The 57,671-nt window shown below is 72.0% G+C and carries 42 protein-coding genes and 1 tRNA gene (1 of these 43 running past the window's edge); 19 read left to right on the plus strand and 24 right to left on the minus strand.

What is annotated here, in order from left to right; genetic code table 11:
- Positions 1–79 precede the first annotated feature (79 nt).
- The 3 genes from ACFWRV_RS13630 to ACFWRV_RS13640 all read left to right on the plus strand — a co-directional run bounded on the left by ACFWRV_RS13630 (position 80) and on the right by ACFWRV_RS13640 (position 6,856).
- The gene (locus ACFWRV_RS13630; protein WP_384333079.1) at positions 80–1,930 is read left to right on the plus strand and encodes an ABC transporter ATP-binding protein; all 1,851 of its coding nucleotides are present in this window, start codon (positions 80–82) and stop codon (positions 1,928–1,930) included.
- The gene (locus tag ACFWRV_RS13635; RefSeq protein ID WP_384333082.1) at positions 1,927–3,810 is read left to right on the plus strand and encodes an ABC transporter ATP-binding protein; all 1,884 of its coding nucleotides are present in this window, start codon (positions 1,927–1,929) and stop codon (positions 3,808–3,810) included. Before ACFWRV_RS13630 ends, ACFWRV_RS13635 begins: the two co-directional genes overlap by 4 nt.
- A 265-nt stretch (positions 3,811–4,075) precedes the next feature.
- Positions 4,076–6,856, plus strand: coding sequence for a BTAD domain-containing putative transcriptional regulator (locus ACFWRV_RS13640; protein ID WP_384333085.1), 2,781 nt, complete (start codon positions 4,076–4,078; stop codon positions 6,854–6,856).
- Here the strand turns inward: ACFWRV_RS13640 and ACFWRV_RS13645 are convergent.
- The 7 genes from ACFWRV_RS13645 to ACFWRV_RS13675 all read right to left on the minus strand — a co-directional run bounded on the left by ACFWRV_RS13645 (position 6,821) and on the right by ACFWRV_RS13675 (position 13,468).
- Positions 6,821–8,050 carry an alpha/beta hydrolase gene (locus ACFWRV_RS13645; RefSeq protein WP_384333088.1) on the minus strand — a complete coding sequence of 410 codons (1,230 nt, stop codon included), beginning with the start codon at positions 8,048–8,050 and terminating at the stop codon, positions 6,821–6,823. The two genes, ACFWRV_RS13640 and ACFWRV_RS13645, sit on opposite strands and share 36 nt — an antisense overlap.
- Positions 8,051–8,190: 140 nt before the next feature.
- On the minus strand, positions 8,191–9,435 hold the full coding sequence (locus tag ACFWRV_RS13650; protein ID WP_384333091.1) for a peptide synthetase: 1,245 nt from the start codon (positions 9,433–9,435) through the stop codon (positions 8,191–8,193).
- Positions 9,436–9,446: 11 nt separating this feature from the next.
- Entirely contained in the window at positions 9,447–10,211 is a 765-nt protein-coding gene (locus ACFWRV_RS13655) for a DUF3159 domain-containing protein (RefSeq protein ID WP_384333094.1), read from the minus strand.
- A 71-nt stretch (positions 10,212–10,282) separates the two neighbouring features.
- Complete coding sequence (locus tag ACFWRV_RS13660; protein ID WP_384333097.1) at positions 10,283–10,936, minus strand: GPP34 family phosphoprotein; 654 nt, start codon at positions 10,934–10,936, stop codon at positions 10,283–10,285.
- A gap of 261 nt (positions 10,937–11,197) precedes the next feature.
- On the minus strand, positions 11,198–11,938 hold the full coding sequence (locus ACFWRV_RS13665; RefSeq protein ID WP_384333100.1) for a MerR family transcriptional regulator: 741 nt from the start codon (positions 11,936–11,938) through the stop codon (positions 11,198–11,200).
- Between the two features lie 236 nt (positions 11,939–12,174).
- Positions 12,175–12,294 (minus strand) — tRNA-OTHER (locus ACFWRV_RS13670).
- 79 nt (positions 12,295–12,373) lie between these two features.
- Positions 12,374–13,468, minus strand: coding sequence for an FAD-dependent oxidoreductase (locus ACFWRV_RS13675; protein ID WP_384333103.1), 1,095 nt, complete (start codon positions 13,466–13,468; stop codon positions 12,374–12,376).
- 121 nt (positions 13,469–13,589) lie between these two features.
- On the opposite strand from ACFWRV_RS13675, the gene ACFWRV_RS13680 reads away from it, so the two are divergent.
- Together ACFWRV_RS13680 and ACFWRV_RS13685 are read left to right on the plus strand one after the other, a co-directional pair.
- Positions 13,590–14,180, plus strand: a complete 591-nt coding sequence (locus tag ACFWRV_RS13680) for a TetR/AcrR family transcriptional regulator (RefSeq protein ID WP_384333106.1) — start codon at positions 13,590–13,592, stop codon at positions 14,178–14,180.
- Between the two features lie 384 nt (positions 14,181–14,564).
- Positions 14,565–16,604, plus strand: coding sequence for a M4 family metallopeptidase (locus ACFWRV_RS13685; RefSeq protein WP_384333109.1), 2,040 nt, complete (start codon positions 14,565–14,567; stop codon positions 16,602–16,604).
- 195 nt (positions 16,605–16,799) lie between these two features.
- Here the strand turns inward: ACFWRV_RS13685 and glgP are convergent, their stop codons facing one another.
- Entirely contained in the window at positions 16,800–19,469 is a 2,670-nt protein-coding gene (glgP, locus tag ACFWRV_RS13690) for an alpha-glucan family phosphorylase (protein ID WP_384333112.1), read from the minus strand.
- A gap of 687 nt (positions 19,470–20,156) precedes the next feature.
- On the opposite strand from glgP, the gene ACFWRV_RS13695 reads away from it, so the two are divergent.
- The 4 genes from ACFWRV_RS13695 (at position 20,157) to glgB (ending at position 28,064) form a co-directional block, all read left to right on the plus strand.
- Complete coding sequence (locus ACFWRV_RS13695; RefSeq protein WP_384333115.1) at positions 20,157–22,175, plus strand: alpha-1,4-glucan--maltose-1-phosphate maltosyltransferase; 2,019 nt, start codon at positions 20,157–20,159, stop codon at positions 22,173–22,175.
- Positions 22,172–23,878 (plus strand): maltose alpha-D-glucosyltransferase, encoded by a 1,707-nt coding sequence (treS, locus tag ACFWRV_RS13700; protein WP_384333118.1) that lies wholly within the window; start codon positions 22,172–22,174, stop codon positions 23,876–23,878. Before ACFWRV_RS13695 ends, treS begins: the two co-directional genes overlap by 4 nt.
- A 210-nt stretch (positions 23,879–24,088) precedes the next feature.
- Positions 24,089–25,510, plus strand: coding sequence for a phosphotransferase (locus tag ACFWRV_RS13705; protein ID WP_384333121.1), 1,422 nt, complete (start codon positions 24,089–24,091; stop codon positions 25,508–25,510).
- A gap of 127 nt (positions 25,511–25,637) precedes the next feature.
- Positions 25,638–28,064: a 1,4-alpha-glucan branching enzyme gene (gene glgB, locus ACFWRV_RS13710; RefSeq protein WP_384333123.1), complete on the plus strand. Its 2,427-nt coding sequence runs from the start codon at positions 25,638–25,640 to the stop codon at positions 28,062–28,064.
- Between the two features lie 80 nt (positions 28,065–28,144).
- Here the strand turns inward: glgB and ACFWRV_RS13715 are convergent, their stop codons facing one another.
- The 5 genes from ACFWRV_RS13715 to ACFWRV_RS13735 all read right to left on the minus strand — a co-directional run bounded on the left by ACFWRV_RS13715 (position 28,145) and on the right by ACFWRV_RS13735 (position 32,901).
- Positions 28,145–29,047 carry an NAD(P)-dependent oxidoreductase gene (locus ACFWRV_RS13715; protein ID WP_384333126.1) on the minus strand — a complete coding sequence of 301 codons (903 nt, stop codon included), beginning with the start codon at positions 29,045–29,047 and terminating at the stop codon, positions 28,145–28,147.
- A gap of 82 nt (positions 29,048–29,129) precedes the next feature.
- Complete coding sequence (trxA, locus tag ACFWRV_RS13720) at positions 29,130–29,477, minus strand: thioredoxin (RefSeq protein ID WP_384333129.1); 348 nt, start codon at positions 29,475–29,477, stop codon at positions 29,130–29,132.
- The gene (locus ACFWRV_RS13725; RefSeq protein ID WP_384333132.1) at positions 29,474–29,884 is read right to left on the minus strand and encodes a MerR family transcriptional regulator; all 411 of its coding nucleotides are present in this window, start codon (positions 29,882–29,884) and stop codon (positions 29,474–29,476) included. Before ACFWRV_RS13725 ends, trxA begins: the two co-directional genes overlap by 4 nt.
- A 69-nt stretch (positions 29,885–29,953) precedes the next feature.
- Positions 29,954–31,261, minus strand: coding sequence for an LAETG motif-containing sortase-dependent surface protein (locus ACFWRV_RS13730; protein ID WP_384333135.1), 1,308 nt, complete (start codon positions 31,259–31,261; stop codon positions 29,954–29,956).
- A gap of 269 nt (positions 31,262–31,530) precedes the next feature.
- Positions 31,531–32,901 (minus strand): cation:dicarboxylate symporter family transporter, encoded by a 1,371-nt coding sequence (locus ACFWRV_RS13735; protein ID WP_384333138.1) that lies wholly within the window; start codon positions 32,899–32,901, stop codon positions 31,531–31,533.
- A gap of 221 nt (positions 32,902–33,122) precedes the next feature.
- Between ACFWRV_RS13735 and ACFWRV_RS13740 the strand changes: the two genes are divergently transcribed.
- The 3 genes from ACFWRV_RS13740 to ACFWRV_RS13750 all read left to right on the plus strand — a co-directional run bounded on the left by ACFWRV_RS13740 (position 33,123) and on the right by ACFWRV_RS13750 (position 36,394).
- Positions 33,123–34,838 carry an ATP-binding protein gene (locus ACFWRV_RS13740; protein WP_384333141.1) on the plus strand — a complete coding sequence of 572 codons (1,716 nt, stop codon included), beginning with the start codon at positions 33,123–33,125 and terminating at the stop codon, positions 34,836–34,838.
- On the plus strand, positions 34,835–35,509 hold the full coding sequence (locus tag ACFWRV_RS13745) for a response regulator (RefSeq protein WP_384333144.1): 675 nt from the start codon (positions 34,835–34,837) through the stop codon (positions 35,507–35,509). The genes ACFWRV_RS13740 and ACFWRV_RS13745 overlap by 4 nt, the downstream gene beginning before the upstream one ends.
- Before the next feature lie 180 nt (positions 35,510–35,689).
- Complete coding sequence (locus tag ACFWRV_RS13750; protein ID WP_384333147.1) at positions 35,690–36,394, plus strand: helix-turn-helix domain-containing protein; 705 nt, start codon at positions 35,690–35,692, stop codon at positions 36,392–36,394.
- Between the two features lie 68 nt (positions 36,395–36,462).
- Here ACFWRV_RS13750 and ACFWRV_RS13755 read toward each other — a convergent pair whose 3' ends face one another.
- Complete coding sequence (locus ACFWRV_RS13755) at positions 36,463–37,488, minus strand: ATP-dependent 6-phosphofructokinase (protein ID WP_384333150.1); 1,026 nt, start codon at positions 37,486–37,488, stop codon at positions 36,463–36,465.
- 338 nt (positions 37,489–37,826) lie between these two features.
- Between ACFWRV_RS13755 and pta the strand changes: the two genes are divergently transcribed.
- From pta to pyk, 3 genes are all read left to right on the plus strand, one after another.
- Positions 37,827–39,908 carry a phosphate acetyltransferase gene (gene pta / locus ACFWRV_RS13760; protein ID WP_384333153.1) on the plus strand — a complete coding sequence of 694 codons (2,082 nt, stop codon included), beginning with the start codon at positions 37,827–37,829 and terminating at the stop codon, positions 39,906–39,908.
- Positions 39,909–39,949: 41 nt separating this feature from the next.
- Positions 39,950–41,194: an acetate kinase gene (locus tag ACFWRV_RS13765; RefSeq protein WP_384333358.1), complete on the plus strand. Its 1,245-nt coding sequence runs from the start codon at positions 39,950–39,952 to the stop codon at positions 41,192–41,194.
- 74 nt (positions 41,195–41,268) lie between these two features.
- Positions 41,269–42,699, plus strand: coding sequence for a pyruvate kinase (gene pyk, locus ACFWRV_RS13770; RefSeq protein WP_384333156.1), 1,431 nt, complete (start codon positions 41,269–41,271; stop codon positions 42,697–42,699).
- A 109-nt stretch (positions 42,700–42,808) separates the two neighbouring features.
- Here pyk and ACFWRV_RS13775 read toward each other — a convergent pair whose 3' ends face one another.
- From ACFWRV_RS13775 to ACFWRV_RS13790, 4 genes are all read right to left on the minus strand, one after another.
- Positions 42,809–44,161, minus strand: coding sequence for a hypothetical protein (locus ACFWRV_RS13775; protein ID WP_384333159.1), 1,353 nt, complete (start codon positions 44,159–44,161; stop codon positions 42,809–42,811).
- Positions 44,151–44,702, minus strand: coding sequence for a DUF6114 domain-containing protein (locus tag ACFWRV_RS13780; protein WP_384333162.1), 552 nt, complete (start codon positions 44,700–44,702; stop codon positions 44,151–44,153). Before ACFWRV_RS13780 ends, ACFWRV_RS13775 begins: the two co-directional genes overlap by 11 nt.
- Before the next feature lie 95 nt (positions 44,703–44,797).
- A complete protein-coding gene (locus tag ACFWRV_RS13785; RefSeq protein WP_384333165.1) occupies positions 44,798–45,451 on the minus strand; it encodes a DUF6230 family protein in 654 nt (217 codons plus the stop codon).
- A 651-nt stretch (positions 45,452–46,102) separates the two neighbouring features.
- Positions 46,103–47,053: a tetratricopeptide repeat protein gene (locus tag ACFWRV_RS13790; protein ID WP_384333168.1), complete on the minus strand. Its 951-nt coding sequence runs from the start codon at positions 47,051–47,053 to the stop codon at positions 46,103–46,105.
- A gap of 454 nt (positions 47,054–47,507) precedes the next feature.
- On the opposite strand from ACFWRV_RS13790, the gene ACFWRV_RS13795 reads away from it, so the two are divergent.
- Positions 47,508–48,134: a TetR/AcrR family transcriptional regulator gene (locus tag ACFWRV_RS13795; RefSeq protein ID WP_384333171.1), complete on the plus strand. Its 627-nt coding sequence runs from the start codon at positions 47,508–47,510 to the stop codon at positions 48,132–48,134.
- Between the two features lie 6 nt (positions 48,135–48,140).
- Here the strand turns inward: ACFWRV_RS13795 and ACFWRV_RS13800 are convergent, their stop codons facing one another.
- Positions 48,141–49,145 carry a GDP-mannose 4,6-dehydratase gene (locus tag ACFWRV_RS13800; protein ID WP_384333174.1) on the minus strand — a complete coding sequence of 335 codons (1,005 nt, stop codon included), beginning with the start codon at positions 49,143–49,145 and terminating at the stop codon, positions 48,141–48,143.
- Entirely contained in the window at positions 49,142–50,293 is a 1,152-nt protein-coding gene (gene murG / locus ACFWRV_RS13805; protein ID WP_384333177.1) for an undecaprenyldiphospho-muramoylpentapeptide beta-N-acetylglucosaminyltransferase, read from the minus strand. The genes ACFWRV_RS13800 and murG overlap by 4 nt, the downstream gene beginning before the upstream one ends.
- A gap of 73 nt (positions 50,294–50,366) precedes the next feature.
- Between murG and ACFWRV_RS13810 the strand changes: the two genes are divergently transcribed.
- Positions 50,367–51,071 carry a response regulator transcription factor gene (locus ACFWRV_RS13810; protein WP_384333361.1) on the plus strand — a complete coding sequence of 235 codons (705 nt, stop codon included), beginning with the start codon at positions 50,367–50,369 and terminating at the stop codon, positions 51,069–51,071.
- A complete protein-coding gene (locus ACFWRV_RS13815) occupies positions 51,068–52,498 on the plus strand; it encodes a sensor histidine kinase (RefSeq protein WP_384333180.1) in 1,431 nt (476 codons plus the stop codon). The genes ACFWRV_RS13810 and ACFWRV_RS13815 overlap by 4 nt, the downstream gene beginning before the upstream one ends.
- Positions 52,499–52,509: 11 nt before the next feature.
- On the opposite strand, the gene ACFWRV_RS13820 is transcribed toward ACFWRV_RS13815, so the two are convergent.
- From ACFWRV_RS13820 to ACFWRV_RS13835, 4 genes are all read right to left on the minus strand, one after another.
- Positions 52,510–54,210 carry a methylmalonyl-CoA mutase gene (locus ACFWRV_RS13820; protein ID WP_384333183.1) on the minus strand — a complete coding sequence of 567 codons (1,701 nt, stop codon included), beginning with the start codon at positions 54,208–54,210 and terminating at the stop codon, positions 52,510–52,512.
- Positions 54,211–54,305: 95 nt separating this feature from the next.
- Positions 54,306–54,632, minus strand: a complete 327-nt coding sequence (locus tag ACFWRV_RS13825) for a DUF3817 domain-containing protein (RefSeq protein ID WP_384333186.1) — start codon at positions 54,630–54,632, stop codon at positions 54,306–54,308.
- 64 nt (positions 54,633–54,696) lie between these two features.
- Positions 54,697–55,206, minus strand: a complete 510-nt coding sequence (locus tag ACFWRV_RS13830) for a MarR family winged helix-turn-helix transcriptional regulator (RefSeq protein ID WP_384333189.1) — start codon at positions 55,204–55,206, stop codon at positions 54,697–54,699.
- A gap of 10 nt (positions 55,207–55,216) precedes the next feature.
- On the minus strand, positions 55,217–56,626 hold the full coding sequence (locus ACFWRV_RS13835; protein ID WP_384333192.1) for an MFS transporter: 1,410 nt from the start codon (positions 56,624–56,626) through the stop codon (positions 55,217–55,219).
- An 84-nt stretch (positions 56,627–56,710) separates the two neighbouring features.
- Between ACFWRV_RS13835 and ACFWRV_RS13840 the strand changes: the two genes are divergently transcribed.
- Positions 56,711–57,671: the 5' portion of a DUF5937 family protein gene (locus tag ACFWRV_RS13840; protein WP_384333195.1), read on the plus strand. Its footprint extends 23 nt past the window's final position; only the first 961 of its 984 coding nucleotides appear in the window; its start codon is at positions 56,711–56,713; its stop codon lies beyond the right edge, outside the window.

The raw sequence follows: 57,671 nt of genomic DNA on the forward strand, positions 1-57,671 counted from the left end.
GGTCCGGACCGCCGGACGCCCGATTCCCGGCCGAAATTGGCAGGACCGATGTCAGTGGTGAAACGTAGGGTCGGCCCTGATGCCCGAAAAGCCTGCAGAGCCCACGGACCGGTCCGCCGTGCGCTCACTCCTGCGCCTGTGGCCCTATGTCCGACCCGTGCGGGTGCGCCTGTTCACCGCCGCCTTCGTGGCGATCGTGGCGTCCTGTCTGGGGCTGGTGATCCCGCTGGTCCTGAAGTGGATGGTGGACGGCCCGGTCGCCGACCGCGATCCGGGCGGGGTGTGGCTGGGGGCGCTGTATCTGCTGCTGCTCGGCATCGCGGAGGCGCTGCTGTTCGGCTTCCGCCGCTGGCTGGTGGCGCGGCCCCTGGCCGGGGTCGAGGCGTCGATGCGGGCGGATCTGTACCGCCATCTGCAGCGGCTGCCGGTCGCCTTCCACGACCGCTGGGCCTCGGGTCAGCTGCTGTCGCGCGGGACGACGGACCTGATGCTGCTGCGGATGTTCCTGGCGTTCCCGCTGACCTTCCTGATCGTCAACACGGCGACGATCCTCGTCGGGTTCGTCCTCCTGTTCGCCCAGGACTGGGCTCTCGGCCTGGTGCTGCTGGCGCCCGCGGTGCCGCTGATGATCCTGTGCTCCCTGTTCGAGACGAAGTACTCGGTGGTCGCGCGCCGGGCCCAGGACCAGGTCGGCGACCTCACCACGGTCGTCGAGGAGAGCGTGCTGGGCATCCGCATCGTCAAGGGCTTCGGCCGGCACCGCAGCCAGGCGCAGGCGTTCCGCGCGCTGTCGCGCCGGTTGCGCACGACGGAGCTGGGCAAGGCCCGGCTGCTCGCCGGGATCTGGGCGCTGATCACCGCCATCCCGGAGCTGGCGATCGGCGCGGCGCTGGTGCTGGGCACGATCCAGGTGGCCGACGGCACGCTGTCGGCGGGCACGCTGGTGGCGTTCCTGTCCACGGCGCTCGCGCTGCGCTGGCCGGTGGAGTCGATCGGCTTCCTGCTGGCGATGAGCCAGGAGTCGGCGACCGCCACCGACCGGTTCTTCGAGGTGATGGACGTGGCGGAGGAGCCCGGGGCCGTCGCCGTACGGGAGAGCGCGCGGGCCACCGCACCCGGCATGGTCTTCGAAGGCGTCGAGTTCCGCTACCCGGACGCGGATTCCGACGCGCCGCCGGTCCTGGCCGGGATCGATCTGCACATCCGGCCCGGGGAGACGCTGGCCCTCGTCGGGGGTACGGGGTCGGGCAAGACGACGCTCACCGCGCTGGTGCCCCGGCTGCACGAGGTGACCGGCGGGCGGATCACGCTGGACGGCGAGGACATCGCCACGATGGAGCGCTCGCGGCTGCGGGAGCTGGTGTCGGTGGCGTTCGAGGAGCCGACGCTGTTCTCCGCCACGGTCGGCGAGAACGTGACGATGGGCGCGGCGGACGCGGACGAGCAGCAGGTGCGCCGGGCGCTGTCGGTGGCCCAGGCCGACTTCGTGCACGGGCTGCCGCGGGGGCTGGACACCGAGGTCGGCGAGCAGGGCCTGAGCCTGTCCGGCGGCCAGCGCCAGCGCCTGGCACTGGCCCGCGCGGTGGTCGGGGAGCCGCGCTTCCTGGTGCTGGACGACCCGCTCTCCGCGCTGGACGTGCACACGGAGACGCTGGTGGAGGCCGCGCTGCGGCGGGTCCTGGAGCGGACGACGGCGGTGGTCGTGGCGCACCGCCCCTCGACCGTGATGCTGGCGGACCGGGTGGCGCTGCTGTCCGGGGGCCGGATCGCCGCGGTCGGCACCCATCAGGAGCTGCTGCGGGACAACGCGGAGTACGCCTGGCTGATGTCGGGCGCCGGGGACGGTCCCGTACCCGGTCGAAGGCCCCCCGCGGAACCGGTCAGCGCCCCCGTCCAGCAGGTTCCCGCCGAGGAGGGCAGTGCCCGATGACCACGACCACCGACGACTCCTCGCTTCCCGCGGCCGAGGACGACGGCCTGCGGAAGAAGGGCCCGGCCGCTGTCGAACCACGGCTCTCCGACGACCCGTTCGACCAGGACGACCTGCCCGCGCCGCCCGGGGCGACCCTGGCGCTGCTGTTCTCGCTGCTGGCCCCGATGCGCGGCCGGGTCGCGGTGGCGGCGCTGATCCTGGTGGTCCAGCAGGTCGCGATGCAGGCGGGCCCGCTGCTCGTGGCGTACGCGATCGACAGCGGGGTTCCGGCGTTCCGGGACCACGACTACGGCCCGCTGATGGCGGTCGCGGTCGGCTACGCGGTGTGTTCCGTCGGCGCGGGCATCCTTCAGTACGGCTTCATCCGGGCCGCCGCGCGGATCAATCAGGACGTGCTGCTGGAGCTGCGCGGCCGGATCTTCCGGCACGCTCAGGCGCTCAGCGTCGACTTCCACGAGCGCTACACCTCGGGCCGGCTGATCTCGCGCTCCACGACGGACGTGGAGTCGCTGCGGGAGCTGCTGAGCGAGGGACTCCAGGAACTGATCGGCGTGGTCCTCTCGTTCGTGTCGATCGCCCTGGTGCTGCTCTGGCTGGACCTGGGGATCGGCGCGATCGCCACGCTCTCCTTCGTACCGCTGTATCTGATGGTGCGGATGTACCGGCGGCGGGCCTCCGTGGCGTTCATGGCGCGGTCCACGGCGATCGCGTCGGTGATCGTGAAGTTCGCGGAGACGATGAACGGCATCCGCCCGGTCCAGGCGTTCCGCCGGGAGCGGAGCAACGACGCCGCGTTCACCACGCTGAACACCCGCCACGAGCGGGCGAACGGCGACGCGATCCTGGAGATGGCCCGCTATGTCGTCGGCTCCCGGCTGATCGCCAACACGGCGGTGGCCGGCATGGTGCTGTGGGGCGCCTACCGGGTGGCGGACGGAACGCTGGCCCTGGGGGTGCTGGCGGCGGCGGTGCTGTATCTGCGCCGGCTGTACGACCCGATCGACCGGCTGGGGATGTTCCTCAACTCCTACGAGTCGGCGGCCGCTTCCCTGACGAAGATCGCCGGCCTGCTGGCCCAGACGCCGAACGTCCCCGAGACCGACCACCCCACCGAACTGCCGCCGCGCTCGGGCGACCTCCCCGGCCGGGAGGTCGTGTTCGACGGGGTGCGGTTCGCCTACCGTACGGGCGGCGAGGTGCTGCCCGCCTTCGACCTGCGCATCCCGGCGGGCCGGACGGTGGCGGTCGTCGGCTCGACGGGCGCGGGCAAGTCGACGCTGGCGAAACTGCTGGCCCGGTTCTACGACCCGACCGAGGGGCGGGTCCTGCTGGACGGCACGGACCTGCGCGACCTGACCACCGCCGAGCTGCGCCGGGGCGTGGTGATGGTGACGCAGGAGGCGTTCCTGTTCTCGGGGACGGTAGCGGAGAACATCGCGATCGGCCGCCCGGACGCCACCCGCGAGGAGATCGAGCACGCCGCGAAGGCGATCGGCGCGCACGACTTCATCGCGGCCCTGCCGGACGGCTACGACACCGACGTACGCAAGCGGGGCGGCCGGATCTCGGCGGGCCAGCGGCAGTTGGTGGCCTTCGCCCGCGCCCTGCTGGCGAATCCGGCGGTGCTGATCCTGGACGAGGCGACCAGCTCCCTGGACATCCCCGGCGAGCGCGCGGTGCAGCGGGCCATGGACACGGTGCTGCACGGCCGTACGGCGGTGGTGATCGCCCACCGCCTCTCCACGGTGGAGATCGCGGACCGGGTGCTGGTGATGGAGAACGGCCGGATCGTGGAGGACGGGGCGCCCGCCGAACTGATCGGAGGGACGGGGCGGTTCGCGGGGCTGCACCGGACGTGGAAGGACAGTCTGAGCTGAGGGGCGGCGGTCCAGGATCCGTCATCGCCTCCCTGGCCACCGCCCCGCACCGACCAGACCGCACGTGCCCGCACCGAAACGCTATGCTCCGATGGGTTACTTTGGGTGACGGGGGCGTTCGGGGATGGACTTTCGCGTTCTGGGCACGCTCGAGGTCCGGACGGGCCAGGAACGGTTACCGGTACCGGGAGCGCGCCGGCAGCGGATTCTGGCCGCGCTGCTGCTGACGCCGAACTCCGTGGTGCCGCTGTCCAGGCTCGCGGACATGACCTGGGATGACGAGCCGCCCGTGACGGCTGTGAAGCAGTTGCAGAACTCGGTCTCAGCGTTGCGCGAACGGCTGGGCGACACCGCCCAGCGGCTCATCCGTACCGAGAGCACCGGCTACCTGATCCGCGTCGGCGAACAGGACCTCGACTCGCTCCGGTTCGCCGCCGGGGTCGCCGAGAGCCGTCGCTCCGCGGCGGAGGGAAGGCTGGAGCGGGGCGTCCGGGAGATCCGAACGGCACTGGGCCTCTGGCGCGGCACCGCGCTGGAGGGTCTGGGCACCGCGGCACTGGCCAGATCCGCCGCACGGCTGGACGAGCAGCGGCTCGGCGCGCTGGAACTGTCTGTCACCTGGCGGATGGAGCTCGGCGAGCACCACGAGGTCGCCGACGACCTGGCAGGTCCTGGGCACGACCATCCCCTGCGCGAGACCCTGCACATGCGGTGGATGGAGGCGCTGGTCCACTGCGGCCGGCGCGCGGACGCGCTGCAGGTCTTCCATCGCCTCAGAACCCGCCTCGCCGAGGAGCTGGGCGTCGACCCCGGGCCGGACGTGCGGCGCCTGCATGAGCAGATCCTGCGCGGTGAAAGGCCCAGGGCCCGCCCGGACCGTGGTACCCGGGGTGTCCATCGCGTGCCGGTGACGAGGCAGCCGTGGTCCCTCGCCCCGCCCGTGCCCAGGCAACTTCCGCAGACCGTCCGCGACTTCATCGGCCGGACTGATCACCTGGCCGCGCTCGACGCCCTGCTGCCGCCGGCCGGCGGCCGGGCCGTGGTGATCTCCGCACTCGACGGCTCGGGCGGAGTGGGCAAGACGACGCTCGCGGTGCACTGGGCTCACCGCGTCCAGGGCCGGTTCCCGGACGGCACGCTCCACACCAACCTCCGCGGCTACGGTCCCGGCAGGCCCGCGCATCCGGACGAGGTTCTCGACGACTTCCTGGTCGCGCTCGGCGTGCACCCGGCGGCGGTACCCGCGGGCACCGGCGCCCGCTCGGGCCTCTTCCGCACCCTCGCGGCGGGGCGCCGCATACTGATCGTGCTGGACAACGCCCACAGCGCCGAGCAGGTCCGCCCGCTGCTGCCCGGAGCACCCGGCTGCATGGTGGTGGTGACCAGCCGCGACAGCCTGACCGGCCTGGTGGTCACGGAGGCCGCACACCGTCTCACCCTCGACGTGCTCTCCCCGTCCGAGGCGCTGGCCCTCGTCGTCGGCATCATCGGCCCTCACCGGGCCCGAGCGGAACCGGCCGCGGTGGAATCCCTCATCCAGCTGTGTGCGCGCCTGCCTCTTGCGCTGCGGATCGCCGCGGGGCGCGCCGCGGCGTACGAACAGGTCTCCGTCGCCGACATCGTCGCCGAGCTCGCCGAGGAAGACTCCAGACTCGACGCACTGAGCTGGGGCCAGGATCCCTACGCGGCGGTCCGCAACGTACTCGCCTGGTCCTACGAGCAACTGACCATCGGGCAAGCGGACCTGTTCCGGCGTCTGGGCCTGCACCCGGGCCCGGACATCTCGACACCCGCGGCCGCGGCCCTGGCGCACCGGCCACCGGGCGAGACACGGCAACTGCTCAACGCCCTGGCGGACGCACACCTCATCGAACCCGCCGCACACGACCGGTACCGCTTTCATGACCTCCTGCGGGCCTACGCGGAGGAGTTGGCCGGTGAACACGACGCCGAGGACCAGCGCCGCCATGCACTCGACGCCCTGCTCACCTGGTACAGCCACACCGCTCACACCGCCGACCGCCGGCTCTACCCGACCTGCACACGCGTGGTGACCACCGTCGCAGCACCCGACCATCCCCTCCCTGTGGCCGACCGCGACGCTGCCTGGGCCTGGTTCACCGCCGAACGAGCCAACTTGATCGCCGCCCTGCACCACGCCGTGGACCGCACGATGGATGACCACGCCCTGGACCTCGTCGACGCTCTTGGCTTCCTCGTGCTCATGGGCGGCTGGGAGGAACGCGTCGACAGCGCCGCCGCGGGTCTGCGCGCGGCGCGGCGCTCCGGCCGGACCGAGCACGAGGCCAACGCCCTGCTCGCCAGAGGAGAGGCGCTGGCCCACCTGCAGCACCCCGACGCGCAGGCGGACCTCGCTGACGCGTGCCGACTCGCCCAGGACTCCGGCAACGTCCATATCCAGATCGCCGCCCGCGTCGAACTCGGCCAGCTGCTGCGCCGGCAGACCCGTTTCGTCGAAGCGCAGCACCATCTGGACGAAGCCCGCCTGCTCAGCAGAGGATTCGACACCGGCCGGTGGGAAGCGGTGGCGGAAGGCCACCTCGCCGCACTCCATGGCGATCTCGGCAACCACCACCAGGCCATCGACTGCGGCACGCGCAGCGCGACGCTGCGCCGCCGGCTCGGCGACACGGACGGCGAAGCCTGCGCCCTCGCCGCCATCGCCGTGGGCTGGCAGGGCATCGGCGACCACGACACGGCGATCGTCCACTGCCGACGCGCCATCGCACTCGGCCGCGCGTCGCTGGGCAGCCAGGAGGAAACCCTCGCCGGGCCTCTCACCGTCCTCGCCACCTCGCTGCACGCCCTCGGACGCGTGAACGAGGCAGTCGACTGCTGGCAGGAGGCCGCCTCCATCTACACCGACCGAGGGCTGGACGCCGACGCCGCCACCCTGCACCACCACATCCGAACCGCGGACCGACCGCCTGCCCTCCCCGGCTCCCGCAGCGTCCGGACCAGGCGACCTCAGGCCGGCCCGGCCGGGTCGTCAGAGCGTGCAGCGGGCGTTGTCGGAGACGCGTAGGTCGATCAGGTAGTCGGCGACGGCTTTGTCCACGCAGGCGCTGGTCCCGGCGGAGGCGATGGTGTGCTGTTCCCCCTGGACGGTGAGCAGGCTGCCGCCGAGGGTCTCGGCCAGGTTGACGCCGGCTCGGTGCGGGGTGCTCGGGTCGCCGGTGATGGAGATGGTCAGCGTGGTGGGAAGCCCCCCGACCCGGTCGGGGGAGGGATAGGCGGTCTTCGGCTCGACCGGCCAGGATTCGCAGGCGTCCCGTGCCCCCGCGGATCCGGTGCCGGGGTCGACGAACGGCGCTGAGCGGTAGGTCTGCTCGCGCATCCCGACCGCCTGTTCGGGCGTCATCCGCACCTCGTCCATGCAGGTGATGGCGTAGTTGGCCTCACTGAAGTTGCCTCCGCCGCCTTCCGTGCCCTCTCCGCTGAACGCCTGGGAGATCGCCAGGAGCTGCCGGGGGTCGCCCTTCTTGACGTCGGCGATGCCCTGGGTGATCTTCGGCCAGACGGCCTTGTAGTACAGGCCCGCGATCACGGAGTCGATGAGGTTGTTGTAGGTGAACTTCAGCCCTTGGCCGTAGGCCAGCGGCTGGTCGAGCAGCGGGCGGGCGATCCTGTTGAACGTCTCGGTGGCCCGCTCGGGGTCGGTGCCCAGGGGGCACTTCGCGTCGTCGGAGCACGCGGTGGCCATCTCGTCGAAGGAGCGCTGGAAGCCGGCGTACTGCGACAGTCGTCGCTCGCCGCCCAGGTGCGGGTCCACCGCACCGTCCAGGACCATGGCGCGTACGTGTTGCGGGTACTTCTCGGCGTACAGCGCTCCGATGCGGGTGCCGTAGCTCTGGCCGAGGAAGTTCAGCTTCCCGCCGCCCAGGGCGGAGCGCAGGACGTCCAGGTCGCGGACCGTGTCACGGGTGCTCACGGTGCCCAGCGTCTTCTCGCCACCGGAGCCCTCGGCGCACCGGTCGGCCAGTCGCTCGGTGTCCTTCTCCGAGAACGTGCCGGCGGTGAGCACGAATTCGGTTCGCACGTCCCCGGCGAGGCGGTCCTTGTCGTCGAAGCAGTGGATGGACGGCTCCGTGGCTCCTACGCCCCGCGGGTCGAACCCGATGAGGTCGAAGCTCTCGGTCACCGGGCTCTTGGCCAGGGCGACGCCGGTCTGCGCCGCGAAGTTCTGCCCCGTCCCCCCGGGACCGCCCGAGTTGAGCACCAGAGGGCCCCTGGACGCGCCCGGGCGGGCACGCGCAACACCGCGAGCTGCGCCGTCTCCCCCCGGGGGGCGTCGTAGTCCAACGGCACCTTCAGGCGGGCGCAGCGGGAAGGCCGAACTCCGACTGCGCCGCCGGCGGGTCAGGAGGGGGAGCCGGACGTGGCGCACTGCTGGGCGAGCACCGCAGCCATCGCGGGCAGCAGAACGGCTACGGGGTCGTGGGTCAGCTCCGTCATGCGCAGGCGCCCGCCGACGGTGACGACCCCCAGTACGTGCTCTCCGCGCAACTGGGTGGTCTGTGCCGGTCCCCACACGGCTACGGGACCGGAGCGGCCGTTCGCCGACGTCTCCACCGCCCCGAGGTTGGTGATCTGGATGTCGGCCGCCGTGACCGCGGTCATCATCGCCTCGGCCTCCTCGGGGGTGGCCGGCGGTTGCTGGGCCAGCGCTTGCGCCCCCGCCTTCAGCACGGACGGTGTTCGCTGCTGCTCCAGGGCCCGGTGGTGTCGCCGGGCGCGTTCCCAGAAGTCTCCCGCTGCCGCCTTCTCGCTCACGGTGCGGGCACCCGCGAATCGGTTGGCGACGCCGTCGGGCAGGCCGGCGGCGCGCCGGAGGTCGACCGGGCTCAGCACCCTGACCCGGTCGCGGCCTTCGCGATGAAAGACCGTGCAGGCGGCGGCGCACAGCGCGGCGTGCACCGACACGTTCTCGTCGCGGCACCGGTCCACGAGACGGGCGGTCAGTCCGTCCGGCAAGGCCAGGGCGGACACATGCGGTGTCCGGGCCGAGAAGGGCGTCAGCTCGCCGGGCGGGCCCGCGTCGTTCTCCTGGGGCGTGTCCCTCTCGGGCTCGGTGGTGTCGAGCGCGCTCAGGAGATCCTCCTGGCAGGGCGGTACGCCGTGCGAGGAGGTCTCCTCGTCGCTGCCGTCGCCACCGTCGAGAGCGGTGACCAGATCCGTCAGCACCCTCACGGCCCCGGTGCCGTCGGTGATCTGGTGGGCGAACGTCACGACGATGACACTGCCGGTCTCCCCGGGAACGCGTACGGCCCTCGCCAACGGACCCGGCTCCGGTGCGACGGGCCGGGTCTGCTCATCGGCGACGATGGCCTGCCAGGGCGTCCCCGCGGCGGCCGACTCGACGGGGATCCGCCCGTCGGTCCAGCGGTAGCGGGCCGTGGGGGCTCGGCGATCGACCGAGACGCGGAGCAGCGGGTGCCGCTCCTGGACCCGCCCCAGCGCTCGCACCAGGGCCGGTTCCGAGATCTCCCGGTCGAACTCCGCGACCAGGGAGAATTGGACGGGGTTGCGATGCATGTAGAGGTCGATGGTCCGTTCGAAAGCCCCGAGCTCGCGCACGACGTCCTCCGCGTGGCTGGTCGGCATTCCGCGCTCCTTCATCCGTTGGTGTTCCGGCGCGGCGACGGCTGGAGCCCGGCGCTGTGCTGGGGTGGCAGCCCGGCCCCCTGCCGCGCAACGGCCTCGGTCGGCTGCTTCCGCGTCACCAGGCACGCGGATGTGCGACGGAAGGCCCAGGCGATGACCAGTGCCGCCACCACGGTCAGCGGGGTACCCATGGCGATCTTGGCGAACGCCAACCAGCCGGTGGAGTCGTGGACGTAGAGCCACTGCTTCACCACGAAGCGGGCGCCGAGGACGAGCGCGGCGGCGAGGGTGGCCACGTCATGCGCGCGCAGCACCTTCCGGTCCTCACGCCAGGCGTACGTGCCGCCGTTCAGGAGGTTCCACACCACGCCGCTCAGGGGCCGACGCATCAGGACGGACCCGAACGTGACGACGAAGCCGGCGAAGGCCACCCAGATGCCCAGGAGGAAGAAGTCCTTGGCGGAGCCGGTCAGCGCCACGATGCCCGCCGCCACCAGCACGCCGGCCAGGCTGCTGGAGGCCGAGAGGAAACGCTCACCCCGCACCATCCGGACGATGGCGAACAGTACGCCGGTGGCGATGGCCGCGATCACGGCCACCTTGGTGGGTTGCAGTGCCAGCGCGATCACGAACACCACGACCGGGACCGTCGAGTAGACGAACCCGGCCGTGCCGCCCATGGACTCCACCAGGGTCGGTCGCGGGGTGGCAGGCGGTGAGGTTCCCGGATGCTGACTGCCGTTGGGGACGGGGGTGCGCTCCGCGTGATGGCGCATCGGCCACTCCTTGTCACGTGCCGGCGAGGTGGAACGCCGGAGGGGGTTGCGGTCATGGGCGGATGACGGGTTCAGGCGCTCCATCCGCCTCCGACCGCCCGGCTGGAGAGGTAGGAGTCGCGCAGCGCCTTCCGCAGTCCGGGAACGAAGCCGTCGTACCGGGCCGCGTGCGCCTTCAGGTCTCCCTTGTGGGCTCGGCGCTCCTGGCCGCTCCACACCGGCGACAACTCCAGCTCCACCGCGAAGACCGCCATCGCCAGCTCGTCCGTGAGAGTCCCGGCCGGGCCGGTGCCGTCGAGCACGGTGGCCCGAACCCGCTCCTGCAGGTCCCGCACCGCGTCCGGGTCGACGACCGTGACCTTGTCCACGGGGATGACCCCGAGCTTCTTCGCTCGGCTCAGGGTGATCTCGCCGGAGCTGAGCAGCTGGTCGCGGACGGGGGTCTCGGCCTTGTGCGCCTTGTCGTGCACGAACGTGAGCCAACCGCGGGGCTTGTCGGCGGGCAGATCGTGCCAGACCGCGCCGGTGAACGGATCTTCCGGCGGGGTGCCGGGCAGTCGCCGGACCTTCCCACCGGACGCGTCGAGCAGCCCGTCGCGGGCGAGCGCGGTCAGCGCGCCGGCGCGGAGCAGTTGGCCCCGCCCCTGAATGTCGTCCAGCGGGAACTTGCTCTTCGGTACGGAATAGCAAAGAAGGTACAGCTTCTGGGCAAGCGTCACGGGCACGGATTCTCCCTGGGGGTGTGCGGTAAAGACGGCAGCCGAAAAGGCGCCATATTCTCGTGGCCGTGACGCGCAAGAGGAAAAGCCCGTCACCGCCTCATTCATCAGTGGAATGAATGTCCCCGCTTCGTTCGGCCGTCATCGGTGATGGCACTTGTACCTCGTGCTCGCGCGGTGAAACTGGTGACGTTACGGCACAGTTGGAGGCACGGTGAGAAACGGGCGAAGAAACCCCGGGAGATCGAAACGCGGTCGGGACGAGCGTTACTTCGGGAGGCCTCGATCAGCCAAGAGCCTGCCCACCCGACGCATCACGTCGACCTGGGCAGGGTTGTAGAGGTCGCCGATGGCCTTTTCCATGGTGCGAGCGGTGAACTGCCGCCCATGCGGGGCGTCCGAGGTGAGGTCGCCGAGGCCGGCATGCCGGACCCGCAACGCGCGGACGTAGGGCACGAGGCGCTCGGCGAGACTCTGGCGAGTCGGCTCGTCCGCGTCGGCAGGCAGGTCGTCCAGCTCGGTGGCCACCGGGTCCGGCTTCTGCTGGAGCAGGTCCGTGTAGCCCTCCAGCGCCCTGGGACCCAGGACCGTGTCGATGACGCTGACGAAGGAGCGGTCGGGCTCCGGCAGTTCGGCAACGTCGTCCACCGGGGCGAAGCGGAGAGGGAGATCGCTCGGGGCGGTCCGGCGCAGCAGGGCGCCGACTTCCGTGCGCGCCTGCCGCAGGCGCTCGATGGTGGCGGCCAGCTCATCGTCCAGAGCTCGCAGCTCGGCGAGGTCGGCACGAGAATCGGCGTCGGAGCGCATGTCGCTTATCTGAGCAAGCGAGAAACCCAGAGCAGAGAGCCGTTTGATCCGTAGCAGGTGGACGAGGTGGCTGACGCTGTACTGCTTGTAGCCGTTGGAGTGGCGCTCCGGCTCGTCGAGCAGCCCGATGTCGTGGTAGTGGCGCACGGCCCGAAGGCTGATGCCGGCCAGCTCCGCGATTTCTCGCGTGCTCCATGCCATGTCGTTCTCTCTTCGGTTGTTCTCACTTCGGAGGGTCGTCATCGGCGTACGCGCCGCGGGGCCATTGAAGACCATGACGCAACGGCACACTGCCGCTGGGGAGCCCTCGGAGCTCATGGCCCGGGGCGGCAGGTACCCGGGCGGTGGACAGCCGCGTGTGTCAGGCCGCTGGGACTCGCGGCCGAGGGGGCTTCACGTGGCGCGACGGGCCTGCCCGCTCCGCGCGGTGGCGGGTGCGATGCCGACGGGATTCGAACCCGCGGACGAGACGGGACAGGTCCGCCCCTGCCTCATCGAGTCGCCGCGGGGAGGACCTTCCCCGCGGCGATCGCCTTGGACCGCTCGGCCACGGCACCGCACCCTGCGGGACCACGTGCTCCCGGTCCGCCGATCGTAGGGGCGCTCCCTCCCGACGGGCGACCGGATTCGCCGCCCTCACCCCGGCAGCAGCCGTACCGCCCCGTCGCGCAGCCGGGTGCGCTCGGTGCTCATGAAGCGGTGCAGGGTCCGGGAGGCGAAGGCGGTCCGCTGGGCGCCGCGGCGGCGTTCGCGGTCGTAGGCGCGCAGGGCTCCGGCGATACCGGCCGGGCCCGGGGGTGCGGCGACGATGGCGCGGGTCAGGGCGTCCGCGTCCAGGATCGCGGTGCAGGCGCCCTGGCCCAGGTTGGGCGTCATGGCGTGGGCCGCGTCGCCGACCAGGGCCACGGGTGCCGCCGGGGAGGCGGGCCCGGCGCCGGAGGAGGCGGGGCGGGCGTCCACCGATACGAAGGTGGGCAGCGCCGGGTACAGGTGGCGCATGTCGTAGCGGATCCAGGTGGCCGGGTCGGTGGCGCCCAGGATGCGCGGGATCGGGTCGTGCCAGTCGGCGAAGAAGCCGCGCAACTCCTCGGCGGTGGTGGCCTCGGGCACGGTGGCGTACCAGTTGGTGCGGCCCGGTTCGACCGGGGTCATGCCGAAGAAGCGGCCGCTCCCCCAGGTCTCCCCGTGCACCGGGCTCTCGAAGTCGGCGATGCCGATCCAGGCGACGGTGCCGACCTCGCGCGGGCCGCTGCGGTCGCCGAGGCGGGCGGTGCGGACGGCGCTGCGGATGCCGTCGGCGCCGATCACCAGGTCCGCTCCGGCGGTGAGGGCGTCCACATCGGCGACCCGCTCGCCGAGCTTGATCGGCACGTCCCCGAAGGCGTCCAGGCCCGCGAGCAGGGCGTCGAGCAAGTACGGGCGGGAGATGAGGAGTTCGGGGCGGCCCGCCTTGCGTTCGATGCGCTCCAGCGGGAGCCGGGCGATCGACGTCCCGTCCGGGGTGCGGATGTGCGCGTCGCGGTACGGCACGGCGTGCTCGCGCAGCGCGTCGCCGACGCCGAGGCGGTCGAGCGCGGACTGTGCGGTGGGGTGGATGCCGAAGGCCGCACCGTACCGCTCCAGTTCGGTGCGGCGCTCCAGCACCGTCACGCTCCAGCCCGCGCGGCGGAGGCCGATCGCGGTCGCCAGACCGCCGATGCCCGCGCCGACCACGGTCGCCGTTCCTGCCATGTCGCGCTCCCGAGCTCGTTCGGACGATGAAAGGGACTACCACACCTGTGGTACCACGGCTGGGGTAGTATCGGCAAGGGCAGACCCAGCGCGGCAGCGGCACGGGAGCGAGGGAGCACAGGTGAATCCGGACCGGCGGGACCGGCTGCGGGACGCGGCCGTCGAGGTGCTGGCCCGGGACGGCGGGCGCGGGCTGACGCACCGGGCCGTGGATCAGGCCGCCGAGGTGCCGCCGGGCACCACCAAGAACTACTTCCCGACCCGCGACGCCGTGCTCCGCGCGGTGGCGGAGCGCTGCCTGGAGCAGTACCTCGCGCTCACCGGACGACTGGCGGCCGGTCCGGGGCCGGCGGACCGCAAGGGCCTGGTGGCGCTCTTCCGCTCGCTCCTGGAGAACGTCGCCGGGCCGGGCCGCCCCCGGCTGCTGGCGGTGCTGGAGCTCCAGGCCGAGGCGACCCGGCGGCCCTGGCTCTCCGGCATCCTCGACCCGATGGCGAGCGGGGACTTCGCGGGCTTCGAGCTGGCCCAGCGCGCCGCCGGACTGCCCGTCACCCCGCAGCGGGCGGCCGTCGTCACCCTCGCCCTGCACGCGGCGATCCCGCATCTGCTGACGAACGGGCCCGGAACACTCGCGGCGGCGGGACTGGAGGACCCGGACCGCTTCGTGCGCGATCTCCTGGACGCGGTGTACCCGACGGACGCGAGCGCCTGAGCACCTCCACCACCGCGCTCACCATCCTGACGGACCGGCACATTCCGCCGTGCGGATCTGGCCAGAACCCGACGCCGTCTCATCTGGCGGTCACCACACCCCTTCCCGCTCGCGACGATGCGGTGACCCTCCCGCACGAAACCTGTGACCACCCTGTGAATACCGGGCTCCCGAACGCCCGGTAACACTGCGGCAATGATCGGCGAAACGTCCGCTTAACGAACATGACCTTTCCGGCAACGAACGAAAACCGGCCAAGTTGTTGACGCGCTCCTGACAGACACGGGCATCTGCTGACACTCTTCACCCCGTTCTGCGCACCGCCTGCACCGTCCGGACGGCCCGTCCAGCGCCGCCGGTACCCCCCTCGCAGAAGGAGTCCGCGTGAGATCCACGCCCAGCCGTCGCGCCACCGCGACCGGCGCTCTGATAGCCGCAGCAGCAATGATCGCCGTCGCCGTTCCGTCCGGCGCCGCGACCGCCACCTCCGCCCCCGCCTCGGCCCCGCTCGGCGGCATCACCGCCGGCACGAAGGCCGACCCGGACGCGCTGCCCGCCAAGCTCTCCCCCGCCCAGCGCGCGGAGCTGCTCAGCGAGGCCAACGCCACCAAGGCGGCCACGGCCAAGGAGCTCGGTCTCGGGTCCACCGAGAAGCTCGTGGTCCGCGATGTCGTCCAGGACCGCGACGGCACGACGCACACCCGCTACGAGCGCACCCTGGACGGGCTCCCCGTCCTCGGCGGCGACCTCGTGGTCAAGGAGTCCGCGGCCGGGAGGACCGAGGGCGTCAGCAAGGCGTCGAAGGCGACCAGCGCGCAGCTGAAGTCCGTCGGCCTCACCGCCGACGTGGCCCCGGCCGCCGCCGAGAAGCAGGCACTCGGCGCGGCCAAGGCCGAGGGGTCGAAGGCCAAGGAGGCGGAGAAGGCCCCGCGCAAGGTGGTCTGGGTGGGCGGCGGCTCCCCGCAGCTCGCGTACGAGACCGTGGTCGGCGGACTCCAGCACGACGGCACCCCGAACGAGCTGCACGTGCTCACCGACGCCACCTCGGGCGAGAAGCTCTACGAGTGGCAGGCCGTCCACAACGGGACCGGCAACACCCAGTACAGCGGCCAGGTGACGCTGGGCACCGCACCCTCGTACACGCTGACCGACACCACGCGCGGCAACCACAAGACCAACAACCTCAACCGGGGCACCTCCGGCACGGGGACCCTCTTCTCCGGCGCGGACGACGTCTGGGGCGACGGCACTCCGGGCAACGCCGAGACGGCCGGCGCCGACGCCCACTACGGCGCCGCGCTCACCTGGGACTACTTCAAGAACGTGCACGGCCGCAGCGGTATCCGCGGTGACGGCGTCGGCGCGTACTCCCGCGTCCACTACGGCAACAACTACGTCAACGCCTTCTGGCAGGACAGCTGCTTCTGCATGACGTACGGGGACGGCGCGGGCAACGCAAAGCCGCTGACCTCCATCGACGTGGCCGCCCACGAGATGACGCACGGCATCACGTCGAACACCGCGGGCCTCGTCTACAGCGGTGAGTCCGGCGGCCTCAACGAGGCGACGTCCGACATCTTCGCCGCCGCCGTCGAGTTCCACGCGAACAACTCCCAGGACCAGGGCGACTACCTGGTCGGCGAGAAGATCGACATCCGCGGCAACGGCACCCCGCTGCGCTACATGGACAAGCCCAGCAAGGACGGCAGTTCCAAGGACTACTGGTACTCGGGCATCGGCGGTGTCGACGTCCACTACTCCTCGGGCCCGGCCAACCACTGGTACTACCTGCTCTCCGAGGGCAGCGGCACCAAGACGATCAACGGTGTCACCTACGACTCCCCGACCTCGGACGGACTGCCTGTCACCGGCATCGGCCGGGACAAGGCGTCGCTGATCTGGTTCAAGGCGCTCACCACCAAGTTCACCTCGACGACCAACTACGCCGCCGCCCGCACCGGCACGCTCGCGGTCGCCAGTGAGCTGTACGGCGCCACCAGCCCCGAGTACACGGCCGTGGCCAACGCCTGGGCCGGCATCAACGTGGGCGCCCGCCCCGGCGGCGGCGACCCGGGCGGCAAGGTGTTCGAGAACACCACCGCCGTGAACATCCCGGACGCCGGTGCGGCCGTCACCAGCTCGGTCACCGTCTCCGGTGTCACCGGCAACGCCCCGAGCGCCCTCAAGGTGGACGTGAACATCTCGCACACCTGGCGCGGTGACCTGGTGGTCGACCTGGTGGCGCCGGACGGCACCGCCTACCGGCTGAAGAACTCCTCCTCCGGCGACTCCGCGGACAACGTGGTGGCGACCTACACGGTCAACGCCTCGTCCGAGGTGGCCAACGGAGTCTGGAAGCTGAAGGTCCAGGATGTGGCGCGCCAGGACACCGGCCGCATCAACAGCGTCAAGCTCACCTTCTGACCCCACGGGATCACCGCACCACCACATGTGCGAACGGCCCGGGAGGGGTTCTGCTCCTCTCCCGGGCCGTTCGCACATGACACGCGCTGCCGGCGCCGGTCGCTCAGGCGGGGTTGTTCGCGTGGGTCAGGGTCGCCCACAGGGGCCCGGCACCGGTTGCGGTGCCGGGCCCCTCGGGTCCGTCAGGGCGCGCGCTCAGCGCATCAGCACGCCCGCGCCCTCCCCCGTCGCCTCGGTCGGCAGGGCGACCAGGCCCAGTTCGGCGCTGGTGGCCAGCAGCGCGTGCGCGGGCAGGACACGCACGGTGTAGCCGTACGGTCCCGTCCGGTCCAGGGCGAGCGGGCCCTCGTACAGCCAGCGGTCCTCCAGGTCCTGGCCGCCCGCCGGCTTCAGCGGGAAGACCTGGGCGTCCGCGATGGTGTCGCCGGAGTCGACCCGGCCGGCCACCACCTGGACCTCCACATCGTCCGGGTCCAGACCGCCGAGCGCGATCCGCACGCGCAGCGCCAGGGTGGCCCCGAGCTCCGCCGAGCCGCCCGCCGCGGTGTCGGTCACCGACTCCACGTGGTCGACGGAGACCCCTCGCCAGGCCGCCCGGACCCTGGTCTTCCACTCGGCGAGGTCCCGCGCGACCTCGGGCTCCAGCGCCCGCCGGGACTGTGCGGCGGGGGCGTACAGCCGCTCCACGTACTCGCGCACCATCCGCCCGGCGAGCACCTTCGGCCCCAGGGAGACCAGGGTCGAGCGGACCATCTCGATCCAGCGGTCGGGCAGACCCCCGGCCCCCCGGTCGTAGAAGCGCGGGGCGACCCGGTCCTCGATCAGGGCGTAGAGGGCGTTCGACTCCAGCTCGTCGCGGCGGTCCTCGTCGATGGCCGAACCGTCGGCGGTGGGGATCTCCCAGCCGAAGTCCGGGTCGAACCACTCGTCCCACCAGCCGTCGCGCACGGAGAGGTTGAGGCAGCCGTTCAGCGCCGCCTTCATCCCGCTCGTGCCGCAGGCCTCCAGCGGGCGCAGCGGGTTGTTGAGCCAGACGTCGCAGCCCGGGTAGAGCTTCTGCGCCATGCCCATGCCGTAGTCCGGGAGGAAGACGATGCGGTGGCGCACGCGCGGGTCGTCCGCGAACCGCACCAGCTCCTGGACCAGCCGCTTCCCGCCGTCGTCGGCCGGGTGGGCCTTCCCCGCGACGACGATCTGGATCGGGTGCGTGGGGTGCAGCAGCAGCGCCCGCAGCCGGTCGCGGTCGCGCAGCATCAGCGTGAGCCGCTTGTACGAGGGCACGCGGCGGGCGAAGCCGATGGTCAGGACGTCCGGGTCGAGGACGCCGTCGATCCAGCCCAGCTCGGCGGTGCCCGCGCCGCGCCTGCGCCAGGAGGCGTAGAGGCGGCGGCGGACCTCGGTGACGAGCTGGCCGCGCAGGTCCCGGCGCAGGTCCCAGATCTCCTGGTCGCCGATGCCGGTCACCGCCTCCCAGCGGCGGGGCGTGCCGGTCTGCGCGGAGGCGTCGTCGGCCACCGGGCCGCCCGCCAGCACCTGGTGGGCGCGGCCTTCGCCGACCTGGCCCGCGCCGAGCCGGAACACCTCGGGGGCGACCCAGGTAGGCGCGTGCACCCCGTTGGTGACGGAGGTGATCGGCACCTCGGCGGGGTCGAAGCCCGGCCAGAGCCCGGAGAACATCTCCCGGCTGACCGCCCCGTGCAGGGTGGAGACGCCGTTGGCGCGCTGGGCGAGCCTGAGGCCCATCACCGCCATGTTGAACAGCTCGGGCTCGCCGCCGGGGTAGGTCTCGGTGCCGAGCCTGAGGACCTTCTCGACGGGTACGCCGGACAGTTCGCCGTCGTCGCCGAAGTGGCGGGCGACGAGCCCCCGGTCGAAACGGTCTATGCCGGCGGGGACCGGGGTGTGGGTGGTGAAGACGGTCCCGGCCCGGACCACTTCGAGCGCGGCCTCGAAATCGAGCCCGTCGCATGCCAGTTCGCGGATGCGCTCCAGCCCGAGGAAGCCGGCGTGGCCCTCGTTGGTGTGGAAGACCTCCGGCTCCGGGGTGCCGGTGAGCCGGCACCAGGTGCGCACGGCGCGCACCCCGCCGATGCCGAGGAGCATCTCCTGGAGGAGGCGGTGGTCGCTGCCGCCGCCGTAGAGCCGGTCGGTGACGTCGCGTTCGCCGGGCGCGTTCTCCTCGACGTCGGAGTCGAGGAGGAGCAGCGGGACGCGGCCGACCCGGGCCAGCCAGACGCACGCGTGCAGCGAACGTCCGCCGGGCAGGGCGAGGACGACCCGCGCGGGGGTGCCGTCGGCCTCGCGGACCAGGTCGAGCGGGAGTTCGTTGGGGTCGAGGACGGGATAGTGCTCCTGCTGCCAGCCCTCGCGCGAGAGGGTCTGGCGGAAGTAGCCGTGGCGGTAGAGCAGGCCGACGCCGATGAGCGGGACGCCCAGGTCGCTGGCGGCCTTGAGGTGGTCGCCGGCCAGGATGCCGAGGCCGCCGCTGTACTGCGGCAGGGCGGCGGTGACACCGAATTCGGGTGAGAAGTAGGCGATGGCGGTCGGGAGTTCGGCTCCGGCGGCCCGCTGTTCCTGATACCAGCGCGGGCCCTCCAGATACTCCGCCAGGTCGGCGGAGGCCGCGGCGAGGCGGCCGAGGTACTCCTCGTCCCCGGCCAGTTCGGTCAGCCGCCCGGCGGACAGCGATCCGAGCAGGCGTACGGGGTCGGCGTCCGCGGGCCGCCAGCCTTCGGGGTCGGCGGACCGGAAGAGCTCGCGGGTCTCGGTGTGCCACGACCAGCGCAGGTTGCGCGCGAGGTCGTGGAGGGGTCGGAGGGGTTCGGGGAGGACAGGACGCACGGTGAATCGACGAATGGCCTTCACGTACTCCACCTTTACAGGGGACTTGCGCATCCGAGCGGACGCACGACGGTGTGCGTCCCTTCCGTCACCCCTGACGGTAGCGGCCGTCCGTGGCGGGCTGCCACGGCGCGCGGACGGCGCGCCGGGTCCGGGACCGGCCGTCGCGCGCCTCCCCACAGCCGCCCCACACGCCCCGCCCGTGATCTCCCATCACTTCTCCCACCTGGCGGTTTGGCCGATTTCCCTCCCGTACGCGGCCTTGTGGACCTCCCTGCCACAGGGAAGGCTGCCGTGTGGCGCCGCAGAACGGGTATCCGGAACCCGTGGGGGGCGCTTCGGGTCCCCTGCGTCCAGCGGGGCGTGCGCGCCGCGTGCGACGGGGCCCGAGCGGCCCGTTACGACCGAGTAGTTAACACGGCGCCGGATTTCCCACCCTCCGACGCGGGGAAGGCTTCCCCGGTACACCGCACGACCCCGGCCCGCACTCGTTCTCCGTGCATCCAGAAACATGCGCGAAACCCCCGCGACCCACCCATTCGAGTGCCATTCGAGTGAACGCGGACAGGAGCGGCCATGCCCACAGCCCGTCAGCAGACAGCTGAGCAGCTACAAAGGACAGATCCCCGTCTTCGCGGCACACGCGGTCGGTCCTCCGCGCCCGTGCCGTCACCCGTGCACGCCGAGTTCCTCCAGCCCTCAGGTGATTCCATGATCGGTCGTATTCCCGTCCTGGACGTCCGTCCTCTCGTCGACTGCGGCAGACGGGCGGCGAAGGCCGTCGTCGGTGAGACCTTCCAGGTCACCGCCACCGTCTTCCGCGAAGGCCATGACGCGGTGGCCGCCAATGTCGTGCTGCGCGATCCGAGCGGACGGGTCGGACCGTGGACCCCGATGCGCGAGCTGGCGCAGGGCACGGACCGGTGGGGGGCCGAGATCACGCCGTCGTCCGAGGGCCGCTGGACGTACACGGTGGAGGCCTGGAGCGATCCGGTCGCCACCTGGCGGCACCACGCCGCGATCAAGATCCCGGCGGGCATCGACACGGACCTGGTGCTGGCGGAGGGTGCGGCGCTGCTGGAGCGGGCTGCCGCGGGCGTGCCGAAGAAGCACGGCCGTGAGGCGGTGCTCGCCGCGGTGGACGCGCTGCGCGACACCGCCCACCCGGCGGCCGCCCGGCTGGCGGCGTCGCTGACCCCGGCCGCCGACGCGGTGCTGGCCCGCTATCCGCTGCGCGAACTGGTCACCCGCGCCAAGCCGCTGGCGGTCCGGGTGGAGCGCGAGCGCGCGCTGTTCGGGTCCTGGTACGAGCTGTTCCCGCGCTCCGAGGGGGCGCGGGAGGTGCCGGTGGACCCGGCCGACACCTCGCCGGACGCGCCGACCCGGCTGGTCAGCGGAACGTTCCGGACGGCCGCCGAGCGGCTGCCCGCGGTCGCCGCCATGGGGTTCGATGTCGTGTACCTGCCCCCGATCCATCCGATCGGGACCACCCACCGCAAGGGACCGAACAACACCCTGACGCCCGGGGAGCACGATCCGGGCGTGCCGTGGGCGATCGGTTCGCCGGACGGCGGGCACGACGCGGTCCACCCGGAGCTGGGCACGCTGGAGGACTTCGACCACTTCGTGTCGGTGGCCCGCAATCTGCGGATGGAGATCGCGCTGGACTTCGCGCTCCAGTGCTCGCCGGACCACCCGTGGGTCAAGGAGCACCCGGACTGGTTCCACCACCGCGCCGACGGTTCGATCGCGTACGCCGAGAACCCGCCGAAGAAGTACCAGGACATCTATCCGATCGCCTTCGACAAGGACATGCGCGGTCTGGTGGCGGAGACCGTACGCATTCTGCGCTTCTGGATGGACCACGGGGTGCGTATCTTCCGGGTCGACAACCCGCACACCAAGCCGGTGGTGTTCTGGGAGAAGGTCATCGCCGAGATCAACGGCACCGACCCCGACGTCATCTTCCTGGCGGAGGCGTTCACCCGCCCGGCGATGATGCACACGCTCGGCGCGATCGGCTTCCAGCAGTCGTACACGTACTTCACCTGGCGCGACACCAAGCACGAACTGACGGAGTACGTCACGGAGCTGGCCGGCGAGGCCGCCTCGTACATGCGGCCCAACTTCTTCGTGAACACCCCCGACATCCTTCCCGGCTACCTCCAGGAAGGCGGCCGCCCGGCCTTCGAGGCACGGGCGGTGCTGGCCGCGACGCTGGCCCCCTCCTGGGGCGTGTACGCGGGATTCGAGCTGTGCGAGAACACCCCGGCCAAGCCGGGGAGCGAGGAGTACCTGCACTCGGAGAAGTACGAACTGCGCCCGCGGGAATGGGAGTCGGCGGAACGCGAGGGCCGCACGCTCACCCCCCTGATCACCTCGCTGAACCGGATCCGCCGGCGTAACCCCGCGCTGCGGCAGCTGCGCGACGTCCACTTCCACCACACCGACAACGAAGCGCTGATCGCCTACAGCAAGCGTTCCGGACCGAACACCGTTCTGGTGGTCGTGAACCTCGACCCGCACCACACCCAGGAGGCCACGGTCTCGTTGGACATGGAGCGGCTCGGCCTTCCCTGGCACGAGCGCGTACCGGTGCGCGACGAGCTCACCGGCGACACCTACCACTGGGGCAGGGCCTTCTATGTGCGTCTGGAGCCGGGCATCACGCCCGCGCACATCGCCGTCCTGCGACCGTCCCCGCCGACCGGAGGGTCACCCACACCATGATCGTCAATGAGCCTGTCCACGACACGTTCGAGGACACCCCCGCCAAGGACCGCGATCCCGACTGGTTCAAGCGAGCCGTCTTCTACGAGGTGCTCGTCCGGTCCTTCCAGGACTCCAACGGCGACGGAATCGGCGACCTCAAGGGCATCACCGCCAAGCTGGACTACCTCCAGTGGCTCGGTGTCGACTGCCTCTGGCTGCCGCCGTTCTTCAAGTCGCCGCTGCGCGACGGGGGCTACGACGTCTCCGACTACACCGCCGTGCTGCCGGAGTTCGGCGATCTCGCCGACTTCGTGGAGTTCGTGGACGCCTCGCACCAGCGGGGCATGCGCGTCATCATCGACTTCGTCATGAACCACACGAGCGACCAGCACGAGTGGTTCCAGCAGTCCCGCACCGACCCGGACGGGCCGTACGGCGACTACTACGTCTGGGCGGACGACGACAAGCAGTTCCAGGACGCCCGGATCATCTTCGTCGACACCGAGACGTCCAACTGGACCTTCGACCCGGTGCGCAAGCAGTACTACTGGCACCGCTTCTTCTCGCACCAGCCCGACCTCAACTACGAGAACCCGGCGGTGCAGGAGGAGATCCTGGCGGCTCTGCGGTTCTGGCTGGACCTGGGCATCGACGGCTTCCGGGTCGACGCGGTGCCCTACCTCTACCAGCGCGAGGGCACCAACTGCGAGAACCTCCCCGAGACCCACCACTTCCTGAAGCGGGTCCGCAAGGAGATCGACGCCAACTACCCGGACACCGTGCTCCTCGCCGAGGCCAACCAGTGGCCGGAGGACGTCGTCGACTACTTCGGCGACTACGAGCAGGGCGGCGACGAATGCCACATGGCGTTCCACTTCCCCGTGATGCCGCGGATCTTCATGGCGGTGCGCCGCGAGAGCCGCTACCCGGTCTCGGAAATCCTGGCGAAGACCCCGGAGATCCCGAAGAACTGCCAGTGGGGCATCTTCCTGCGCAACCACGACGAGCTGACCCTCGAAATGGTCACGGACGAAGAACGCGACTACATGTACGCGGAGTACGCCAAGGACCCGCGGATGCGCGCCAACATCGGCATCCGCAGGCGGCTCGCCCCGCTGCTGGACAACGACCGCAACCAGATCGAGCTGTTCACCGCCCTGCTGCTGTCACTGCCCGGCTCCCCGATCCTCTACTACGGGGACGAGATCGGGATGGGCGACAACATCTGGCTGGGCGACCGGGACGCGGTGCGCACCCCGATGCAGTGGACGCCCGACCGCAACGCCGGGTTCTCCTCCAGTGATCCGGGGCGGCTCTACCTCCCCACGATCATGGACCCGGTCTACGGCTACCAGGTCACCAACGTCGAGGCGTCGATGGCCTCGCCGTCCTCGCTGCTGCACTGGACCCGCCGGATGATCGAGATCCGGAAGCAGAATCCGGCCTTCGGTCTCGGCGAGTACACCGAACTCCCGTCCTCCAACCCGGCGGTGCTGGCGTTCACCCGCGAGTACGGGGACGACCTCGTCCTGTGCGTGCACAACTTCTCGCGGTTCGCCCAGCCGACGGAGTTGGACCTGCGATCGTTCAACGGACGTCATCCGGTGGAATTGATCGGCGGGGTACGCTTCCCGGCCATCGGCCAGTGGCCCTACCTGCTGACCCTTGCGGGACACGGCTTCTACTGGTTCCGGCTGCGCAAGGACGCGCCGCCGGCCTGAGGCGCCACCACTCCGTGCGGGACGGTTTCCTCCGTCCCGCACGGGGCACTCTCACGGAAACGAAGGGCCTTCACGAGCCTTCACGGTTCCGCCGTTCGAGTCCGTAAGGACCCTCCTCTCCCGACACGTCCCGCACAGCCGGACAGCCATTGCCGCAATCCGGGACACTCTTCGCATCCTGTGGTGTGCCCGGGGAAAGGACGCGATGCCATGTCGGAGGCTGCATCCACTCACGTCGCCCTGGCGAAGAGCACGAGGAACAGCGCAACGCACAGCAGTACCCCGGACGGGACCCTGCTTCCGTCCCTCGCTCCGTTGCTCCATGAATGGCTGCCCCGGCAGCGCTGGTTCGCCGGCAAGGGCCGGCCGGTCACCGGCTTCCGGCTGGTCTCGGCCACCGAGATGGTGCCGCTGGACGGCACGGCGGGCCCCGGACTCCTGCACCTGCTGCTGCGGGTCGAGCAGTCCTCCCGGTCGGACCGCCCGGCCGGCGACTGCTACCAACTGCTCCTGGGCGCAAGAACGTCACTGCCGCCGGTGCTCGCCGGAGCGTTGGTCGGGCGGGTGGAGCGGGGGCCGCTCGCCGGACGGACCGTGTACGACGCGCTGCACGACCCCCGGCTGGCCGATGTACTGCTGGAGCGGTTCCGCCGCCCCGGGAACCTCGGCTCGCTGCGGTTCGAGCGGACCGCCGCCATCCCGGCCGGTCTCGCGCCCCGGGTGCTGGACGCCGAACAGTCCAACTCCTCGCTCGTCTACGGGGACGCGTTCATCCTCAAGATCTTCCGGCGGGTCTTCCCGGGCACCAACCCGGACCTGGAGCTGCCGCTCGCGCTCACCGGCGAGGGGTGCGAGCGGGTGCCCGCCCCGGTCGCCTGGTTCGAGGCGCCCGGACCCGATCCGCTCACCCTCGGCGTCCTCCAGCCCTTCCTGCAAGGAGCGCGCGACGGCTGGCAGCTCGCGCTGGCCGCGCTCACCGCGGGCCGCGACTTCCTGCCCGAGGCACGGGCGCTGGGCCGGGCCACCGCCGAGGTGCACACCGCGCTCGCCGCCGCACTGCCGACCCCGGCGCTCCGCGGCACCCAGACCCGGCAGCTCGTCGCCCAGATGACCCAGCGGCTGGAGACCGCCGCCCAGGCGGTCCCGGCGCTCGTGCCGTACGTCCCCGGGCTGCGCGCCGCGTTCGAGGCGGTGACCGACCTCGGGATCCGGGGCAGCGGCTGGGCTCAGCAGCGGGTGCACGGCGATCTCCACCTCGGGCAGACGCTGCGCTCCGCCGACGGCTTCTGGTCGCTGATCGACTTCGAGGGCGAACCGGCCCGCCCGCTGCCCGAGCGCCGCATGCCCGCACCCCCGGTGCGCGATGTCGCGGGCATGCTGCGGTCCTTCGACTACGCGGCCCGCTCGCACCGCCCGTGGAACCCGGAGTGGGCGGCCCGCTGCCGTGCCGCCTACTGCGAGGGCTACGCGCAGGCGTCGGGCAGCGATCCGCGCGGCGAACCGGAGCTGCTGCGCGCCCACGAGACCGACAAGGCCGTGTACGAGGTGGTGTACGAGGCCCGGCACCGTCCCGACTGGCTGCCGGTCCCGATGGCGGCCATCCAACGCCTCGCCCAGTCCGCGGCGGCCTGAGCCGGGCCGCCGCCCCCGCTCGCCGTACCTCCCCGTCCCCGCCCGCCGCTCCGTGCGTGTCCCGTTCCTCCGTGTGTCTCCCCTCCGCCCGTGCTTCTCCCCTTCACTCTCCGAGGAGGCAGTCCCTGTGACCGCCCGCAAGCCGTCCCGCAAGGCATCCCGCAAGACCGCCGAGGTCCCGGTCGAGGTTCCGGCCGAGGTCACCGCCGAAGCCCCCGTCGAATCCCCCGCGCCGGCGCCCGCCGAGGCCGCCGCGCCGGCGGCCGGAGCCGCGCCCGCCACGGCCACCGCCAAGGCCGCGCCCGCCAAGCGCGTGCGGCCCAAGCGGTCGGACGCGGGCCCGCCGCGCCCCCGGCAGGCCGGCGACGGTCAGGGCGCGCGCCCCGCACCGGCCCTGGACGGCGCGGACCGGGGCCGGCTGCTGGCCGGCGACCACCACGCGCCGCACGACGTGCTCGGCGCCCACCCGATCCCCGGCGGGGTGCTGGTGCGGGCGCTGCGGCCGTTCGCCCGGACCGTCACCGTGCTGGCGACCGGCCTGCGGGCCGAACTGCACGACGACGGCGACGGCTTCTTCTCCGGTGTGCTGCCGGTGCCGAAGGCCCCCGCGTACCGGCTGGAAGTGGCGTACGACGACAACACCATCGAGGTGGAGGACCCGTACCGCTTCTTGCCCTCGATCGGCGAGCTGGACCTGCACCTGATCGGCGAGGGCCGGCACGAGGAGCTGTGGCGGGCGCTCGGCGCGGAGCCGATGGAGCACCAGGGGGTGGCCGGGACCCGGTTCACCCTGTGGGCGCCGAACGCGCGGGGGGTGCGGATCACCGGTGACTTCAACTACTGGGACGGCACGGGCTTCCCGATGCGTTCGCTCGGCTCGACCGGGGTGTGGGAGCTGTTCCTGCCGGGGATCGGCGAGGGCGCGCTGTACAAGTACGACATCTGCCGCCCGGACGGTTCGCACACGGTGCGGGCCGACCCGATGGCCCGGCGCACCGAGGTCCCGCCCGCGACCGCCTCGATCGTCACCGCCAAGCACCACGAGTGGAGGGACGCGGACTGGATGGCGCACCGGGGCGACCGGCCGGTGCACGAGGCCCCGTTCTCGGTGTACGAGGTCCATCTCGCCTCGTGGCGACCGGGGCTGACGTATCACCAGCTCGCCGAACAGCTGCCCGCGTACGTCAAGGACCTCGGCTTCACGCACGTCGAGCTGATGCCGGTGTCCGAGCACCCCTTCGGCGGCTCCTGGGGTTATCAGGTCACCGGGTTCTACGCGCCGACCTCCCGGCTCGGCTCCCCGGACGACTTCCGCTTCCTGGTCGACGCCCTGCACGGGGCGGGCATCGGCGTCATCATGGACTGGGTTCCGGCCCACTTCCCGCGCGACGACTGGGCGTTGGCCGAGTTCGACGGGCGCCCGCTGTACGAGCACGCCGACCCGCGGCGCGCGGCGCACCCGGACTGGGGGACGCTGGAGTTCGACTACGGCCGCACCGAGGTCCGCAACTTCCTCGTCGCCAACGCCACGTACTGGTGCGAGGAGTTCCACATCGACGGGCTGCGGGTCGACGCGGTGGCCTCGATGCTCTACCTCGACTACTCCCGCGAGGACGGCCAGTGGTCGCCCAACGACCAGGGCGGACGGGAGAACTGGGACGCGGTCGCCTTCCTCCAGGAGATGAACGCGACCGTCTACCGGCGCAACCCCGGCGTCGTCACCATCGCCGAGGAGTCCACCGCCTGGGACGGCGTCACCCGCCCCACCGACAGCGGCGGCCTGGGCTTCGGGCTGAAGTGGAACATGGGCTGGATGCACGACTCGCTCCAGTACGTGGCGAAGGAGCCGATCCACCGCAAGTACCACCACAACGAGATGACGTTCTCGATGGTGTACGCGTACAGCGAGAACTACGTGCTGCCGATCTCGCACGACGAGGTGGTGCACGGCAAGCAGGCGCTGGTGGCGAAGATGCCCGGGGACTGGTGGCAGCAGCGCGCCAACCACCGCGCCTACCTGGGCTTCATGTGGGCCCACCCCGGCAAGCAGCTCCTCTTCATGGGTCAGGAGTTCGCCCAGGGCGCGGAGTGGTCCGAGGGGCACGGCCCGGACTGGTGGCTGCTGGACCCGTCCTACGAGGCGTCCGGCGACCACCGCGGGGTGCGGACCCTGGTGGGCGACCTGAACGCGGTGTACGGGGCGGTGCCCGCGCTGTGGCAGCGCGACACCGTGCCGGAGGGGTTCAGCTGGGTGGACGGCGGCGCGGCCGAGGACAACGTGTTCGCGTTCCTGCGGTACGACGCGGACGGCTCCCCGCTGCTCGCGGTCTCGCACTTCTCCCCGGCGGTCCGGAACGCGTACCGCCTCGGGGTGCCGGAGACCGGGACGGAGGGCTGGGTGGAGGTCCTCAACACCGACGCGGCCCGGTACGGCGGTGGCGACGTGCGCAACGAGGAGCCGTTGAAGGCGGAGGCGGTGCCCGCGCACGGGCGGTCCTCCAGCATCTCGCTGACGCTGCCGCCGCTGGCGACCGTGTGGCTCCGTCCGGCGTAGCCCGTACGGGTCCGTGAACGGCCGGGGCCGGTACCGCGTCCACGCGACGCGGTACCGGCCCCTCCCCCGTTCCCGGCCGGTCAGCGGTCGGCGGCGATCACCTCGACGAGGCCCGACCAGGGCCCGGGGCCGCGTCCCTGGGCGATGGCCCGGTCGGTGAGCGACTTGAGCCCGGCCAGCTGCGCGACGTCCAGGCCCCGGTCCTTCGCGGTGTGCAGGATGTGGTCGACGCTCGCCGCCATCATGCCGAGGTTCGCGCCGGCGGTGGACGCACCGGAGCCGGCCTCCACCGCGGTGTACTCCACGATCGGCGGCAGGATGCCGGTGATCGAGGTGAGGTACGGGGCGAGCGAGGCGGGCTCGATGCCTTCCGCCCGGGCCAGGGCGAAGGCGTGGACCATGCCGCCCATGGCTCCGTAGAAGAAGTCCAGCATCGCCATGTCGTAGGCGGCGGCCTGCCCGTGGTCCTCGCCCAGGAAGTGAGCCTGCTCGCCGAGCGCCTTGAGCACCGGTGCGTACGTCTCGAAGGCGGCCCGGTCTCCGGAGTGCAGGACCAGGCCCTGGTCGGTGCCGATCACGTCGACCGGGACCATGATCGCCCCGTCGAGGTAGGACAGGGCGTGCTTCTCGGCCCAGGCGGCGGCCTGCCGGGAACGGGCCGGGGTGTCCGAGGTGAGGTTGACCAGGACCCGTCCCGCCAGGGCCCCGGCCAGCGGCTCCAGGACGGCGTCGGAGGCGTCGTAGTCGACGAGGCAGACCACGACGAGCCCGCTCGCCCGCACGGCCTCCTCGGCGGACGCGGCCCGCACCGCGCCCAGCGCGACGACGTCCTCGCCCTTCTCGGGAGAACGGTTCCAGACGGTGGTGGGGTGGCCCGCCGCCACGAAGGCGCGGGCCAGGGAGCGGCCCATGTCACCGAGGCCGAGGACGGTGACGGGGGTGGGGGCGGGTACGGGTGCGGTGGTCGTGTTCGCTTGCGTCATGGGGACCATGCTGGACGGGCGAGCAGCGGCTGACCAGAACCCACTTGATTGTCAGATACGCACTTTCGGGAAAGGATGCCGGTCAGCGGCCGGCCGGGGTGAGAACGTCCGCCAGTTCCAGGAGCAGTTTCCGCTTCGGCCGCGCCCCGACGATCGACTTCACCGGCTCGCCCGCCCGAAAGACCATCAGGGTCGGCGTCGCCAGCACTCCGTACCGGACGGCGATCCCGGATTCGCGGTCCACGTCGACCTGGACGATCGTGATCCGGTCGGCCTCCTCCCGGGCGATCTCCCGGAGCACCGGAACGAGTTGGCGGCAGGGGCCGCACCAGTCGGCGGTGAACTCGACCAGCACGGGCAGCGCGGATTCCAGCACCTCCGCCGTGAAGGTCTCCTCGGTGACGTCGGTGACGCCTTCGGTCCGGATCATGGTTGTCCTCCCAGTTCGCAGCGGGGCGCCGGACCGCCGGGCAGGTCGGCCGACGCCTCCAGTTCGGCTCGGGCGAGCTGTGCGCCGACCTCGGCGCGCACTGTGGCGAGCTGACCGATCAGCGCGTCCAGCTCGTCGAGCTTGCGCCGGTAGACGGCGAGCGAGGCGGGACAGGAGTCCCCGGCCGGGTGGCCGGCGCGCAGGCAGTCGACGAAGGGCCTGGTCTCCTCCAGGTCGAACCCGAAGTCCTGAAGGGTCCGGATCTGCTGGAGAAGACGCAGGTCGCCCTCGTCGTAGCTGCGGTAGCCGTTCTCCGCGCGCCGCGCGGGCAGCAGCCCGCGCGACTCGTAGTAGCGGAGGGTCCGCGTCGTCGTTCCGGCCCGTTCGGCCAGCTCCCCGATTCGCATGGGAGGAACGTATTCCTTGACGCCGACGTCAACGCAAGGGCGAAGACGTCGGCGTCGGGAAAAGGGGTGTCAGTTGCCCCGGGCCGCGGACCGCCGGCGCACGGCCCAGACGATGCCGGCGCCCGCCGCCACGGTAGCGGCCGCCATGCCCGCGAGCGGGAGTGTGGAGTCCGAGCCGGTCGCCGCGAGGTTCCCGCCGCTCGTCGTCTGCGGGGTGGCGCCGCCGGTCGTCGAGCCGCCCGTGTCGGCGGAGCCGCCGGAGGCGCCGGTCGTCCCGCCGGTGCTGCTCGTGGAGCCGGAGGAGCCGGTGGACGAGGAGCCCCCCGTACCGCCGGAGGAACCGGCGGAACCGGAGGAACCGGCGGAGCCCGAGGAGCCTGCGGTGTCCGATTCCTTGCCGGTGTCGATCACGATCTGCGCGGTGTCGTTCTCGGCGTTCCGGTCGAAGGGGCGCTCCTGGCCGCTGAAGGAGGCCTCGCCGGTGGTGCGGCCGACCGCCTTGTCGATGCGCAGGACGAAGGGGTAGCTCTCGCCGCGGTTCACATCGACCCAGGACTGCGAGGTGCCGCAGCGGTAGTGGGTCTTGGTGATCACCTCGCAGAAGGCGTACGGCTTGACGACGGAGGTGCCCTTCGGGATGTGGATGTCGACCGTGGTGACGCTCTCGTCGAGGGCGCCCTGGACGCGGGCGGGTCCCTTGTTGGCGAACTTCACCGTCGCGGTGACCTTCTCGCCGACCTTGCCCTGCTTCTCGTCGCCGGTCAGGGCGAAGTCCGCGGTGTTCGCGGCGGTGACGTCCGCCCTGGCGTACGCCTCGGGGTGGTTCGTCCGGTCCGCGTCGGTGGCCGGGCCCTTCTCGACCAGGGTGAGCGGGTCACCCGTGCCCGGAACCGGCTCGGTGGAGCCGCCGTCGCCCGAACCGGGTTCGTTCACGCCGATCGTCACACGCAGGTTGTCCCGGAACGCGGAGTCGAGCGCCTTCACGGAGACGGGCTTCGCCGTGCCGTAGACGACGCCGGGCTTCAACGGCTGGTCGATCTTGCAGGAGGCGACGTTCGACGCGGGCATCTCGTCGTAGGAGCCGATGGTGTAGTAGGTGCAGTTCTTGTGCGTCTCGTCCGCCTTCAGGCCCGGCGACACGGCGTACGTCACCCAGACCGCGGCCACCTCCGCCGTCCCCTTGTTGAGGAAGGTGAGCGGGGTGGAGAAGGAGCTTCCGGGCTGAACCCCCTTGACCGGCCGAATCGTTCCGACGCCGAGGTCCGGCTCCGGGTCGGCGGCGAGCGCCGGCACGGCGCCCAGCGCCACCAGCGCTGCGGCGGCCACGGCGGCGGTCCCGCCGCGCAGGGTATGGCTGCGGGAAGGGGGGATGCGCATGGAAGTCCTTCGATCGTGGGGCTGACGGGGCGGGGGGCAACGGACTGCGGTCCTTCACCTCTCAAGACCGGTGCCGGACGACGACGGTTGTGCCGGCGGGGGCGGCCGTGACAGAACACGGACACAAGGCACCGGTACCGGCCACGGCCACACCTGCACCCGCACCCGCACCGGCCGCGGACGCAAGGACACCCGTACCGGGGGATACGGGTGTCCTTGGGTGGGGGTGCCGCAGTGGCTGTGGGGGTGCCGGGACGTGGTGGCGCGGGTCAGACCTTGGCGGGCTGCTCGGCGGCGGCGCTGTCCCGCTGCTCGGGGACCTCGTCGGCGGGGGCCGAGCCGTGGCCGTCGTCCACCAGGGTCTTCTCGTCGAACGGGATCCGGCCGGCCAGCACCTCGCCCACCCGGTCCTTGTCGATCTCCTTGGTCCAGTGGCCGACCAGCACCGTGGCGACCGCGTTGCCCGCGAAGTTGGTCAGGGCGCGGGCCTCGCTCATGAAGCGGTCGATGCCGACGATCAGACCGACGCCGTCGACCAGTTCGGGGCGGTGCGACTGGAGGCCGCCGGCCAGGGTCGCCAGGCCCGCGCCGGTCACGCCGGCCGCGCCCTTCGACGCGATGACCATGAAGACCAGCAGCGAGATCTGCTCGCCCGCGCTCAGCGGGTCGCCCATCGCGTTGGCGATGAACAGCGAGGACATCGTGAGGTAGATCGCGGTGCCGTCGAGGTTGAAGGAGTAGCCGGTCGGCACGGTGATGCCGACGACGGGCTTGCTGACGCCCAGGTGCTCCATCTTCGCGATGAGCCGCGGCAGCGCCGACTCGGAGGAGGAGGTGGAGAGGATCAGCAGGAACTCGCGGCCCAGGTACTTCAGCAGCGCGAACAGGTTCACCCCGGCGACCAGGCGCAGGATCGCGCCGAGCACCACGAAGACGAACAGCGCGCAGGTGACGTAGAAGCCGATCATGATGATGGCCAGGGACTTCAGGGCGTCGAGGCCGGTCTCGCCGACCACCGCGGCGATCGCGCCGAACGCGCCGACCGGGGCGGCCCACATGATCATGGCGAGGATGCGGAAGACGAGGCGCTGGATGTGGGTGATGCCGCGGATGATCGGCTCACCGGACTTGCCCATCGCCTGGAGCGCGAAGCCCGCGAGGAGCGCGACGAGGAGGGTCTGGAGGACCTCGCCCTCGGTGAAGGCGGAGACGATCGTGGTCGGGATGATGCCGAGCAGGAAGTCCGCGGTGGACTCGCCCGCGCCGCCGGCCTGCTCCGCGCCCGCCTCACGGGCGGCCTCGGTGATGTGGAGGGTGGAGCCGGGCTCCAGGAAGTTGCCGACCAGCAGGCCGATGGCGAGGGCCACGGTCGACATGACCAGGAAGTAGCCGAGCGCCAGCCCGCCGACCGCGCCGACCTTGGCGGCCTTGCGGACCGAGCCGACGCCCAGGACGATCGTGCAGAAGATGATCGGCGAGATCATCATCTTGATCAGGTTCACGAAGCCGGCGCCGATGGGCTTCAGTTCGACGGCCACCCCTGGGGCCGCGAAGCCCACCAGGATGCCGAGCGCCACGGCGGCGATCACGGCGATGTACAGGTAGTGGGTGCGGTCCCGTTGTTTGGCTGCCACAGCCATGGTGGGGCTCCTCGGCTCGGTCATGTCGAGGGCGTCTCGTTCGGATCAGGCCGGACCCCGAGCCCGGCCTGATCCAAACGAGAGGCCCTAGGCCCCCGTCCCTGGGGGCTTCGGTGACTATCCACCGGCCTGTGACCCCGGTCACCCTTGCGTTCATATCGTTCACAGTCGCTTTCCGGCCATCCGGGGAAGGTCCGGCCGGGCCAGGCAGACTGTGGGGTATGCGTCTCCCCCGTACCCGCCCCCGCAGCCTGGCGGGCCAGCTCTTCGCCATGCAGGTCGTGCTCATCGCCGCCGTGGTGGCCGGGTGCGCCGTGTTCGCGTACGCCTCCGGCAGCGCGCAGGCCGAGGAGACGGCCGCCCGCCAGGTGCGGGTGGCGGCCCTCGCGGTGGCCGATTCTCCCTCCGTACGGGAGGCCATCCGCACCCCGGACCCCTCCGCCGTACTCCAGCCGTACGCGGAGCGGGTGCGCGAGGACACCGGGATCGCCTTCGTCACGATCATGGACACCGAACGCGTGCGCTGGACGCACCCGGACACGAGCCAGATCGGGGACACCTTCCTCGGCAACACCGCCAAGGCGCTGCGCGGGCAGACCTTCACCGAGACGTACACCGGCACGCTGGGGCCCTCGATACGGGTGGTGACCCCGATCCGCGACGGCGGGAGGATCGTCGGGCTGGTCAGCGCGGGCATCACCGTGGACCGGGTCTCCTCGCAGGTACGGGACCAGCTCGGCGCGCTCGCGCTGGCGGCGGGCGGGGCGCTGGCCATCGGCGGGATCGGCACGTACGTGATCAACGCCCGGCTGCGGCGGCACACCCACGGGATGAACGCGGCCGAGCTGAGCCGGCTGCACGACTACCACCAGGCCACCCTGCACGCGGTGCGCGAGGGGCTGCTGATGCTGGACGGGCGGCGGCGGATCGCGCTGATCAACGACGCCGGGCGGGAACTGCTGGGTCTGGAGCCGGATACGGAGGCGGTCGGCCGCACGGTCGACGAGCTGGCCCTGCCCGCACCGCTGACCGGGGCGCTGCTGGCGTCGGAGGCGCGGGTGGACGAGCTGCACCTGACGGCGGACCGGGTGATCGTGGTCAACACCCGTCCGGTGGTGGGCGGTGAGCGGCGGGGCACGGTGGTGACCCTGCGGGACCACACCGAGCTGCAGGCGCTCTCCGGGGAGCTGGACTCCGAGCGCGGATTCACGCAGGCGCTGCGCTCGCAGGCCCATGAGGCGGCGAACCGGCTGCACACCGTGGTGTCGCTGATCGAGCTGGGCCGGGTGGAGGAGGCGGTGGACTTCGCGACGGCCGAGCTGGAGCTGGCGCAGGTGCTGACCGACCGGGTGGTGGGGGCCGTGGAGGAACCGGTGCTGGCCGCGCTGCTGCTCGGCAAGGCGGCCCAGGCGAACGAGCGGGGCGTGGAGCTGGTGCTCGCGGAGGACAGCCTGATCGACGACGGGGCACTGCCGCCCTCGCTGGCCCAGCGGGACCTGGTGACGATCCTGGGCAATCTGATCGACAACGCGGTGGACGCGGCCTCGGAGGGCCCCGGGGGCGTCGCGGACGCCGGGGCGGTGCCCGCGCCCCGTACGGCCGGGGGTCCGGCGGGGCGGGCCCGGGTGACGGTGACCGCGCTCGCGGACGAGCGGGAGCTGCTGCTGCGGGTGGCGGACACCGGGGCGGGCATCGGTCCGGAGGCGGCGGACGAGGTGTTCCGGCGCGGCTGGTCGACGCACGGGACGGGACGCGGTCTCGGCCTGGCGCTGGTCCGGCAGGCGGCGCACCGCAACGGGGGCACGGTGGAGCTGGACGCGGGTCCGGACGGCGGCGCGCGGTTCACCGTACGGCTGCCGCTCCCCGACCGGACGAACGGTTCGCCGTCCGAGTCAGCATCCGAGTCGGAGTCCGAGTCCGAGGAGGTCACGGCATGATCCGGGTGCTGGTGGTGGAGGACGATCCGGTGGCCGCCGACGCGCACCAGATGTACGTGGAGCGGGTGGAGGGCTTCACCGTGACGGCGGTGGCGCACACCCGGGCCGCGGCGGTGCGGGCGCTGGAGCGGACCCCGGTGGACCTGCTGCTGCTCGACCTCTATCTGCCCGACGGGCACGGTCTCGGGCTGCTGCGCTCGCTGCGGGCCTCCGGGCACGGGGCCGACGTGATCGCGGTGACCTCGGCCCGGGATCTCGCGGTGGTGCGGGAGGGGGTGTCGCTCGGCGTCGTGCAGTACGTGCTGAAGCCGTTCACGTACCCCACGCTGCGCGACCGGCTGGTGCGGTACGCGGAGTTCCGGGGCGCCGCCGGGGAGGCGAGCGGCCAGGAGGAGGTGGACCGGGCGCTGGGCGCGCTGCGGGTCGCGCATCCGGCCGCGCTCCCCAAGGGGCTCAGCGGTCCGACGCTGGAGGCGGTGACCCGGGTGCTGAAGGAGGCGCCGGAGGGGGTGACGGCGGCCGCCGCCGGGGAGCGCCTGGGTATCTCCCGGATCACGGCACGGCGGTATCTGGAGCATCTGGTGACCGTCGGTAGCGCCGCGAGGCGTCCACATTATGGGCAGGTCGGCCGACCTGAATTGCACTACAGCTGGCTCTCCGCGGGGCGCTGACCGGTCGGCGGGCCCGGGCCGACAAGCGCTTGCCGGTCAGTTTCTCGGCACCGGGGGGCCTGACCGGGAGCGGAAAAGAAAGCGCTGGTGGGGCACGGTTCGCGTACCGCCCGCCCGGTTCGTGGCTGGAGGTTCCTACGAAGCGTGTTCTGTGGGGAACGTACCGTAGCCAGGGCGGAAATGGACTTCTACGGTGGGCCCGTGCACCCCACCCCGCCATTCAACGCCCCCGCCGCGCGCCGTCTCCGCGAGGCTCTGGGGATGGCTCCCGGCCATGTCGCCTACGGGCTCGCCGCCCAGTACGGACTCCGGATCAGCGCAGAGACCGTCATCGCCTGGGAGCGCGGCCTCGCGACGCCCGGGGAACGCGAGCTGACCGCCCTCGCCGGCGTCCTGTGGTGCGCACCCGGCGAATTGCTGGCCGCCGCCGCGACCCTGCGCGAGCACCGGATGACCCGGGACCTGACCGTGGACGACCTGGCCCGGCAGCTGGGGATGACCGGCGCCTCGTACCTGCGGATGGAGGAGTCGGGGCGCTGGCGGGGCAACGAGAAGCAGTCGGCGGCGCTGTGCCGGGCGCTGGACCTGACGGCGGCGCAGTTCCTGACGGCGACGGGCCGCGACGAGGAGCTGGCGGAGCTGCTGAGCAGCGCGGTCACCACGCGCTGGCAGGCGTACGTCCGGCCGGTGGCCAAGGTCGTCCCGCTGGACCGGGCGCTGATCCAGGACGCGCTGGAACAACTGCACACCGACTACCAGGCCCTGATGGTCTCCACCCTGAGCTGGAGCAGCACGGGCCAGGAACGCTCCGGATCGACGGGCGACGCGGGCCGGGCGTTCCTGGCCCGTGTGGTGGATCAGTTCTGGCGGACCGCCGGGGTGTGAGACCCCCGCACGGGCCGCCCGTGCGGTCCGTGCGGTTCCGGCTTCTCCCGAAGGCCCCGGGGGAGGTCCTAGAAGACCGACTCGGCCTCGTACATCCGCTCGGTGGGCACCCGCTTCAGCTGGGTGACGGCGTCGGCGAGCGGGACCATGGCGATGTCGTTGCCGCGCAGGGCGGTCATCCGGCCGAAGTCGCCGCGGTGGACGGCCTCCACCGCGTTCCAGCCGAAGCGGGTGGCGAGCACCCGGTCGTACGCGGTGGGCGTGCCGCCGCGCTGGACATGGCCGAGAATGACCGGCCGGGCCTCCTTGCCGAGCCGGGTCTCCAGCTCGACGGCCAGGCGGTTGCCGATGCCCTGGAAGCGTTCGTGGCCGTACTGGTCGATCGCGCCCTTGGCGTACGGCATGGAGCCCTCGGCCGGGTGCGCGCCCTCGGCCACGCAGATGACGGCGAACTTCTTGCCCCGCGCGAACCGTTCCTCGACCATCTTGACCAGGTCGTCCACCTGGAAGGGGCGCTCGGGCAGGCAGATGCCGTGCGCGCCGCCGGCCATCCCGGACTCCAGCGCGATCCAGCCCGCGTGCCGGCCCATGACCTCGACGACCATGACGCGCTGATGGGACTCGGCGGTGGTCTTCAGACGGTCTATGGCCTCGGTCGCGACGCCCACCGCCGTGTCGAACCCGAAGGTCCGGTCGGTGGAGGAGATGTCGTTGTCGATGGTCTTCGGGACGCCGACGACCGGCATGCCCGCGTCCGAGAGCATGCGGGCCGCGGTGAGCGTGCCCTCGCCGCCGATCGGGATCAGCGCGTCCAGGTCGTAACGGCGGGCCAGCTCCTCGCAGTTCTCGGCGGCCTCGCGCAGCCGGTCGCGCTCCAGGCGGGCCGAGCCGAGGATGGTGCCGCCGCGGGCGAGGATGCCGCTGACCGCGTTGAGGTCGAGGGGGCGGTAGTAGCCGTCGAGGAGCCCTTTGAAGCCGTCCTCGAAGCCGATGACCTCGTCGCCGTGGCCCACGACGGCCCGGTGGACGACCGACCGGATCACTGCGTTCAGGCCGGGGCAGTCGCCGCCCGCGGTGAGAATTCCGATGCGCATCGAGGTGTGTCTCCTGCTCCTAGTAACCGCGCTTTCCGGGGGCCGGCCCGGGGCCGGTCCCGTGCCCTGAACCACCACGATTCTCCCACGCCGCACACGGACCCGGCGCTTACGGCCGGGCCGGGGGCGCCCGTGGGCAGGAGGATTCCGAAGGGCGGGACCCCCGACCGCGGGCTGCCGGGACCTCCGGCGGGCGGTATAGCGGCCCCCGCAGGTATCGTCAAGAGGCAATGCACGCCAATGCCGCACCCGGCGGAACACCGGGCGGGCACGGGGGCAGCACCGCACGTCCGGACGCCCCGCGGGTCGCGGCACCGAACAGGGACGGGAGAGCACGCGTGGCGCGGAGCGTGTACGTGACCGGGATCGACCGGGGGGACGGCCGTCAGGTCGTCGAGCTGGGAGTCATGGAGCTTCTGACCCGTCAGGTGGACCGGGTCGGGGTCTTCCGCCCGCTGGTCCATGACGGACCCGACCGGCTCTACGAGCTGCTGCGGGCCCGCTACCGGCTCTCCCAGAGCCCGGCCACCGTCTACGGTCTGGACTACCACGAGGCCTCCGCCGTGCAGGCGGAGAAGGGCACCGACGAGCTGGTCTCGCGGCTCGTCGAGCGGTTCCACCAGGTGGCCAGGGAGTACGAGGCGGTCCTCGTCCTGGGCAGTGACTTCGCGGCCACCCAGCTCCCCGACGAGCTGGCGCTGAACGCCCGGCTGGCCAACGAGTTCGGGGCCTCGGTGATCGCGGTGGTCGGCGGCAAGGACCAGACCGCGGAGTCCGTCCGCGCCGAGACCCGTAACGCCTACCGCGCCTACGCGGGCCTGGGCTGCGACGTGCTGGCGATGGTGGTGAACCGGGTCGCCGCCGAGGACCGCGCGGCGATCGCGGAGCGGCTCGCGGCCCGGCTGCCCGTCCCCGTCTCCGTGCTGCCGGACGACCCGGCGCTCTCGGCCCCGACGGTCGCGCAGATCACCGCGGCGCTGGGCGGCACGGTGCTGCTCGGCGACGACTCGGGGCTGGCGCGCGACGCGCTGGACTTCGTGTTCGGCGGGGCGATGCTGCCGAACCTGCTGAACGCGCTGACGCCCGGCTGCCTGGTGGTCACCCCCGGGGACCGCGCGGACCTTGTGGTGGGCTCGCTGGCCGCGCACAGCGCGGGCACCCCGCCCATCGCGGGCGTGCTGCTGACCCTGGACGAGCGCCCCGGCGAGGAGATACTCACCCTGGCCGCCCGGCTCGCGCCGGGGACCCCGGTCGTGTCGGTGGCCGGCGGATCCTTCCCCACCGCCGCCGAACTCTTCACCCTCGAAGGCAAGTTGAACGCGGCGACCCCGCGCAAGGCGGAGACCGCCCTCGGCCTGTTCGAGCGTCATGTCGACACCGGCGCGCTGCTGGAGCGGATCTCGGTGGCCCGCAGCGGCCGGGTCACGCCGATGATGTTCGAGCACGAGCTGCTGGAGCAGGCCCGGTCCGACCGCAAGCGCGTGGTGCTGCCGGAGGGCGCCGAGGAGCGGGTGCTGCGCGCCGCCGACGTGCTGCTGCGCCGGGACGTCTGCGACCTCACCCTGCTGGGCGATGTGGACGTGATCCGCAAGAAGGCCGCCGACCTCGGCATCGACCTCGCCGAGACCCAGCTGATCGACCCGCACACCTCGGAGCTGCGCCAGACCTTCGCCGAGCGGTACGCGGAGCTGCGCGCGCACCGCGGGGTGACGGTGGAGCTGGCGCACGACGTGGTGGCGGACGTGAACTACTTCGGCACGCTGATGGTGCAGGAGGGGCTGGCCGACGGGATGGTGTCCGGGTCGGTGCACTCCACGGCGGCCACCATCCGCCCGGCGTTCGAGATCATCAAGACCAAGCCGGACGCGTCGATCGTCTCGTCCGTCTTCTTCATGTGCCTGGCCGACAAGGTCCTCGTGTACGGCGACTGCGCCGTCAACCCGGACCCGAACGCCGAGCAGCTCGCGGACATCGCGGTGCAGTCGGCGGTGACGGCGGCCCGCTTCGGCGTGGAGCCGCGGGTGGCGATGCTGTCGTACTCCACCGGGACCTCCGGCTCCGGCGCGGACGTGGACAAGGTGCGCGAGGCCACCGAGCGGGTCCGGGCGGAGCGGCCCGAGCTGCGGGTGGAGGGCCCGATCCAGTACGACGCGGCGGTCGAGCCGACCGTCGCGGCGACGAAGCTCCCGGACTCCGAGGTGGCGGGCCAGGCCACCGTGCTGATCTTCCCGGACCTGAACACCGGCAACAACACCTACAAGGCCGTGCAGCGCTCGGCGGGCGCGGTGGCGGTCGGCCCCGTCCTCCAGGGTCTGCGCAAGCCCGTCAACGACCTCTCGCGCGGCGCGCTCGTCCAGGACATCGTCAACACGGTGGCGATCACGGCGATCCAGGCGCAGAGCGAGGAGAGCCCCGCATGACCTCGATCCCCGCCCCCGACCACGAAAGCACGGCAGCCCCTGTGGAACCGCACCGCGTCCTCGTCCTCAACTCCGGCTCCTCGTCGGTGAAGTACCAGCTCCTCGACATGCGCGACCGCTCCCGGCTCGCCTCGGGCCTGGTCGAGCGGATCGGCGAGGAGACCTCGCGCCTGGCGCACACGCCGCTGACCGGCGGCGGCGCCGAGCCCCGGGAGCGTACGGGCCGGATCGCGGACCACGACGAGGCGCTCAAGGCGGCGGCCGAGGAGCTGGCGGCCGACGGCCTAGGCCTGGACTCCCCCGAACTCGCCGCGATCGGGCACCGGGTGGTGCACGGCGGGCTGCGGTTCAGCGAGCCGACCGTGATCACCGACGAGGTGCTGCGGGAGATCGAGCGGCTCGTCCCGGTCGCCCCGCTGCACAACCCGGCGAACATCACCGGCATCCGCACCGCGCAGGCGCTGCGGCCGGACCTGCCGCAGGTCGCGGTGTTCGACACGGCGTTCCACACGACGATGCCGGAGGCGGCCGCACGGTACGCGATCGACGTGGAGACCGCGGACGCGCACCGGATCCGCCGCTACGGCTTCCACGGCACCTCGCACGCGTACGTCTCGCGGAAGACGGCCGAGCTGCTGGGCAAGGCCCCCGAGGAGGTGAACGTCATCGTGCTGCACCTGGGCAACGGGGCGTCCGCCTCGGCCGTCGCGGGCGGGCGGTGCGTGGAGACCTCGATGGGGCTGACGCCTTTGGAGGGGCTCGTGATGGGTACGCGCTCCGGGGACGTCGATCCGGCGGTCGTCTTCCACCTGAAGCGGGTGGCGGGCATGTCGGCCGACGAGATCGACGTCCTGCTGAACAAGAAGAGCGGGCTGGTCGGCCTGTGCGGCGACAACGACATGCGGGTGATCCGCCGCCGGATCGACGAGGGCGACGAGCGGGCGGCGCTGGCGTTCGACATCTACATCCACCGGCTGAAGAAGTACATCGGCGCCTACACGGCGGTGCTCGGCCGGGTGGACGCGGTGGCGTTCACGGCGGGGGTCGGGGAGAACGCGGCGCCGGTGCGGGAAGCTGCCGTCGCGGGCCTGGAGGAGCTGGGCATGGCGGTGGACGCCTCGCTCAACTCCGTACGGTCCGGGGAGCCGCGGCTGATCTCGCCGGAGTACGCCCGGGTGGCGGTCGCCGTGGTCCCGACGGACGAGGAGCTGGAGATCGCCGAGCAGACCTTCGCGCTCGTCGCCCCGTCGGACGCCGTGCAGGACCCCGGGCACGGCGACAACTGAGCACCCCCGCGCCCCTTTGTATCTTCCACCAGACGGAATATTCCGCAGCGAAACAAACCGATAGGATCCGCCTCATGCGCCGTTCCAAAATCGTCTGTACCCTCGGTCCCGCCGTCGACTCGCATGAGCAGCTCGTCGCTCTGATCGAGGCCGGCATGAGCGTGGCCCGTTTCAACTTCAGTCACGGCTCCCACGAGGAACACCAGGGCCGTTACGACCGTGTCCGCAAGGCGGCCGCCGAGTCCGGCCGCGCGGTGGGCGTGCTCGCCGACCTCCAGGGCCCGAAGATCCGGCTGGCGAAGTTCGCCGAGGGCCCGGTCGAGCTGGTCCGCGGGGACGAATTCACCATCACCTCCGAGGACGTCCCCGGCGACAAGTCGATCTGCGGCACGACCTACAAGGGTCTGCCCGGCGACGTCACCAAGGGCGACCCGATCCTGATCAACGACGGCAACGTCGAGCTGAAGGTCGTCGCGGTCGAGGGCCCCCGGGTGAAGACCATCGTCATCGAGGGCGGGGTCATCTCCGACCACAAGGGCATCAACCTGCCCGGTGCGGCGGTCAACGTCCCGGCCCTGTCCGAGAAGGACGTCGAGGACCTGCGCTTCGCGCTGCGGATGGGCTGCGACCTGGTCGCCCTCTCCTTCGTCCGGGACGCCGACGACGTCAAGGACGTCCACAAGGTGATGGACGAGGAGGGCCGCCGGGTCCCCGTCATCGCCAAGGTGGAGAAGCCGCAGGCGGTCGAGCACATGGAGGGCATCGTCGCGGCGTTCGACGGGGTGATGGTGGCCCGCGGCGACCTGGCCGTCGAGTACCCGCTGGAGAAGGTCCCGATGGTGCAGAAGCGCCTGGTGGAACTGTGCCGGCGCAACGCCAAGCCGGTGATCGTGGCGACCCAGATGATGGAGTCGATGATCACCAACTCGCGGCCGACCCGCGCCGAGGCGTCCGACGTCGCCAACGCGATCCTGGACGGCGCGGACGCGGTCATGCTGTCCGCCGAGTCCTCGGTGGGCGCGTACCCGATCGAGACGGTCAAGACGATGTCGAAGATCGTCTGCGCCGCCGAGGAGGAGTTGCTCTCCAAGGGCCTCCAGCCGCTGGTCCCCGGCAAGAAGCCCCGTACGCAGGGCGGTTCGGTGGCCCGCGCGGCCTGCGAGATCGCGGACTTCCTGGACGGCAAGGCCCTGGTCGCCTTCACCCAGTCCGGCGACACCGCCCGCCGCCTCTCCCGCTACCGCACGGCCCAGCCGATCCTGGCCTTCACCACGGACGAGAACACCCGCAACCAGCTCGCCCTGAGCTGGGGCGTCGAGTCCCATGTCGTCCCGCACGTGGACAACACCGACGCGATGGTCGACCTCGTCGACGCGGAGCTGCTCAAGCTGAACCGCTACAGCGACGGCGACACGATGGTCATCACCGCCGGTTCGCCCCCCGGTGTCCCCGGCACCACCAACATGGTCCGGGTGCACCACCTGGGCGGCGGCGAGCGGGACTGACCCGCGACGCCCGCCCGGTAGCGACGACCGTGGCCCGCACCCCCTCCTGACGGGGGATGCGGGCCACGGTCGTGTGCGGCTCCCGGACGGGATCGGGGGCGGCGGGCTGCTAGCCGTTGCCGCCGTCCAGGTAGTTGTTCAGTCCGGGAACGGTGAGCGTGCCGCCGAACTGGCCGGCCTGGGTCACCTTCACCTTGGTGAAGAAGGCGAAGGGGACGTTCAGCGGCGGCGGGGTCTCCGGGCTGAAGGTGATCGGGATGAGGCCGAAGAGGTTGCCCTTCAGCTCCTCCGTGTACATCGTCACCTCGCCGTCGCGGATCGTCGACGTGGAGCCGGGCCGCGACTTCACATGGCCCGTCGTACCCCCCGGACCGACCGTCAGCTGGTGCAGGTCCTTGATGTCGATGGAGCTGGCGGTGAACTTCAGCACCTTCTTGATGCTGCCGTCCGCCTTCTTCACCTCGACGATGCCGTGGTAGTCCAGGCCGTTGAGGGTGAGCAGCGTCGACTCCAGGGTCCACGGGTCGGACGGGAGCAGCGGGATGCCGGGCTCCAGTTCGGCCGCGGCGAGCGCGTCCGCGTCGCGCTCGGGGCACGGAAAGCGGGGCTTCGCGCCGTCCGGGATGTCCTCGTCCTTCTTGGGGTCGAGTCCCTTGACGTCCTCGCCGAGCTCCTCGACGTCCTTGCCGGCCTTCTCCGCCGCCTCGCGGATGGCGTCGGCCGTCTTGTCTGACGTCTCCTTCGCCTGGTCCGCCGCGCCCTCGGCCGGGTCCTTCGGCTCTTCGGACGGCTTCGGGGCCTTCGTCGTGGGGCTGGGGGACGGGCTCGCGGACTGGCCGTCCTTGTCGGCCGGCTTGTCGCCCTCGGCTTCGGCCTCGGCCTCGCCCTTGTCCGCGCCTTCGTCCTTGTTCGGCCCGTCGAAGAGGTCCTTGAGGGCGTCGCCGAGTCCGAGCGGGTCGAGGGGGTTCTTCGACGTGGTGGGCGTCGGGGTCGCGGAGGGCTTCTCCTCCGCGGACTGCGCCGACGTGTCCGCGTCCTCGTCGGGCTTCGCGTCGGCCGAGGGGTCCTTGTCCGCGTCGGTGGCCGAACCGCTCGCCGAGGGCTTCGGGGTAGCGGTGTCGCCGGGCTCGGCGTCCTTGCCGGCCTCGTCCTTCGCCGTGGCCGACGGGGACGGGGTGGCCTCGGGCGACTCGGACTCGCTCGGCTCGTCGGACCGGGTGACGCAGGGGCCCGGCGCGAACGGTATGTCGGCGCGGTCGTCCGCCAGGGCCAGCTTGGGCGTCAGCCCCATGCCCACGAAGACCGCCGTCGGCATCGCCGCGAGCGCCAGCGCCTTCTTGCCGCTGGGCAGGTGGAGCTTGGTCAGCAGCGACTTCCGGGGGGCCGCGTGACGGGGGCCCTTGCGCTCGCGGAGTTCGTCGCCGGGGTAGGCGTTCGTCCGCTGTCCGTCGTCACCCCGCACGATGCCTCCCGCCCTCGGCGTCGGCTGCCGGATCCACTCCGGCGCCCTGCTGCTGGGGCACGGCCGCCGCGCCCTGGAGCTCGCCCTCCGGGCGCTCCTCGTACGGCAGATCCTTCGCGGGCGCGGCCTGCTCGGCGCTCTTCGGGTCGCCCGGCGCCCAGGAAACGGACAGGGCTCCGCCGATGAGGGAGAGCAGGAACCCGATCATGAAGCCGCCGATGTTGGCGACGGGGAGGGAGATCAGCGCCAGCAGGATGGCCGCGACACCCGCGAACACCCGGACGATGTGGTGGAACCACATCGTGAAGCCGAGCGTGATCAGCAGGACCCCGATGATCAGGGACCCGGCGCCGGCGGTCGTGGACATCGCCAGCGTCATATTGCCGAGGTGCAGGTCGGCATAGGGGAAATAGGCGATGGGAAGGCCACCGGCCATGGTGAACAGGCCGGCCCAGAACGGGCGGTTGCCCCGCCAGGCGCGGAAGCGTCGCCGATAGACGCTGATGTGGTGCTCGTTCTGCCCTGTGGACTCGGGGCTCATGGAAAACAGCTCCCTGGAACCGGTACTGCCGTGAGAAGGAAGGTGGGGGTGGCCGGAGAGCCCTCGGCGGACGTTCCGGCCACCCGGGCCGAGTGCTAGAAGCACTCCTCGACGCCCGTGTGCAGCCTCAGCTTCAGGTCGCTGAGCTTGAAGGTGCCGGCGGTGGTCGCCCACGCCGTCTGCTCCACGCGGGTCAGCACGGCCGTGTCGGCGCGCTGCGCGAAGCCCGCACCGTTCGCCTGCGTACCGGGCTGGATGCCGATGCTGTTCGGCCTGTCCTTCTTCTTCAGCGAACCGGCCGCGACACCGATGTCGATGTTCCCGAACTCGGCGTCGGCGTCCAACTCCGAGATGTCCAGGTAGAGGTTGGTCGCCTCGACCGGCTTCTTCGGGTTGGTACCGGCGTTCAGCTTGAGGCTGATGGGCTTGTTGATGAACGGGACCTTCGGCGTGACCACCGACTGGCACATGTTGGTGATCGTCGCACTGCTGAAGCCCGACACCGCGACCGCGTGCGCCGCTTCCTTGCCTTCGAGGTCCTTACCGACCGCGACGCTGCCGTACTGGACGAAGTCCTGGCCCTCCAGCCGGTCGGTGCTGACCTTGAAGCTCTGGCCGGAGACGCTGAACGACGCCGCCAGCGCACCCTGTGCCAGGCCTATGCCCACCGCGGCCGTCGCGGCGACGCTCGGCACCATGACCAGAGCGAACCGCTTCCATCTCGTCCCACCGCGAACCTGGGAACTCATACTTGCTCCTTCTTCTCGGACGTACATCTCCGGCCGGGCGTCGTGCCCGTCCTGGGATGGGAGAAGTGCTACGTCCTCGGGAAGGAGAGCGCCCGTATCGGAGACGTGTCCCGCATCCGATCCACCGGCGTTCACCCCCGAGCGACAACCACTGGCCGCGCGTTCAGCACAGCCGGTCGGACAGGCCCCGCCTGTGAGCGGGAACCCCCCTGTCCACAGCCGGCGCCACTGCCGCCGGCCCACCCGGTGGGGACCCAACAGACCCTCGGACACCGGCTGGAGGCCGGGCGGAAGGTATGGGACCGAGCGTGGCCGATCGTGGTCCATTCACGGCCCCGGCACAAGGGGGATCGTTACTGGCTAGTAACGGCCCGATAACCGCAGGGCGACAGGGTGGCATCACGCGGCGACGCAGGGTGGCACGAAAGGGACATCGGAATAGCGGGAAACTTCCTGGAAACCGGACAGAACCACTCCGCCGCCTTACTGCGAGTAACAGCTTGCATCTTTGTCAAGTTTTGGTAAAGCAAGGGCCTTTGGCGGCCTTCTTTGGCGTCGAGACGACAAAACGGCCGCTCCGCCCGGGGGCGGTGCGGCCGTCTTGTCACATCGAAACAACCGGGCTCGTCCGGAGCGGACGGCGGGCCGGTCTCAGAACAGGACGCGGGCCAGCGCGGTGCGCGCGGCGGTGACCCTGGGGTCCTCCGGACCGATCACCTCGAACAGCTCCAGCAGCCGCAGCCGGGCGGCGTTCCGGTCGTCGCCGGCCGTGCGGCGGACCGCCTCGACGAGGCGCCCGAAGGCATCCTCGACATGACCGCCGACCAGGTCCAGATCGGCGGCGGCGATCTGGGCGTCCACATCGCCCGGATTCTCCGCGGCTTCCTTGCGGACCGCCTGCGGGTCCATGCTCTGGACGCGGCCGAGCAGCTCCGCCTGGGCCAGCCCCAGCTTGGCCTCCGGGTTGCCCGGGTCGTCGGCGAGCACGTTCTTGTACGCCTGGACCGCGCCGCCGAAGTCGTTGGCGTCGAGCGCGGACGCGGCGGCCTCCAGCAGGGCGTCGTACGGGCCGGCCGGCACTTCGGCGGGGGCCGCGTCCGGCTCTCCGGCATCCGGGTCGACGACGATCCCGGTCAGCCCGAAGCGCTCCTCGCCGACCTGGATCAGCTGGTCCAGCGTCTCGCGGATCTGGGCCTCGGGGGCCGCGCCCTGGAAGAGCGGGAGGGCCTGCCCGGCGACGACCGCGAAAACGGCCGGAATGCCCTGGATGCCGAACTGCTGCATCAGCATCTGATTGGCGTCGACATCGACCTTGGCCAGCAGGAAGCGGCCGTTGTACTCGACGGCCAGGCGCTCCAGCAGGGGGCCCAGCTGCTTGCACGGCTCGCACCACTCGGCCCAGAAGTCGATGACGACGGGGACCTCGGCGGAGCGCTGGAGGACATCGCGCTCGAAGCCGGCTTCGTCGACGTCGATCACCAGGGCCGCGGGCGCGACGGCGCCGGCGCCTCCGGTACGGGAGGCCGCGGCGCGGGCCTGCTCCGCCTTGGCCTTGGCCTCACCGGCCGCCTTGACGGCGGCGAGGTCGACAACGCCGCTCATGGACATGTTCCTAGGCTGCATACGTACATCCTCCCCCCTGAGCGCACCGTTCCGAAAAGCGAGTGCGAGAACCGGCCCGGCCCGGGGCCCCCACCGGCGTGCGGGGGCGGACGGGCCGAAGCGGCAGCGGGCCCCTGAAAGGCCCGGCGAGGCCCGGAAAAGGCCCCGGTGAAAACGGTCGGGCCCCTGAAAGACCCGGGTGGACCTGCCGGATCCCCATCCGGCCGGTCCGTGCGGCCCCGGGTCCCCACCCGGCGCCTGGGGTCCTCGTGAGAACCCCGGTGGCTGTCGCTCGTTCGTTCCGTGGCGTACGGGACGGGCTGACCGCCTTCCTTACGCTACGACCCGTAGCGTAACTGCCGATCAGCCCGCCGGAACAGGTGGTGCCGGTGATCTGTCTCACGGACACCGGGGCACAACCGTTCTCCCTACCGACCGGTATGGTCGCCGCATCATGAGCGACACCGACCCCAAAGCCTCCCGAACAGGGCGTCCGCGCAGCACCGCGGCCGATGCCGCGATCCTTGAGGCGACGCGGGCGTCCCTGGTGGATCTCGGCTGGTCGAAGCTGACGATGGGCGATGTGGCGACCCGGGCCGGTGTCGCCAAGACGACCCTCTACCGCCGCTGGGCGGGCAAGAACGAGCTGGTCGTGGACGCGGTCGCGGTCCTCTTCGACGAACTGGAGCTCCCCGACCGGGGCAGCCTGGCCGCCGATGTGCAGGGCGTCGTGCTCCAGTTCGCCGCCCTGCTGGAGCGGCCGGAGGCCCGTACGGCGCTGATGGCGGTGGTCGCCGAGTCCACCCGCGACGACTCGCTGCGCCACCGGATCCGCTCGGCCATCGTGGACCGGCAGAAGCGGCTCGTGCTGCTGGGCCGGGAACGCGCCCAGGCCCGCGGCGAGCTGCGGTACGAGGACGACGCCTCGACGGCCGCCCGCAACGCGGACCTGATCTTCGACGTGATCGCCGGGGCCGTGGTGCACCGCACCCTGGTGAGCGCGGAGCCGGTGGACGCCGAGTGGGCGAGCGGCTTCACCTCGCTGCTGCTGCTGGGGCTGGCCGGGGCCCAGGCGGCCTAGGGCCTGTCAGACCTGGTAGCGCCCGGGGGCGAAGAGGTGCAGGTGTTCCGCCACCCAGGCCGAGGTCCGCTCCAGCCCTTCCTCCAGGGTGACTTCGGGCTCCCAGCCGGCCCAGGTGCGGGCGCGGGTGTTGTCGGAGAGCAGCCGGTGCACCTCGCTGCCGGAGGGCCGCAGCCGCGCCGGGTCCACGACGATCTCGGCGTCCCGGCCGGAGGCGGTGACGAGGGCCTTCGCGAGGTCCCCGACCGAAATCTCCCGGCCGGTACCGAGGTTGACGCTCTCCCCCAGCGCCCGGTCGCAGTCGGCCAGCGCCAGGAAACCGGCCGCGGTGTCGGTGACATACGTGAAGTCGCGGGTGGGGGCCAGCGAGCCGAGGCGGATCTCCCGTGCCCCGGAGTGGAGTTGGGCCAGGATCGTGGGGATCACGGCACGTGCCGACTGGCGGGGCCCGTAGGTGTTGAACGGCCGCACGACCGTGACCGGCAGCTCGAAGGCGTGCCAGTGGGACAGTGCCATCATGTCCGCGCCGATCTTCGAGGCGGAGTACGGGGACTGCGGCTGGAGCGGGTGCTCCTCGCTGATCGGGGCGGTCAGGGCGGTCCCGTAGACCTCGCTGGTGGAGGTGTGGAGGAGACGCCGGACGGAGTGGCGGCGGCAGGCCTCGGCGATGTTCTCCGTGCCGACGACGTTGGTGCGGACGTACGCGCCCGGGGAGTCGTAGCTGTAGGGGATGCCGATGAGCGCGGCGAGGTGGAAGACGGTGTCGCAGCCCGCGACCGCGTCCATCACCCGGCCCGCGTCGCCGACGTCCCCGGCGATGAACTCGACCGGGCCGTGCGGGTCGTCGAGGTAGCGGGCGAGGTGGCCCTTGTCGGCGTACGGCTTGTAGTGGACGAACGCCCGGACGCGCGCGCCGCGTTCGACGAGCAGGTCCACGAGCGTGGAGCCGATGAAGCCCTCGGCCCCGGTGACAAGGACCGTGCGGCCGGTCCAGTCGATGTTCTCGTTCATGAGGTGAACTCCTTCGCTGTAGCGGGTTGTCCGGCGAGGCGGATGACGGTTTCCGCCAGCAGGTCGGCGGCGCGGGCGTGGTGGCCCGGGTCGGCGGCGCGCCCCATCACGGCGAGCCGCGCGGGGTCGGCGAGCAGCGGGTCGATCAGTTCGGCGAGGCGGTCGGCGGTGGTCTCGGCGTCGGGGACGAGGTGGGCGGCCCCGGCGTCGGAGAGGACCCGGGCGTTGTGGGTCTGGTGGTCGCCGGGGGCGTGCGGGTAGGGCACGAGGACGGCGGGCACCCCGGTCGTGGCGAGTTCGGCGATCGTGGCCGAGCCCGCCCGGCAGACCACCAGGTCGGCGACCGCGTAGGCCAGGTCCATCCGGTCCAGGTACGGCACGGCCTGCGCGACGGGCCCCGCTCCGGCGTCGATCAGCTTCCGCCGGGTCTCGGCGAGCGCGGCCGGACCGGTCTTGACCAGGAGGTGGACGTCCCCGCGGCCCCGCCACCGGGCGGCGAGCCCCACGGCTGCGGCGGTGAGGCGGGCCGCGCCGAGGCTGCCGCCGTTGAAGAGGACGACCCGGGCCCCCTCGGGTATCCCGAAGGCGCGCCGGGCCTCCTCGCGCAGGGCCGGCCGGTCCAGGGCGGCCAGGGACGCGGCGATCGGCATGCCGACGGTCAGCGCCCGCTCGCCGCCCGAGAGATGGGCTCGGCTGCCGTCGAAGGCGACGGTGAGGTGTTCGGTGAGCCGGGCGGCGAACTGGTTGGCCCGGCCCGGGACCGCGTTGGACTCGTGGATCACGCTGGGCAGCCCGGCCATCTTCGCGCCGACGATCGCCGGGGCGCTCGGGTAGCCGCCCATGCCGACGACGACCTGCGCCTTCTGGGTGCGCAGGACCGAGCGGGCCTGGGCGCCGGAGCGCAGGAGCGCGGCCGGGAGGAGGAAGCGTTTCGCGCCGAGCGCGGGGTCGAAGGGGATCATGTCGACGGTGTGCAGCCGGTAGCCGGCCGCCGGGATCAGGCTCGTCTCCAGACCGCGTTCGGTGCCGATGAAGGAGATGACCGCGTCCGGGTCGGCGCGGCGCAGGGCCTCGGCGAGGGCGAGACCGGGGTAGATATGGCCGCCGGTGCCGCCCGCACCGATCACGACGGAGAGTGGTGTGCGCATGGCCGCCACTCTCGGCGGGCGGCCTAAGAGGGTTCTAAGAGTCCGGTTTGGCAGGCTTCGGGGTATGAGCGGCATGAGTGGCGTGAGCGGCCCGCGGAGTACGGGCCGGATTCTGGTGGCCGAGGACGAGCCGGACGTGCGGGCCGCCGTCGAGGACGGGCTGAGCGTCGAGGGGTACGAGGTCCGGGGCGTCGGCGACGGCCTGGCCGCGCTGTCGGCGGTGGCCGCCTGGGAGCCGGACGCGCTGGTCCTGGACGTGATGATGCCGGTGCTCGACGGGCTCGCGGTCTGCCGGAGGCTGCGGGCGATGGAGGACCGGACGCCGGTGCTGGTGCTGACCGCGCTGTCGTCGGTGAGCGAGCGGGTGGACGGTCTGGAGGCGGGGGCCGACGACTATCTGGTGAAGCCGTTCGCCCTGGACGAACTGGTCGCGAGGGTGCGGGCGTTGCTGCGGCGGGCCGCGCCGCCGGCCCCGGACGGGGACCTGGCCTTCGCGGATCTGACGCTGGATCCGGTGACACGGAGCGGGCGGCGCGGCGGCCGCCCGATGGAGTTCTCCCGCACCGAGGCCGCGCTGCTGGAGCTGCTGCTGCGCCACCCGGGGCAGGTGCTGGCGCGCGAGGTGATCCTGGAGCGGGTCTGGGGCCAGGACTTCGGGCCCGACTCCAACTCGCTCGCGGTGTACGTGGGTTATCTGCGGCGGAAACTGGAGGCGGGCGGCGAACCACGGCTCGTCCACACGGTGCACGGGCTCGGCTACCGGCTGGACGTGGCGTGAGCGGGGTGCGGCGGTTGGGCTCCCGGTGGCGGCGTCGGCGCCCCCTCCGTACGCGGCTGGCCCTGGCGGCCTCGGCGGCGGTGGCGCTGGTCGCGGTCGGGGTGTGCGCGGCGGCGTTCTTCGTCATCCGCTACGAGCTGCTGCACCAGCTGGACCTGTCCCTCACCCAGTCGGCGACCCGGGTGGTCCAGGAGAACCGGGGCGAGGGCCCGCAGATCGTGGCGGGCGAGTGCCGTTACCTCTCCGCGCCCGCCTGCGCGCAGATCGTCCCGGCCGACCCGGCGGCGGACCCGGAGGCCGCGTATCTGCTGCCCGTCTCCGCCCCCGTACGCGAGGTGGCGACGGGGGCGAGGGCCCCGTACTACAGCAACGTGAGCCGCTTCGGGCAGCCGCTGCGGATGCTGACCACCCCGTTCGGGGACGGGCGGGCGCTCCAGGTGGCGCTGCGGGCGGACCCGGTGGAGAAGGGCGTGCGGCAGGCGGCCGTGCTGCTGGCGGCGGTCGGCGGGGCGGGGGTCCTGCTGGCGGGGCTGCTCGGGTACGCCGTCTCGCGCACCGGCCTGGCCCCGGTGGCCCGGCTGACCTCGACCGCCGAGCGGATCGCGGCGACCCGGGACCCGCGCCACCGCATCGAGCTGCCGCCGGGGCCGCCGGGCCGGCAGGACGAGGTGACCCGGCTGGCCGCCAGCTTCAACACGATGCTCGGCGAGCTGGAGCAGTCGGTGAGCTCCCAGCGCCGGCTGGTCGCGGACGCCTCGCACGAGCTGCGGACCCCGCTGACCGCGCTGCGGACCAACGCGGAGCTGCTGGCCCGCGGCGACCGGCTGACGCCCGCACAGCGCAAGCGGGCGTCGGGGGCGCTGGGGCGGGGGATCCGGGAGGTGACCGGGCTGGTGAACGACCTGATCGAGCTGGCCCGGGACGAGGAGCCGCTGCCGCTCCTGGAGGAGGTGCGGATCGCGGAGGTGGCGGAGCACACGGTGGCCAGGGCCCGGACGCACTGGCCCCGGACGCCTTTCCCGCTGGAGGTGGGGGCGGGGGCGGCGGACGCGGTCCGGCCCGGGGTTCCGGCGCGGCTGGCCCGGCTGCTGACGAACCTGCTGGACAACGCGGCCAAGTTCAGCCCGCCGGGCACCCCGGTGGAGGTCGGCCTGACCGCCTGCCAGGACGGCCTTGAGCTGACGGTCCGGGATCACGGGCCGGGCATCCCGGCCGCCGACCTCCCGTACGTCTTCGACCGCTTCTACCGCGCCGAGGCGGCGCGGGCCCTGCCCGGCTCGGGTCTCGGCCTGGCGATGGCCCGGCAGATCGCCCGCGCGCACGGGGCGGAGCTGACGGCGGGGGCGGCGCCGGGCGGCGGGGCGCTGTTCACGCTGACGTTCGGACAGGGCCCGCCGGCCGGCCCGACGGGCGGTGGCGGGCCCTGACGACCCGGCCCTCAGAAGCCCGGCGGCTCCGTGTAGACGCCCCACTCCTCGCGCAGCACACCGCAGATCTCGCCGAGCGTGGCCTCGGCCCGTACGGCGTCCAGCATCGGCGCGATCATGTTCGAGCCGTCGCGGGCGGAGGCGAGCATCGCGTCGAGGGCGGCGCTGACCTTGGCGTCGTCGCGGGCGGCCTTGCGGTCGGCGAGCTGGCTGACCTGGTCGCGCTCGACCTCGTGGCTGACCCGGAGGATCTCCAGGTCGCCGGTGACCGAGCCGTGGTGGACGTTGACGCCGACGACCCGCTTGTCGCCCTTCTCCAGGGACCGCTGGTACTGGAACGCGGACTCGGCGATCTCGCCGGTGAACCAGCCGTCCTCGATGCCGCGCAGGATGCCGGAGGTGATCGGCCCGATGGGGTGCTGCCCGTCGGGGTGGGCCCGGGTGCCGCGCTCCCTGATCTGGTCGAAGATCTTCTCGGCCTCGGCCTCGATCCGGTCGGTGAGCTGCTCGACGTACCACGAGCCGCCCAGCGGGTCGGCCACGTTGGCGACGCCGGTCTCCTCCATCAGCACCTGCTGGGTGCGCAGGGCGATCTCGGCGGCCTGCTCGGAGGGGAGCGCGAGGGTCTCGTCCAGCGCGTTGGTGTGCAGCGAGTTGGTGCCGCCGAGGACGGCGGAGAGCGCCTCGACAGCCGTCCGTACGACGTTGTTGTACGGCTGCTGCGCGGTGAGCGAGACCCCGGCCGTCTGGGTGTGGAAGCGGAGCCACTGCGCCTTGTCGGTCTGCGCGCCGTACGTCTCCTTCATCCAGCGGGCCCAGATGCGGCGGGCGGCACGGAACTTGGCGATCTCCTCGAAGAAGTCGAGGTGCGCGTCGAAGAAGAAGGAGAGCCCGGGGGCGAAGGTGTCGACGTCGAGACCGCGCGAGAGGCCCAGCTCCACGTAGCCGAAGCCGTCGGCCAGGGTGTACGCCAGCTCCTGCGCGGCCGTCGCTCCGGCCTCGCGGATGTGGTAGCCGGAGACGGAGAGCGGCTTGTAGGCGGGGATGGAGGCGGCGCAGTGCTCCATCAGGTCGCCGATGAGGCGCAGATGGGGCTCGGGCTGGAAGAGCCACTCCTTCTGCGCGATGTACTCCTTGAAGATGTCGGTCTGGAGCGTGCCGTTGAGCACGCCCGGGTCGACGCCCTGGCGCTCGGCGGCGACCAGGTACATGCAGAAGACGGGCACGGCCGGGCCGCTGATCGTCATGGAGGTGGTGACGTCGCCGAGGGGGATGTCACCGAAGAGGATCTCCATGTCGGCGGCGGAGTCGATGGCGACCCCGCAGTGGCCGACCTCGCCGAGCGAGCGCGGGTCGTCGGAGTCGCGGCCCATGAGGGTGGGCATGTCGAAGGCGACGCTGAGTCCGCCGCCGCCCGCCGCGAGGATCATCTTGTAGCGCTCGTTGGTCTGCTGGGCGTTGCCGAAGCCGGCGAACTGGCGGATCGTCCACGTACGGCCCCGGTAGCCGGTGGCATGCAGCCCGCGGGTGAAGGGGTACTCCCCCGGCCAGCCGATCCGCTCGAATCCCTCGTACGTGTCACCGGGGCGGGGCCCGTACGCGGGCTCGACCGGGTCCCCGGAGAGCGTGGTGAAGTCCGCGTCACGCTTGCGGGCCTTGTCGTAACGGGCCTGCCAGCGGAGGCGGCCTTCCTCGATCGCGTCAGCGTCCATACCCTCGAATTTACTAGGACGTCCTAGTAAATGTCGATGGCAAACCGCCCGGCGCTTTGTGCGCGGGGCGGTCGGGGTGTGCCGGACGGGCCGGTTCAGACCTTCGCGGGGGCCGGGGCCGGGTCCGTGACCAGGGCGCGGGCCTCGCGGCTGACCTTCGGCTCGACGAAGAACGAGGCGAAGGGGATGCAGCCCGCGGCCAGCACCCACAGGAGCTTGCCGAAGGGCCACTTCGCCTTGGAGCCGAGGTCGAAGGCGAAGACGACGTAGACGATGAACAGCACGCCGTGGACCTGGGAGATCAGCATGGTGTCGCCGGTCTCGAAGCCGTACTTCGCGATGATCGCCGCGGTGAAGACGAGCAGCCAGACGGCGGTGACGTAGGCCATCACCCGGTAGCGGGTGAGCACGTTCTGTTTCATGGCATCGAGCGTAACCGGGCACCCGGGGCGATCTTCGCGCGACCCCCTCACGGGAAACCCGCGCTCACCTCTCCTCGAAGTCCTTGGCCGCCACCCGCAGCGGGCGCAGCATCGCGAAGATCTCGGCGCACTCCTCGGAGTCGTACACCCCGAGACCGAAGTCGACCGCGACCAGGTCCCGGGTGGCCGCCTCGACGACCTCGCGGCCCTTGTCCGTGATGGAGGCGAGGGTGCCGCGGCCGTCGTTGGGGTTGGGCCGCTTGTCGACCAGACCGGACTTCACCAGCCGGTCCACGGTGTTGGTGACCGAGGTGGGGTGCACCATCAGCCGCTCGCCGATCTTGGACATCGGCAGCTCCCCGGCCTTGGAGAAGGTGAGCAGCACCAGCGCCTCGTACCGGGCGAAGGTCAGCCCGTACGGCTTGACGACGGCGTCGACCTCGGCGAGCAGGATCTGCTGGGCCCGCATGATCGAGGTGATCGCCCCCATCGAGGGGACGGGCCCCCAGCGCTGCTGCCAGAGCTCGTCGGCGCGGGCGATGGGATCGAAGGGAAGGCTGAGCGGCTTCGGCACGGCACCGACCTTACCGACTGGTCACATGCCGGTCAGCCCCGTCTCGTCCTTCGGTATCGGCCCTCCGTCCGGGGTCCGTCCCGCGGACCTCGGCGACGAGCAGGAGCGCGCAGGCGGTACCGATGATTCCGGATCCCGCGACCACCTGGTGGACGGGGAAGATTTCGGCCGCGAGCCCCGCCAGTGCCATCCCGAGGCCCTGGACGGTCATCAGCCCGGCGGTGAGCAGCGTCATGGCCCGGCCGCGCAGCTCCTGGGGCACGGCGTCGACGAACCACTGGTCGAGCCCGATCACATAGGCGGCGCCCGCGCCCGCCAGCGCGAGGGCGGCCAGGGCGAGCGGCAGTCCGGGGCGGACCGCGTACACGAGCAGCGGGAGCAGGCCGACGGCGGCGACCGGGAGGACGATCCGGGAGCGGTTACGGGGGCTGAGCGCGGACCCGACGAACAGTTCGGCCCCGATGTGTCCGACGGCCATGGCGCAGAGCAGCAGGCCGAGCGCGGCGGGCGAGGCCCCGATCTCGTCGGCGTACGGGGCGGCGAGCGCCTCGGGGGCCACGACGAACATGGCGGGCAGCCAGAACAGCAGCATCAGGGCGCGGATGCGGCGGTCGCCCAGGACGAGACGGGCTCCGGAGAGCGACTCCTTGAGGAGGGTCCCACCGCGGTCACCGGTGGCGGCGCGGGCGGGGCGGTCGCGGGTGCCGAAGCGGAGCAGGGCGGCCGAGCAGAGGAACGTCACCACGGTGACGGTGATCGCGCCGCGCGGGGACAGCACGGTGAGCAGCACCCCTCCGGCGCCGAACCCGATGAGCATCGCGCTCTGCGAGACGATCCGCAGGAGCGAGCGGCCCAGCACGTAGAGGTCGCCCTCGCCGAGGATGTCGGTGAGCGCCGCCATCCGGGTCCCGGTGAAGACGGGTGCGATCGCGGCGACCAGGCAGCGCAGGGCGAGGAGTCCGGCGACCGGGGTGGCGGGCACGAGCATCACGGCGACGCAGGCCGCGCAGAGCAGATCGCAGACGACCAGGACGCGGCGGGCCGGGTAGCGGTCGGCGACCCCGGCGAAGAGCGTGCCGCCGACGATGTACGGGAGCAGCCCCAGCGCGAACGTGAGCGCGCTGAGCAGGGGGGAGCCGGTGAGGTCGTAGACGAGCACGGTGAGCGCCAGTTCGCTGACGACGACGCCGAGGAGCGAGAGCAGGTGCGCGGCGAAGACGGACCGGAATTCGGCGACGGCGAAGACGGCGCCGTAGCCGCGCGGGGCGTCGGGGGCCGGTGCCTCGGCGGCCTCCCGGAGCGTGGGCCCGGGGCCCGGGTCACGGTGGGCGTCACGCTCCGGGGGCGGAGCCGGGACCTGCGCCGCCGGGGCGGGCGGGGTACGGGGTGTGTCCGCCGGGGCGGGGCTGTCGGTCGGCATGGGACGAGCCTGGGGCCGGACGCGTCGGACTCGTAGACTTTCGGCTGGGGACGAATGTTCCGGACCGCCGGGCGAGGGAGACGTGTGCCGTTCCAGCTGCACTTCGGCGAGAGCGATCTGCTGCGCTGCCGGTTCGCGCTGTCACCGCTGTTCGAGACCCAGGAGGCGGTGCGCACCCTCTCCCGCCCCTACCGCCACGGCTACCACCTGCCGTGGCTCCGCCGGATCCAGCAGGCGGCCGCGACCCTGGACCTGGAGCCTCTGTGGCTGCTGATGCCGGACGCCGGCCACAACCCGGACTTCATCTGCCCGCCGCCGATCGGGCCGCTCGCGACGTTCGAGGAGGAGATCGCGGCCGTCCGGGCGACCGATCCGGAGGTGGCGCGGGCCGACATGGCGCTGGCCCTGGCGGACCGGCCCGGCGGGGCCGCGTCGGCGACGGGGCGGCGGCTGCTGGCCGATCCGGCGCGGTCCGTGGGCGAGCTCGCCGGTCTGCTGGAGCGGGCCTGGCAGGTGCTGATCGAGCCGTACTGGCCCCGGCTCCGGGCGCTGCTGGAAGCGGACATCGCCTACCACTCCCGGCGGCTCGCGGACAGCGGCCTGGAACAGCTGCTGGGCGAGGTGAGCCCGCGGCTGAGCTGGAACGGTTCGACGCTCACCCTGGCCGGGACCCGGGGAGACCACCAGCGGGTGCTGGGCGGGCAGGGGCTGGTGCTGATGCCGAGCGTCTTCGTCTGGCCGGAGGTGGTGGGCGGACACGAGGAACCGTGGCAGCCGGGGCTGATCTATCCGGCGCGCGGTATCGGCGGGCTGTGGTCCCCCAGCGGTGACCGGACACCCGAGGCGCTCGCCCGGCTGCTGGGCCGGGTCAGGGCCGACGTGCTGTGCGCGCTGGACGAACCGGCCGGGACCAGCGCGCTGGCGCACCGGCTGGGCCTCGCCGCATCGTCCGTGTCGGCCCATCTGTCCGTGCTGCGCGGGGCGGGGCTGCTGACCTCACGGCGTTACGGGCACCAGGTGCTGTACGAGCGCACCCCGCTGGGGA

Source organism: Streptomyces sp. NPDC058576 (assembly GCF_042718715.1).
GTDB lineage: Bacteria > Actinomycetota > Actinomycetes > Streptomycetales > Streptomycetaceae > Streptomyces.

What these genes read in the sequence shown, in the direction of transcription:
- ACFWRV_RS13810 (WP_384333361.1), top strand. Translation starts at nt 50,367, where the DNA reads ATGAGTGGCGTGAGCGGCCCGCGGAGTACGGGCCGGATTCTGGTGGCC.
- treS (WP_384333118.1), top strand. Translation starts at nt 22,172, where the DNA reads ATGATCGTCAATGAGCCTGTCCACGACACGTTCGAGGACACCCCCGCC.
- ACFWRV_RS13755 (WP_384333150.1), bottom strand. Translation starts at nt 37,488, where the DNA reads ATGCGCATCGGAATTCTCACCGCGGGCGGCGACTGCCCCGGCCTGAAC.
- ACFWRV_RS13695 (WP_384333115.1), top strand. Translation starts at nt 20,157, where the DNA reads ATGATCGGTCGTATTCCCGTCCTGGACGTCCGTCCTCTCGTCGACTGC.
- ACFWRV_RS13715 (WP_384333126.1), bottom strand. Translation starts at nt 29,047, where the DNA reads ATGACGCAAGCGAACACGACCACCGCACCCGTACCCGCCCCCACCCCC.
- murG (WP_384333177.1), bottom strand. Translation starts at nt 50,293, where the DNA reads ATGCGCACACCACTCTCCGTCGTGATCGGTGCGGGCGGCACCGGCGGC.
- ACFWRV_RS13740 (WP_384333141.1), top strand. Translation starts at nt 33,123, where the DNA reads ATGCGTCTCCCCCGTACCCGCCCCCGCAGCCTGGCGGGCCAGCTCTTC.
- ACFWRV_RS13675 (WP_384333103.1), bottom strand. Translation starts at nt 13,468, where the DNA reads ATGGCAGGAACGGCGACCGTGGTCGGCGCGGGCATCGGCGGTCTGGCG.
- ACFWRV_RS13800 (WP_384333174.1), bottom strand. Translation starts at nt 49,145, where the DNA reads ATGAACGAGAACATCGACTGGACCGGCCGCACGGTCCTTGTCACCGGG.
- ACFWRV_RS13745 (WP_384333144.1), top strand. Translation starts at nt 34,835, where the DNA reads ATGATCCGGGTGCTGGTGGTGGAGGACGATCCGGTGGCCGCCGACGCG.
- ACFWRV_RS13640 (WP_384333085.1), top strand. Translation starts at nt 4,076, where the DNA reads ATGACCTGGGATGACGAGCCGCCCGTGACGGCTGTGAAGCAGTTGCAG.
- ACFWRV_RS13820 (WP_384333183.1), bottom strand. Translation starts at nt 54,210, where the DNA reads ATGGACGCTGACGCGATCGAGGAAGGCCGCCTCCGCTGGCAGGCCCGT.
- ACFWRV_RS13790 (WP_384333168.1), bottom strand. Translation starts at nt 47,053, where the DNA reads ATGAGCGGCGTTGTCGACCTCGCCGCCGTCAAGGCGGCCGGTGAGGCC.
- ACFWRV_RS13825 (WP_384333186.1), bottom strand. Translation starts at nt 54,632, where the DNA reads ATGAAACAGAACGTGCTCACCCGCTACCGGGTGATGGCCTACGTCACC.
- ACFWRV_RS13835 (WP_384333192.1), bottom strand. Translation starts at nt 56,626, where the DNA reads ATGCCGACCGACAGCCCCGCCCCGGCGGACACACCCCGTACCCCGCCC.
- ACFWRV_RS13795 (WP_384333171.1), top strand. Translation starts at nt 47,508, where the DNA reads ATGAGCGACACCGACCCCAAAGCCTCCCGAACAGGGCGTCCGCGCAGC.
- ACFWRV_RS13665 (WP_384333100.1), bottom strand. Translation starts at nt 11,938, where the DNA reads ATGGCATGGAGCACGCGAGAAATCGCGGAGCTGGCCGGCATCAGCCTT.
- ACFWRV_RS13750 (WP_384333147.1), top strand. Translation starts at nt 35,690, where the DNA reads ATGGACTTCTACGGTGGGCCCGTGCACCCCACCCCGCCATTCAACGCC.
- ACFWRV_RS13730 (WP_384333135.1), bottom strand. Translation starts at nt 31,261, where the DNA reads ATGCGCATCCCCCCTTCCCGCAGCCATACCCTGCGCGGCGGGACCGCC.
- ACFWRV_RS13735 (WP_384333138.1), bottom strand. Translation starts at nt 32,901, where the DNA reads ATGGCTGTGGCAGCCAAACAACGGGACCGCACCCACTACCTGTACATC.
- ACFWRV_RS13650 (WP_384333091.1), bottom strand. Translation starts at nt 9,435, where the DNA reads ATGCCGACCAGCCACGCGGAGGACGTCGTGCGCGAGCTCGGGGCTTTC.
- ACFWRV_RS13725 (WP_384333132.1), bottom strand. Translation starts at nt 29,884, where the DNA reads ATGCGAATCGGGGAGCTGGCCGAACGGGCCGGAACGACGACGCGGACC.
- trxA (WP_384333129.1), bottom strand. Translation starts at nt 29,477, where the DNA reads ATGATCCGGACCGAAGGCGTCACCGACGTCACCGAGGAGACCTTCACG.
- ACFWRV_RS13630 (WP_384333079.1), top strand. Translation starts at nt 80, where the DNA reads ATGCCCGAAAAGCCTGCAGAGCCCACGGACCGGTCCGCCGTGCGCTCA.
- ACFWRV_RS13785 (WP_384333165.1), bottom strand. Translation starts at nt 45,451, where the DNA reads ATGAGTTCCCAGGTTCGCGGTGGGACGAGATGGAAGCGGTTCGCTCTG.
- ACFWRV_RS13780 (WP_384333162.1), bottom strand. Translation starts at nt 44,702, where the DNA reads ATGAGCCCCGAGTCCACAGGGCAGAACGAGCACCACATCAGCGTCTAT.
- pyk (WP_384333156.1), top strand. Translation starts at nt 41,269, where the DNA reads ATGCGCCGTTCCAAAATCGTCTGTACCCTCGGTCCCGCCGTCGACTCG.
- ACFWRV_RS13705 (WP_384333121.1), top strand. Translation starts at nt 24,089, where the DNA reads ATGTCGGAGGCTGCATCCACTCACGTCGCCCTGGCGAAGAGCACGAGG.
- ACFWRV_RS13655 (WP_384333094.1), bottom strand. Translation starts at nt 10,211, where the DNA reads ATGCGCCATCACGCGGAGCGCACCCCCGTCCCCAACGGCAGTCAGCAT.
- ACFWRV_RS13635 (WP_384333082.1), top strand. Translation starts at nt 1,927, where the DNA reads ATGACCACGACCACCGACGACTCCTCGCTTCCCGCGGCCGAGGACGAC.